Below are 57,671 nucleotides of genomic sequence, written 5' to 3' on the forward strand. Positions count from 1 at the left end.
CCTCGCGGCCGCCAAGCTGTACTTCGGCTCGCCCCTGCCGCTGCCGTTCTATGCCAAGTCGACGAACCTCTACGGATCAGGGATCCTCCGCGCTTACCGGGGCCGGCCGACCATCGATCTCGTCGACTGGCTCGAGTTCTTCTGGCCGCTCTTCACCGTCATCGCGCTCGACGTGCTCGTGGGCCTCGGCGCGCGGCAGGCGAGGCCCGGCGCGCCGGCAGGCGAGGGGAGGAGGAGCGGCCCCCGGGCCTTCTGGGCGGAGTCCTCGGCGTTCGACAAAGGGGTCCTCGCCGCGACGCTCCTGTGCCTCGCGTATTCGTGGCTGTTCGTCGTGCCGATCATGGGGTTCTCGCAGCGGTTCTATTACGCGCCGCTGCCAGGCCTCATCTACCTCGCTTGCCGGAGCGCCGCCCGGCTCGCGCGGACGCTCTCCGACGCGATCGGCCAGCCCGCGCCGGCCGCCCTGCCCCTGGCCGGCGTGGCCGCGCTGGCGATCCTCTGGCTCCAGCTGTCGGCTCCCCTCGCCGCGGCAGGCAGGGACCTCGCCGGCGCCGTCGCGGCGAAGCGGCTCGGGCATTTCAACATCGTCAAGCACGGCAGCACCTCGGGACCGCAGAAATACTGGTTCGCGATCGATCGCGTCTCGAAGCTCCCCGACGACCTCGTCATCGCCACGACCGAGGTCGGGATGCTCGGCGCGATGAACCTCAACAAGACGATCATCGACATGGCCGGCCTCAACGACCGGCGCTTCGCGCTCGAGCCGTTCTCCGCGGACAGGTTCTTCGAGGCCTACAAGCCCGATCTCATCTACATGCCACACCCTCATTACGTGCAGATGACCGAGGATCTGACGGCCCACCGCGAGATGTCCGGCTATGTCGTCTACTCGAAGTCGAAGCTCGGGACATCCCAGTTCGGGATCGCCGTCCGGCGTGACAGCCCGTATTTCGATCGATTGCAGCAGATCGTGAAGGAGAAGATGGGCTCGAAATGACGTCGCGCGCCGCGCGGTCGACGCAGCCTGCCCGCTGCCCGGCGACCGTGCATGCCGCCGACCGTCTCCAGCCAGGCGATCGACGCTCTTCCCGCGATCCGGGGCGTCTGATACCATCGCTCCCGACCGCGGCGGACGCCGCACTGGAGCATGACGTGAACTGTCCGAAATGCACGGCCTCGATGGATATCGTCACCTTCGGCGGGATCGATGTCGACCGGTGTACGGCGTGCGGCGGGATCTGGTTCGACAGCCGCGAGAAGGAGTCCCTCAAGGCCATGGACGGCTCCCAGCAGATCGACACCGGCGACCCCTCGGTAGGGCGGAAGAACAACCAGATCCGGCGGGTGCCGTGCCCGCGCTGCTCGACGCCGATGGTGCGCATGGTCGACCCGCAGCAGTCGCACATCTGGTACGAGAACTGCAGCGTCTGCGGCGGCGTCTACTTCGATGCCGGCGAGTTCCGCGATTACAAGGAGCACACGCTGAGCGACTTCTTCCGGGATCTGTTCGCGCGCCCGCGCGGCTAGAGCGGCGGTCACCCGCTTCGGATACGGGCCCATCTCGTCGTTTTCGGTGCTCAGCGCACAGGAGTGCGCTTCCGCACCGAAAACGCCGATCTGGACCCGTCTCCTGTGCGGGAGACCGCCGCTCTGCGTCGCGTGCACCAGAGGCGGGGGCGGGAACCGCTCTAGAGCGATTTGCAGTTGAGCTTGGTACAAGCTGAGCATGGTCGGGCGGGACGGTGGCATCGCTGATGCTGCTGCCTACCGCATGGGCCCGTACAGCATCCATCTGCGGCAGCGGATCATCGACGCCTACCAGAACCGTGAAGGAAGTATCCGGGAGCTGGCCGAGCGGTTCGAGGTCGCCCCGAACACGGTGCAGAACTATCTCACGCAGCTGCGCGCCACGGGCGACCTCGCGCCGAGTCCGCACGGCGGCGGCACGCCACGGAAGTTCGACGAGACGGACGAGCGGGCACTGATTAAGCTGCTGGAAGAGAAGAACGACCGGACATTGGCGGAACTGATCGAGCAGATGGAGCAGCGTCACCATGTGCACGTCAGCGTCTCGACGATGAGCCGTACGCTGCACCGGATGGGGATCACCCGAAAAAAAGGACGTTGGGTGCCAGCGAGCAAGACCGCCCGGACGTTCAACAGGCCCGCGCGAGTTTTCAAAATTGGGCGGGGACCACAGATGCGCGCCGCTTGATCTTCGTCGACGAGTTCGGCGCCAACCTGGGCATGACCCGGCTCTATGGCTACGCCCTGAGCGGGCAGCGGGCCTACGGCAAGGCGCCGGCGAACGCGGACCCGAACCTGACGCTGGTGCTCGGGCTGGGGCTGCAGGGGGTGGTGGCGCCGGTGGTCTTCGAAGGCGCCATGAATCGTCCTCGATTTGAGACGTACGCCCAGGAATATCTGGCTCCGGTGCTGCGGCCTGGCGACATCGTGCTCGTGGATCGACTCAAGCCACATCTATACCCCGAGGTCCGCGCGGCCATCGAGGCGACGGGTGCCGACTACCACCCGCTGCCGCCTTACTCGCCGGATTTCTCGCCGGTGGAAGAGTGTGGCAGCAAGATCAAGCAGACCCTCCGCACCGCTGGGCAGCGGACCGTGGTGGGCGTGCTCGACGCGATGGACAGGGCCCTCCACCAGGTGACGCCGAAGGACGCCGAAGGCTGGTTCCGCCATGCGGGTTACCTCGACCGACCTCCTCGTCCCAGACCGCAGCGCAGGGGCACGCCTCGGAGCCGTGCGCCGCGGGCTCGCACGCCTCGCAAAAGTCGCGCTCGGGATCCGCCAACGCCCAGCTCGAGGGGCACGGTCTGTACCAAACCCAATCGCGAATCGCTCTAAGGAGCCCGTCCGTCCGCTCCCGGGAGCGTGCTCGGCCCGGGGAGCTCGGGGCCGGAGTCCTCACGGGCCTCGGGGAACGTCGCCAGGAGCTCGCCGGCGCGGAAGACCCACAGCGTGCCGGGCGTCGCCTTGAGCCAGAGCTCGTCGCGCGTGAGCGGCTCAGTGGCCACGACCGCCATCCGCGCGTCGGGGCCGACGCCGTGGAGGTCGTTGAAATTCACCTTGAGATCCGCGTCCACGAGCGTGGCCTCGCCGAACGGGGCCTGGCGCAGGATGCAGGACAGGTGGTCGCCGCAGCGGGCGAAGAGGTGCTCGCCGTCCGCGAACAGGAAGTTGAAGACGCCATCGGCGCCGAGCTCGTTCCCGAGCTCGTACAAAAGGCGCCCCAGCTCCCGCGCGTCGCCCGGGTACCTCTCGCCGAACGCGCTCCGGATCGCCTCGAGGAGGATGCAGAAGGCGTGCTCGCTGTCGGTGTCGCCGACCGGCGTCTCGACGTGGAGCTTCCGATCCCTGACCGTGGGCAAGGTGCCGTTGTGCGCGAACACGATGTGCCGGCGGTGGAGGACCCGCATGAAAGGGTGCGTGTTCTTCAGGGCCGCTCCCCCGCGCGTCATCTTGCGCACGTGCGCGATGGCGAGGGCCGTGTGGATCGGGTTCTCGCGGATGAACCGCGCGAGCGGGCTCGAGAAGGCCGGGTGAGGCTCGAGGAACGTGCGCGCGAACAGCCCATCGTACAGCGAGACGCCCCAGCCGTCCGCGTGCGGCCCCGTCTGCCCGCCGCGGAGCGCGAGCCCCGTGAACGAGAACACGATGTCCGTCGGTACGTTCGACACCATGCCAAGCAGCTCACACATGACGGGCATCCTCCCGCGGCGCGCGCGCGCCGTCGACGATCACGAGCCCCGTGACCCCGCCTCCCGCGGAGACGTTGCTGACCTCCGAGGCCGAGAGCCGGACCATGGCGCCCTCCATGCGCGTGGTGAAGGTGGGGAGCGGGCCCTCCACGCCGCGGGCGAAGACGAAGGGGCAAAGGTCGAAATAGACCTGCTCTTCCTCCACGGCGCCGCCGCGGAACGTCGGCATGCGCGCTGTGCGCGGGCGGCGCCGCTCCTGCGCGATCCAGGGCTGATCCGCGGCGGCCCGGACTGCCTCTCTCCACGCCGCCGGCGTCGCCGTCCACCCGAGCAGCACGCCTTTGCCGCCGTACTCGTCGTTCGGCTTCAGCACGAAGCTCTCCTGCTCTCCGAGGAGGAGCTCGACGAGATCCACCTCGCGGCCCCGCCACGCGGCGCGGCCCGCGGTCACCCGGCGCGTCCAGGGGACGTGCTCCGCGATGGCCGCGCGCTGCTCGGGCGTGAACAGGCCCGAGAACATGGGGTTGCTCAGCACGGCGAACGCCGCCTTCTTGTTGAGGGGCCTGATCCTGAACGAGTTCGCCACGTACGCCGCGCGATCGCAGTAGGCGCGGATCAGGGGGTGATTGAGGCCGCGCCGCCCGATGAGCTCCTGCGTGATCACGCGCCGGTAGACGAGATCGATCCGCTCCCCGCCCGCTCCGAGGCGGCGGCCGTCGTACGTGAGCTCGTCCGGATCGACGATCGTGGTCCGGTGCCCCTCGGCCGAGAACAGGTCGGCGAGCACCCTGAGCTCGGCCGAGGTGTCGACCGTGGCCCAGTCGACGATGGCTATCGCGGGCCGCGCCTCGCGCCCGCCCCACGCGGCGTAGCCCTCGCGCAGGGCGCCGAGGAGCGCCCGGTGCGGCGCCGGCGTGCGCAGGCCGTGCCCGTCGCGGAGCGGCGCGAGGTGGGGGAGCGCCATCAGCGTCCGCTCGACGAGGATCTGGTCGGTGAGGCCGGCGGGGGAGTCGGCGTTGTACTCGATGAAGGAGAAGCCGCCGTCGGTGATCAGCATGTCGAGGCGCCCGACCGTGTGGAGCGGCCCCGGACCCGGCACGATCGCGGCGAGGGCGCGCTCGTCCGCCGAGAGCCCGACCTCCTCGGCCAGGAAGTCGTCCCGGATCGCGCGCTGCGCGACCCTCTCCAGCGCGGAGGCGATCTGCTCGGCCGCGCGGGCGATCGCGGCGAGGTCCTGCTCGGCGATGAGGTAGGGCCGCAGATAGCGGCACAGCGGGCGCGCGCCGTGGACCAGCCCGAGCCGCCGCTGGGCCTCGAGGAACGCCTCGAACCGCGCCGCGTCCATCGCCCCCGGCGCGGCGAGCCGGGCGTCGAGCTGCTCCGCGAGGGATCTCGTGGCGTCCTGGCTCATCGGCGACCTCATGTCGCGCCCGCGCGCGGGGTCCCCCAGGCGTGCACGGGCGCGCCGGAGTCGACCTCGGCCATGTACCGCTCCAGCATCTTCCTCAGCGCCTCCTCACGCGACGCGGAGCCCATCTCCAGCGCCGAGAGCGCGCGGAGCTGCCATGTGGCGCCGGTGATGCCTTTGGCGACCCGCGCCTCGAAGATCTGGAGATAATGGCGGGCCTCGTCCCCGTCGACCCCCGCGGTCACGAGGCCCTCCTCGACCCGCGGCAAGAGCGAGAGGAGGAGATCGCGCGCGCGGACGCACCTCGGCGCGGCCCCCGGTACGGCCGGCCAGACGAGCTCGGCGTCGAGGCCGTAGTGCGCCGCATGGTAGAAGTTCCTCACGGCGAGCTCGAACGGGAACGACGGCAGGAGCTCTGCGATGGAGGGCGCGAGGGCGAGGATGCCCCCGAGCAGGAAGCTTCCGTTCGCGAGCATGTCATCGAGCGTGGGCCCGGACGGCAAGGCGCGCAGCTCGATCCGCAAGTGGCCGTCGCCGGCCGGATCGTACACCGGTCGATTCCAGTTCCAGACGGTGCCGTGGTGCAGGCGGAGCTCGTGGAGCTGCGGTATCCCGCCGGCCCGCGCGCAGCCGACGACGTCCTCGTCGCCGCACACGGGGAGGATGGGCTCGTGCAGCGCGACGCTCTCCATGAAGAGCTCCGCCGCGCCGTCGCGCACCCAGCCGGTCCCGAAGCCGATGCGGGCCGGCATCTTCCAGTCCGCGCCGGGCGCCGGCGGGCGATCGTCGCCGGCCTGCTTGAACACCGCCACCCGCGTCTCGTGCCACAGCCGGTGGCCGAGGAAGGTGGGCGAGTTGCACGAGGCCGCGAGCGCGGGCGCGGTCATCATCATGGCGGCGTTGAACAGCCGCGCGAAGGCGTCGGGCGTGGCCCGGAGGTGGATCTGAAAGGCGGTGTTCGCCGCCTCCATCGCGGGGTCGTCCGACGTGAGCTCCAGCGGCTCGGCGCCGTCGATCTGGATGTGGAAGGGCGCCCTGCGCAGCCTGCAGAGCCCCGCGGCGAGCGCCCGGTACCGGGGCAGGTTCGTGATCGTCGCTGGGCTGAAGTCGCGCCGCTGGAAGGTCGGCAGGATGCTGACCGGGACCACGCGCGCGCCCCGCGCCGCCGCGCGCTCGCGGATCGCCTCGACGGTCGCGCGCATCTGCTCGCGCAGCGCCGAGAGAGGCCTGCCGGCGAGCGGCACCGGCTCGGTGCTGAGCTCGATGTCGAACGCGCCCATCTCCGGCGTGATCATCGGGCTCGCCGCGGCGCGCGCGATCTCCGCCCCGATCGGCACGGGGCGCGCCTCGCGATCGACGAGGAACATCTCGAGCTCGGCGCCGATCGTGGCTTCCCCGTGGCCGAACCCCGGCCGGGCGAGCACCATCTCCAGCGCCGCGAGGTTCTGCTGGAGCCGCGTCTTGAAGAGCCGATAATCGACGGTCTTGAAGTGGTCTTGCTGGATCTCGATGCCCAAGGGACCTCCCGCTGCGATGCCGGCGAGGGTCCGTCCTCCAGCACGGCGAGCGCCGTGGGCTCCAGGAGAGCTCGCCGCCGGGATCGCGATGTTCCCGCGCCCTACGCGCCGCGCAATGCAAGCGCAGGGCCACGGGCGGCGGTCTCGACATGAAGGAGGCCGGAGACCGCCGCCCGCTGGCGTCGAGCTCGATCGGTGTGGCGCGGATGCAGCCTGTGGCAAAACGCGCCGTGGGCGCTGGGTGAAGGTGTTTCCTGGGTTTCGTGCGGGTGTCGGGGAGGTTTCATCCCGGGCGCCGGCTCATCGGTCGATGTGCGGGACGCGCTCGACAACACACGCGCCCGCCTTGCAGCGAGCGACCGAGTCCTCCTTCGGCGCCATGCACTTGGCGACCGGGCAGCTCTCGGCGGCGCAGCTCGCGGCGCGCCACTTCTGGAGCTCCGCGAGCGCGTCGCGGTGGAACGCCTGGTCGCACGGCGGGCACAGCTGGTCGCAGCACTGCCCGGCCCGCGCGCAGGACGCCACGCAGTCGGCGTCGGCCTCGCACCGAAGCTCCGACGCCGCAGCGCGCGGCTCGCCGCCGGCAGCCGGCGGGGGCTGCGCCGCAGGCGAGGTCTCCGCCCCCGACGGGGCCGCCGGCGGAGCCTCGACTCCCGGGGTCTGCGGCGCGGGTTCCTTGGTGCAGCCGGCGAGACAGGCGAGGCCAGCGAGCACGAGCGAGCGAGAGGGCAACGAGATCTTCATGCCGGCCATGATGGCACGGGGCGAGCCCGCGGCGCGCGGGGAGATGGCCGATCCAATTGTTCTTTTGCGCCTTTGCGCCTTTGCGCCTTTGCGTTGAATCTCCCTCCGGATCCCCCGGCCGGACTCCTGCCAGGAATGCTAGCAGAACGAGAGCGGCTGCCCCGTGGCCTCCACGACGGCCATCCACAGGTCGTCCGTCGGGTCGACCTGCTTGCGCATGCGGACGGCCAGGGGCATTGGCACGTGCACGAAGCGGCCGTGCCACCGGCCGATCAGCATCTCGGTGTTGCCCGCCATCGCCGCGTGGACCGCGTTCCGGGCCATGTTCCAGCAATACACGCTGTCCGACGGGGACGCGGGGACGCTGCGGATATGATAGCTCGGGTCGAGGTACTTCAGCGTCGCCTCGACGCCACGCGCCCGGAAGTGCGCGTTGATGCGGTCGCGCAGGAAGAGGCCGATGTCCTTCAGCTTGAGGTTGCCGCTGAGATCCGTCGCCATGGGCTCCGCGCTGGAGGTGCAGTGTTCTTGCATGGCGCCCTCGGCGACGACGATCACGGCGTTGCCGTGGCCGGCGAGCCGGCGCTCGAGGTGCGCGAGCAGCCCGCTCGGGCCGTCGAGCTCCGCGTGGACCTCGGGGATGAGGACCACGTCCACGTCCGCCGACGCGAGCGCCGCCGCGCACGCGATGAAGCCCGAGTGGCGGCCCATCAGCTTGACGAGCCCGATGCCGTTCTTCGCCCCCGAGGCCTCCACGTGCGCGCTGCGGATGACGTCGACGGCGGCGGCGAAGGCGCTCTCGAAGCCGAAGCTGCGGTCGATGAACTTGATGTCGTTGTCGATGGTCTTGGGCACGCCGACGACCCCGATCGACAGGCAGCGCTCCTCGATGGCCCGGACGAGCGACATCGCGCCGCGGATGGTGCCGTCGCCGCCGACGACGAAGAGGACGTTGATGCCGAGGGCCTCGAGCGTGTCCACCATCTGGTGTGGGTCCTGGTTGCCGCGGGAGGTGCCGAGCACGGTGCCGCCCATGCGGTGGATCTCCTCGACGCTCCGGGGATCCAGGCGCATCGGGGCGTGCCCGAAGCGGGCGACGAGCCCCTCGTAGCCGTAGCGGAAGCCGAAGATCTCCGGCACGCCGTAGCTCTGCGCCATCGTGAGCACGAGGCCGCGGATGACGTTGTTGACGCCGGGGCAGAGCCCGCCGCACGTCACGATGCCGGCGCGCATCTCCTTCGGATCCCAGAAGACGCGGTTGCGCGGCCCGGCCAGCTCGAACGCCGGCGGCCGCGCGCCGGAGGCGTCCGCGAGGACGGCGGACAGGCGATCGTTGAACAGCACCTTGTCGGCCTCGCCGACGTACACCGTGGCCTTCTCGCCGAGCTTCTCGGCGACGGGCGAGGGGTGCCGGCAAGGGCCGAGATCCTTGATGGCGAGGTCGGCAGGGGTCACCACGCGCAATGCCTCCAGGTGGGGAGAACAGCGCCCCTCCGGCGAGCACCGCCGCGGGGACCCTGCCATGATCGGACGGCGCGTGTTTCGGCCGCTTTTCAGGAGCGATAAGCTATCGTAACGCCGCGCGGTTCCGTTCCGACGCGAGGCGCCACGAGCGACAGCGCGTCATGCGCAGCTCCCGTTTTTCGTGAACCAGGCCGCCAGCATGTCGAGAAAGACACGGGTCTTCGGGACGAGCGTGCCGCCGGGCGGGAAGACGGCGTGGACGTCGAACCCCTGAGGCGTCCACTCCTTCAGGACCTGGACGAGCCGCTTCTTCGACAGGAACGGGCGGACGAAGTAGAGGGGCGCTCGAACGATGCCGGCGCCGGCCGCGGCGGCCTGCGCGGCCAGCTCGAAGCTGCCGACGGAGAGGCGCGGGCGCACGGCGATGGACCGCGTCCTCGAGCCAGCGACGAAGGGCCATTCCTTGGGCCCCTCCTCGCGCGCGACGACGATCGTCTCGTGGCGGCCGAGATCCTCGGGGCGGGCCGGGACGCCGCGGCGGTCGAGGTAGCGGGGGCTCGCGTAATAGCCGCCCGTCGCCGTGCCGAGCCGCCGGGCGACCAGCGAGGAGTCGTCGAGCGGGCCGACGCGGATGGCGAGATCGAAGCCCTCGCGCGCCAGATCGACCCTGCGCGCCGAGGTGTCCAGCTCGACGAAGACATCGGGGTAACGGGCCAGGTACGGCGTGACGACGCTCTCCAGCAGCGCCCCCGCGAGCGCGGCCGACGTCGTGATCCGCAGCAGCGCGCTCGGCTTCGACCTCGCCAGCGCGACCACGGCCTCGGCGTCGCGCGCGGCGGCGAGCGACCTTCGCGCGTGCTCGAAGTACGCGCGCCCTTCATCGGTCAGGCGCAGGGAGCGCGTGGTCCGGACGAGGAGCGAGACGCCGAGCCGCTGCTCGAGCTCCTGCACCCGCGCGCTGAGCGTCGCCTTGCGCGCCCGCATCGCGCGGGCAGCCGCGGTGAACCCATTGGCCTCGACGACGGCGACGAACGCGGCGAGCTCCTCGAGCGAGCGGCCCGATTGGTACTCCACGCGTTCCAGTCTGGCCCCGATGTGGCCTATTGTCAAAAAGGGTGCCGGCGCGCATCGTCTGGCTCCACAGGCGCCGCGTGACGCTGCGGAGCGCGCCTCGATTGCACGACGATGCACGCGATCAGGAAGGAACCACCCATGATTCTCGTGACGGGAGCCGGAGGGACTGTCGGAGGCGCCCTCCTCGATGAGCTGAAGTCGATGGGCGTGAAGCCCCGCGTCGCCCACCGCTCCAGCGACAAGGCCGAGAGGGCCAAGGCGGCGGGGCACGACGCCGTGATCCTCGACTTCGCGAAGCCGGAGACGCTGCGGCCGGCGCTCGACGGCGTCGATGCCGTGTTCCTGCTGGGGTCCGGCGGCGCCGGGCAGATCGAAGCGGAGATCCGGGTCGTCGAGGCGGCCAGGGCCGCCGGGGTGAAGCGGCTCGTGAAGCTCTCGGTCTGGGGCGCCGGGGACGAGGCGTACTCGTTCGCGAAGATCCACCGGCCGATAGAGCGCGCGGTGGAGGCCTCGGGCCTCGCCTGGACGTTCCTCAGGCCGAACGGCTTCATGCAGAATTTCGTGACCTACATGGCCGATTCGATCAGGGCGCAGGGCGCCTTCTACCTGCCCGCGGCCGACGCGAAGATCAGCCATATCGACGTGCGCGACATCGCGCGGGTCGCGGCGCTGGCGCTGACGACCTCGGGCCATGAAGGCAAGGCATACGAGCTCTCCGGCCCATCGGCGTTCTCCTACGGCGAGGCGGCGGACATCCTCACGCGCGTGCTCGGCAAGGAGGTGCGTTATGTGGCGGTGTCCGACGAGGCGGCGAAGGCCGGTATGGTCGCCGGCGGGATCCCCGATCTCTATGCCGATGCGATGATCGACCTCAACCGGCTCTACCGGAGCGGCGCCGGCGCCGGCGTGACCTCGGCGGTGAAGGACGTCACCGGGCGTGAGCCGATCGGCTTCGAGCGGTTCGCGCAGGACCACGCGGCAGCGCTCCGCTGAGGTGCGCGCGTCGATCGTCCGGTGCTCTGGATCTAGAATTCAGCCATCAGCCCTACCGACGGGTAGACGATGAAGCTGTCGAGGTCGACCGCGACCGCCCTCTGGCCGAGCACCGTGAGCTCACCGCTCGAGAAGATCTCCGCCATCGTCAGCTCGAAGCCGAAGAATACGTGTTTATAGCCGAGCGCGACACCGGCCTGGCCGCCCACGTAGAAGCCGGTGCCGGAGAACGACGCGAGCTCCCGCTCGCCCGGATAGCCGGTGAAGGCGGGCAGGTCGAGGACGAGCGCGGTGTCGAAGGTCGTGAACATCAGGCGCGGGCCGCCCCAGACCCGGTACCACGTGCCGGCCTTCCCGATCTGGATCGGCAGGTCGACCTGCCATCGCGTGAAGTCCTCGAGCTCGACGATGCCAAGGATGCTCCCGACGGGGAACTCCATCACGTAGCGCCCGACGCCGGCGCCGGCCGTCAGATCGACGCCGTGCCTGTCGCTCTTCAGGAGCTGGTAGCGGGTGCCCAGGCGGAACGCGCTGCCGGTCGTTCGGAGGTTGATCTCCCAGCGATCGAGCGCGGTGTAGCCGATGCCGAGGTGCGGCGTGACCGAGGGCGGGTTCAACGCGAGCGCGCCGCCCGCCTCGAAGAGCGCCTGCCGCTCGGCCTCGGACAGCTCTCGTGACTCCGCGGCGTCGGCCAGCACGACGCCGGCGTCCACCATCGACGCCAGCGTGCCGGTCGGGATCGAGACGTCGAGCCCGAGCTCGGCCTGGACATGGCCTTTCTCGGCCACGTGGGCCGGCTGGAGCGTGGAGAGCGCCGGGGCGCAGCCGCAGGTCCACAGGGCGAGCAAGGCGAGGGGGCGCGGAAGCATCGGCAGGTCACGCTACCATGACCGTTCTCTCGAGGCGCGCGTCGACGAGCGCGCGCCGGTCCCGGACACCGGCCTCTATCCGTGCGATGACGGCGAGATCCGCGCGGTGGTGCGGACGGGGACGGTCATCCCGGGTCGGGGCATTCTGGCCGGTCGTCGCGCGGCAGGCCGGCTCTCGCAGGCGTCCAGGCGGGCGGGTCGCTGGCAGGGAAGGATTGCTGACAGGCCTCTTCCACGACATCACCCACAGGCACGGCCGGCGCGACCCGCGCCGCGGCTCGCACCGCGCGCAGCCCCTTGGCCGGGCGCGCCTCGTCGCCTGGCTCTCTCGATCCACTCCGGGTCGCCCGCGCCTGCGCGTGTCCCATGGTGCGTCCTCCGCCGGCGGACATTGCGCCTCGCCGCCGCCGTGGCAAGGTCCTGCGCTGCGCTGACGATCTCGGACGACCGAGCAGGTCGCAGCTGGCGGAGGGCCGCGCTCGACGCGACGTGACGGCGCGGCGATCGAGCGCAGGCGCTCGCGGGAGGAGCCCACGATGGACAAGGCGAACCAGCCGTTCCGGGTCGGGATTTCAGGGTCCTACGGCGGCATGAACCTCGGCGACGAGGCCATCCTCGATGGCATCGTCACGCAGCTCCGGGCGTCGATACCAGCGGAGATCACCGTGTTCTCGCTGTGCCCGGAGGACACGAAGATGCGCCACCAGGTGGAGCGCGTCGTCCCCGTTCGTGACCTCACACGAATGGAATCGACCGCCGAGATCGAGCGCCTGGATCTCTTCGTCCTCGGCGGGGGAGGCATCCTGTACGATCGGGACGCGCCGGTCTATCTGAGAGAGGCGCTCATCGCGGAGGAGCGCGGCGTGCCCGTCGTGATCTACGCCGTGAGCGCCGGGCCGCTGTCGGACCCGAGCGCGAAGCAAGCCGTGCGGGCGGCGCTGAACGCCGCGGACATCGTCACCGTACGAGACAAGCAGGGACGTCGCCTCCTCGAGGAGGTGGGGGTGAATCGCGAGATCCGCCTCACGGCCGATCCGGCCCTGCTGCTGCGCGAGGAGGCGCTGCCCATCGAGGCCATCCGGGCCGAAGGGGTCGAGTTCGAGCGGCACCTCGTCGGCTTCTCCGTCAGGGAGCCGGGCCCGGCGGCGCCCGACATCGACCCTGACGAGTACTATGGCCTGCTCGCCAACGCCGCCGACTTCGTCGTCGAGCGCCTCGACGCGGACGTCGTGTTCGTGTCCATGGAACGGACGGACGTGCAGCACAGCCACGCGGTCGTCGCCCACATGAAGAACGCCGAGCGGGCAGAGGTCTTGAGGCGCCGGTACACGCCGCAGCAGATCCTCAGCCTCGTCGGGCACCTCGAGTTCGTGGTGGGCATGCGCCTCCACTTCCTGATCTTCTCGGCGCTCCGCGAGACCCCGTTCGTCGCGCTGCCCTACGCGTCCAAGGTCGCGGGGTTCATCGAGGACCTCGAGATGGAGACCCCGCCCCTCGGGACCATCAGCTCCGGGCAGCTCATCGCGAGGCTCGATCGCTCGTGGGACACGCGTCACGAGATCCGCGCGAAGATCCGCCGGCTGCTCCCCGGCCTGAAGGCCAGGGCGAGGGAGACCAACCAGCTCGTCACCGAGCTCCTCGCGCGGCGAGCTCCGGCGGCGCAGCCGGCGCGGAAGAGCGCGTGAGCGCGGGGAGCTGGCGATGGAGGTGATCCGGACCGACGTCGCCGTCATCGGCGGAGAGCTCGGCGGCTGCGCGGCGGCGCTCGCGGCGGCCAGGACGGGCCGCCGCGTCGTCCTGACGGAGGAGACTCGCTGGCTCGGGGGCCAGCTGACGAACCAGGCGGTCCCTCCGGACGAGCACCCGTGGATCGAGGACATGGGGGCGACCCGGAGCTACCGCGCGCTGCGCCAGGGGATCCGGGAGTATTACCGCAGGCATCTCCCGCTCACCGCGTCGGCCAGGGCGCTCCGCGAGCTCAACCCCGGCAACGGCTGGGTCAGCCGCCTGTGCCACGATCCGCGGGTCGCGGTGGCGGTCCTGCACGAGATGATCGCGCCGTACCGGCTCAACGGGCGCCTCGTCGCGCTCCATGCTCACCGGCCCATCTCGGCGTCGACGCACGGCGATCGGGTGACCGGCGTCGTGGTCCGAGGGCTCGAATCGGGGCGCGATGTCCTCCTCGTGGCCGACCTCTTCATCGACGCCACGCCTCACGGCGAGCTCCTCTCGCTCGCTGGCGTGGAGCACGCGCTCGGGGCGGAGTCGCGCGCGGAGACCGGAGAGCCGCACGCCCCCGAGCGCGCGGATCCGGGGGCCCAGCAGGCGATCACCGTCTGCTTTGCGATCGAGCACCACCCTGGAGAGGACCATACCATCGACAGGCCCTCTCAGTACGAGCGCTGGCGCTCCCTCGAGCCGCCCGGCTGGCCGGGTCGGCTGCTGGACTGGACGGCGGTTCGACCCGATACACTCGAGCCTCTGACGCGAGGTCTGTTCGCCGCGGAAGACCGGCATCCCTGGTGGAGCTTCCGGCGGATCCTCGACAGGACGGTCTTCGAAGCGGGGTTCGCGCCGAGCGACGTCACCATCGTGAACTGGCCACAGAACGACTACTGGTTCGGGCCCGTCTGCGGCGTCGACGAGGCGGAGGCCGCGCGGAACCTGGATGCAGCGCGGAACCTCAGCCTGAGCCTTCTGTACTGGATGCAGACCGAGGCGCCTCGCCCGGACGGCGGGGTCGGATATCCAGGCTTGCGCCTCCGCGGGGACGTGGTCGGCGGCACGGTCGACGGCCTCGCGCCAGCGCCCTACATCCGCGAGTCCCGCCGGATCCGGGCCGAGCTCACGGTGCTGGAGCAGCACATCGCGTATCCGCTCCGGCCCGACGGCCCTGCGACGTTCGAGGAGAGCGTCGGGATCGGGTGTTATCGCATCGATCTGCACCCGCGCGTCGGGGGCGCCGGGTACCTCGATCTCGGCTGCTGGCCCTTCCAGATACCGCTGGGTGCGCTCATCCCGGTGCGGGTGGAGAACCTGTTGCCGGGCGGGAAGAACCTTGGCGTCACGCACATCACGAACGGCGCCTACCGGGTCCACCCCGTGGAGTGGAGCGTCGGCGAGGCGGCGGGGCTGCTCGCGACGTTCTGCCTGGAGCGCCGCGTGCTGCCGCGGCAGGTGCGTGCCCGGAGCTCGCTTTGCGAAGAGTTCCAGGCGCTCCTGGTCCGCGAGGGCATCGCGCTGGCCTGGCCGGCGCTGAGGCCGGTCTGAGCGCCGCGCCACGGCGTGTGTCGGCGAAGCGACCGCGCTACGACGAGCGGGGGAGCTTGACGCGGAACGTGGTGCCCTCCTCCAGCGTGCTCGTGACCTGGATGGAGCCTCCGTGCGCGTCGACGATCGATTTGACGATGAAGAGCCCGAGCCCGAGCCCTTTCGAGCGTTGTACGACCCGCTGGCTCTGCTCGCTCCGGCGAAACGGATCAAAGAGGACGGGCAGCAGCTCGGGCGGGATCGGGGTCCCGCGGTTCGTCACCTCGATCACGACGTCCTTCTTGTGCCCGCGCAGCTCCACCTGCACCGGCTCCTCCGGCGGGCTGTAGTCGACGGCGTTGCCGATCAGGTTCGACAGGAGCTGCCCCATCCGGCCTGGATCCCACGTGCCCCACCCGTCGTCGTGGGCCGTGAAGCGGATGGTGTGCTCCGGGTGGGCGAGCTCGAACTCCTCGACCACGCGCTGGCATATCGCGCGGAGGTCGACGGGCTCCGGTTCGACCGGAAGACCATGGTGGGAGCGGATGCGCGTCAGGTCGAGCAGCTCCTCGACCATCCGCACCGCCCTGTCCGTGCTCGCGGCGATGCGCTGGGCGAGCCTCGCGGCGGCGGTCGTGACGTCCTCGCGCTTGAGAAGGGCGGCGGTGGCGAACCGGATGGCCGAGAGCGGGTTGCGCAGGTCATGCCCGAGGACCGCGATGAACAGCTCGTGGAGCGCGACGTCACGGCGGAGATCGGCCGAGCTCGCGCGCTCGTATTCGACGGCCGCGGTGATCATCACCTCGTCGAGCGCCGAGTGCACGAGCTGGGCCTCCTCGCCGCCGAGCACCACCCCCTCCCGCGCGCACAGGTCCACGATCACGGCGCGAAGGAGGCCGAGCTCGCGCAGCTCCTCCGCGAGGGAGTAGCCCTCGGCGATGCGATGCGAGACGTGCACCTTGGCGGCCTCCGAGCTGCCGATCTCCGGGCCGCTGGCTCCGTCCGGCGCGCCCGGCTGCGAGCCCTGCGCGAGTGAGTCGATGAGGTCGTCGAGGAGCTTCAGCGTGTAATCTCTCAAGTCCTCATCGGTGAGCTCACGGGCCCGTGGGATCTTCGGTTCACTCCGCAGGCGCGCTATCCACCGGCGTATGATCTCCTCGCTTCGCTCACGGAGCAGGACCGTGATGCGCGACAACGTGTGGCTCACGTGCGTTCTCCCCCCATCGACGTCGATGCGCCTCGTCATCCGGCGCGGCGCGGCTGGCCATTGTCATGGATCCCGCAAGGCCCCCCAGGAGAAACACGAGCCGGACGGAGCCAGGTAGCCGAGGTGGGAGCCGATCGAACGTGCGCCGTGGGAGCGTCACCTGCTCTGCATGCTTCCTGCAGGCCGGGGAGCGGGCTCAGGCGCTGGTGCCAGCGGCTCCAGGATCTCCCGCTGCGCGCCGGTCAGGCAGGCTGGGGAGGGCTTCGGTCCTCTGGGCTCCATGCCCCGGAACCTTGAGCCGATTCTCGGCTAAGCAAGCTCCGAGAGCTCGACCTGGCGGACCGCAGGCGCCGCCGTCCTGGAGGGCTCCTCCCTGCGGCGCGGGCTCATCAGGGCGTCGAGCTGCTCGATGAAGCAGGTGTTCTCCGCCGGAAGGCCGACGGTCACGCGGAAGTAGTCGTCGTATCGCTCGTCGCCGAACGGCTCGAAGGCCTTCACCTTCACGCCTCGGGCGAGCAGCGCGTCGTGGATCTTCGCCCCGGACCAGGCCCCGCGCGCGCGGCACAGGATGAAATTGGTCTGCGACGGATAGGCCTCCAGCGCGCGATGCGCTCCGATGGCCGCCATGAGCCTGGCCCGCTCCCTCGCTGTCTGATGCCGGACGAATCCGAGGTGTCCGCCGTCCTGGAGCGACGCCATCGCGAGCTCCGCGGCCAGCTGCCCGACGCGGTGCGGCGTCATCTTGGCCTCCATCTGCGCCACCACCTTCGCGTCCCCCATGGCGTACCCCACGCGCACCGACGCGAGCCCGTAGGCGAAGGAGAAGCTACGGAGCACCATCAGGTTGGGATGGCGCAGCACCAGGTCCGCCATCCGGGTGTTCGGGCTCTCCTCGAGGTAGTGCACGTACGCTTCGTCGATGAAGAAGAGGGAGTCCGGGAACCGGGTGAGCAGCGGACCGAGCTCCTGCCGCGTGATGAGGACGTTGCCCGTGGGGTTGTTGGGGTTGCAGAGGTAAACCAGGCCGTCCTGCCGCGAGAGGCGCGACTCGAGCCTCCCCACGTCGAGCGCGAAGCCGTTCTCCGGATGGAGCGGGAGCAGCTCGCATCGCAGCCCCACGCGGACGCCGGAGGCAGGCACCTTGGAGTAGGTGAGCCGGGTGGTGATGATGGGATACGCCGTGCGCTTCAGCAAATAGCGCAGGGTCCGCATCGCCGAACGCCTGATCTCGCGCTCGATCAGGAACGGGATGCAGGTCTTGAGCAGCGGGCCGCTCCCGTTGGCGACCAGCACGTTCTCCGGCCTGACGCCCGCGTCGGCGGCGAGCGCGCGCCGGAGGTCTCCGTTGTCCCCGGCCGGATAGCTCCGCAGGGAGATGTTGCCGGCGTGGCGCCGCAGGACGTCGGCGCACCGCTCGGAGCAGTAGGTGCCGTGGTTCAGCGCCATGTCGATGGGCGGCGCGCCGGACCGGCGATCCGGGGCGTCGAGTCCTTCGCTCGCTGTCGTTCGAGGCTGCATGGGGCGCTCCTCTCGTGGTGTTCAACCAGCATCAACCAGGCGATTCGTCCCCGTGATTCAGGAGGCCACCTTCGCTGGCCAGTTGCAAGAAGGAAGAGCGAGAGGCGCGATCCCGGAACTTGTGTGCGAAGGCGCGCGAACAGGGGGAGGATGGGCCGCGGTGCGAGATCGACTCACGAAGCGGATGTTCTCCACCGCAGGCGCTCGTGGGCCGGCCTGGCGCGCGCCCTCACGCCGGCTGCCGCCACCGAGGCGTCACATTCGCTATCCGCCGTCGAGCTGATCGATGGCACGCTCGAAGTCGATGCTGACCTGCATCGCCGCTTTGGCGCGGGGTAGATCTCCCAGCTGCTCATAGGCGCGCCCCAGGTTTCTGCTTGCTACCGCCTCCTCTTCCCGATTTTCCAGCTGGCGAGCGATGGCGACCGCTTGCTCGTAGCACTGGATGGCCTTTGATAGGTCTCCCAGGCGGGCATAGATTAGCCCGAGATTGCCGAGCGTCTCGCCTTCCTCTTTCCGGCTTCCGCTCTCCCGCGCTATCGCAAGGATCTGCTCGTAGTATTCAATGGTTTTCCGCTCCTTGCCCGCGCGAAGATAGAGGTGCGTCAGGCTTCCGAGCGCTTCTCGCTCGCCCTGGCTATCGCCGAGCTGTCGAGCGATGGTGAGCCTTCGCTCAAAGAGCTCTATAGCTTTCTGCCAGTCGTCGAGCGCGGCGCAGGCGTTGCCTAGCTCCGCGAGGAGCCGGCCCTCTTCGGGGCGTCTACCCAACTTCCGTGCCGCGGCGAGTCCAGCCTCGTACCATGGGATCTGCTCGAGCACCGGCTTTTGGGTGCGGAGCGAATAGGGGATCAGCAGCAGAAGATCACAGCAGACGTTCGCCACGGCGTCATCGTGCTCCGCGTTCGCGGCAGCCCAGCTGAGCGTCATGCTGATGTTGCCCCACTCACGGTCCAGGAGAGCAAGCACATCGAGGGACGTTGTTTCGCCCCGCTGGTGAGAGTGATCCGCAGCCCGAACGACTTGAAGGAAGTACTCTGCGTGTCGCCCCTCGGCGGCGAACCGTTCCCCGGGGTCCAGGTGCGAACGCGCGTAGTCGCGAGCGAGGTCGTGGAACCGGTAGCGCTCGGACGCTCCGTCCCACTCCACCAGGCTCCGTTGGACGAGCTCGCCGAGGGCGTCGGCGGCCACGTCGTGCGTCGTACCAGCAACCGCAGCGGCGCCCTCCACGCCGAAGTCGCCCAGGAAGACGCCCACGTGGAACCAAAATGTGCGAACGCCGGCATTTAGCAGGTGGAGGCTCTCCGACAGCACCGCATCCACGAGCTCCCGCCGGTTTTGAATGGAACGGAGCCGCTCGATGTACCGAGCGGGTCTGAGATCTACTCGTTCGGCCAGCGCGCTCGCGGTGGTTCGGATGGCCAGTGGCAGATAGCCGCAGAGCCTCGCGAGCTCGGCAGCCGCAGCTTCGTCGAGGCGAGGAGCGATGCTGCGGACCAGCTCAACGGACTCACCTGGGTCCAGCGTGCCGAGACGCCGGGCGTAGAGTCCGGGCAGGGTGAAGTGCTGCCTGGACGTGACGAGCAGGAGGCTTCCGGGCGGTGGCATCACGGGCTCGACCTGGGCGCGGTCACGCGCGTTGTCCAGCAGGAGGAGCACGCGTTTGCCGTGGAGCACAGAGCGATACACTCGTCCCAGTGCCTCCGGGTCATCGGGCAGCTCCGCCGTGGGATCGAAAGCGTGGATCACTTCGGCCATCACCTGGGCGGGCGTGAGGGGGTCGGAACGAGCGCCGCGCAGGTCGATGTCGAGCTGAGCGTCGGGATAGCGAACCTGGAGATCGTGCGCGAGCTTCAGGACGAGCGCAGTCTTTCCCACGCCGCCCTGGCCTGTGACTCCTGCGACGATGGCGCCTCCCGGGCCGAGCTTCGCGCGCAGGTCGGCGAGCTCCTTCTCACGCCCGGTAAAATCTGCCGGTGGCGAACGAAGCTGGTGCAAGGCTGATCCCGGAGCGGGAAGGGCAGGGGCTTGCGCGGCCGGATGCGCGAGAGGCGCCCGAGGGCGGATCGCCGCGGTGGCCGTCACGTCGCCCACGAGCCTGCATGCGGCCCGGATTCCATCCACGATATGGGCCCAGGCTTCGTCGCGGTCAGGCCAGCTCGCCACCGGTCGCCCGCCCACGGGGAGCACCGCCAGCCGAGACCATGAGGCGCCCTGCCAGGAGCACGCCCGCGCGATGAGCGGGATGACGTGCGCCACTCCCGCCGCGTGCCGCGCGAGCGCCCGCTCGGCCTCGGTTCGGCATACGCCGCACGCGAGATAGTCTGCGCTCACGAAGAGCAGGATCAGCCGAGCCGCCGCGAGCTGGGACGCAGCCTCCCGTTCCAGCTCCTCGCCGCCCGTGACCCGCCCGCGGTGCCATGGCGAGACGTCGGGCCCAAGCGCCGAGAGGTGCGCCTCGAGCGCTTGGAGGAGCTCCTGATCGGCACGCGCGGGCGCACAGGAGATGAAGACGTCGAGGCGTGCGGGCGCGGTGGCCACGGGCGGAGGGTACCAGGACGGCGCCCTTCTGGAGCATCGGTCACCTCTGTGGCGTCAGTTTGCGCGTTTCTTCCGTGCATTCGTGGGCCTCTCGTTGCGATGAGGCATCCTACCCCTGGACACCTCGCGTTCCAGGGCGGCCTCCGCGCTCCCCGGGCGGCAGACCTACGTCAAGGTCGACGCCTTCCGCGGCTGCGCCTGGGCTCCTCACCTCGAGCGTCACGCATCCCCCATCTCAGCGGGTGCGTCTCTGGTCGCGCCGCGCCTGCCATCCCGACCGACGACGGAGTGCTGCCAGCGTGCACCTTGGGTGCTGCATCTGCCAAACCGCCGGGCCCCGACAGAGCGGACGGGGAATGCTCGTCTGACCTACTCGTCTGCTTGGTCTTGCCCTTCGTCTCCGAGGCGGCGCCTTGTCTCTTCCCATGCCTCGGTAATCGTCTCACAGGTGAGCAGTGTGTCGATCATACACCACACCCGCATGGCCCTCATGATCTTGGAGCCATTCCTGACCTCCCGCGATGGCAGAATCCCTGGGCCAAGCCAGAACAGGTAGTGCGGATCGATGATGTGGCTTTGAGCTTCTTTGAACATGTCGTGCGGGTTCGTGAACACCTGTGTCTTTTCCACATGGTGTATTGATTGGAGCCGGCCATCGTACCTAAACGCCAAATAGTTCGGCGGTGGTGGCCAGTGTCCCTTTGTCGGATAGAAGTACCGACGGTGCTTGAGTGCAACTTCCTTGAAGTTCAGCCCCCAGACGCCTCCGGCGCCGAGTGATAGGACATAGACCATGTTCGAGCGCGTGACCTCCATGCCAAGAATCCCCGTGAGGTACGTGTTGAACTCTTTGAGCAGTCGCTTGTTGTGATTTGTCTCGTCGGGCTGTGCGAGATTCACGATGTCCCGTACCTCGCGCCACGTTAGGTGGGTAACGACTACGCCGTCGATGCTCGCCGGAAGCGCGGTTCGCGCGAATTCGGATGGAGTGTTCGTTACCGCGACGAGGCGTGTGAAGTTCCGCGTCTTGTTCTTTAACCGGGGCATGTACCGTCGAAGTTGAGCAATAGACGGAAGTTCCGGGCCGCGTTTCGCCTCGAGGACGATATAGAGGTCATCACCGACCTCGAGCTCGACGTCGGTGCGACCGCTTTCGTCCGACGTTTGCAGCCGCACGGCGCCCTCGGCGGTCGGAAGGTCGCCGCCAATGGCACGGATCAGCTCAGTCATGAACCTCGGCGAGCGAGATATGACGTACCCGAGCGCGTAGGTCATGTCGTCCTCTTTCCGTCCAAGGAGGTCGAAGATCGTAGCAACAGGCTTGTCGTACCTGAGCAGCTTCATGGCATTGGTAGAGGGTATACTATACGCCAACGTCGCAGCGCGAGTTCTCCGATGTTTTACTGTCTCACCTCGTGTGCCAGCGCTTCCTCGCAGACCAAGGCAGCGTGCCCCATATCTATCCCATCGTTGGTGAACGTGATGCGGACCTTCACATAGGTCTTCCGAGTAGCCCAGGCGCGACCTCGCGCTTCCATACCTCGTGCCTGAGGCGCCAGTCCGTGGAGTGCATGCCCAGGCCGCGCACCTGCCGCGGATGCGCCATCGGGAGCACCTGGTAACGTCGGCCACGAACCATCACCGGATGGAGCCGGCCGTAGTCGTTACCGAAATCGGCGAGCTTCCGCCAGCGCCGGCCCTGATGCGAGAGAAATTGGCGGATCGGCTGGTCTCCGAGGAGCACGATCACTTCCGGCTGCGCCTCCTCGATCTCGTCGAGCACTTCGATCCGCCGCCTGTCATCGGCGAAGGCCTTGGGCACCCGCGGGAGGTCAACCTGCGGGAGCCCGCAGTCGTGGCGCCGGGGCTCGTACTCGCGGCTGATTGCAGCACACTGCTGGCGGTTCAGGCATGTATGTGGCACGAGATCGCAGAGCCACGCCTCCTTTCTTGCGAGGCCTAGCGGGCTGAGGAAGTCGTCATCGATGCTGCGTCCTGACGAGCCATTGAAAGCAAGGTCGGCAGGTTCAAGGCGACCGGCCGGCGCGGGTACGTCGATGCGCGCGATTATACTATCTGCCCCCGAACCATTCCAGAAGATGACCGGTTCGCTCGCCACCGCGAGGGCGCGGACGAGAACTCGCCCATGGGCACCGATCCACTTGGCGTGGACGGCGCTGGCATAGACACCGAGCACGAACAGTCGCTTCGGAGAGCGGTCCTCCTGGAAGAGTGGCTTCAGCTTCGAACCGAACGGGTATGTTCCTGTCGGGCGCGTAAGGGTCATCGTGCACGTGGTCGTACGCTCGATGGTGGGTCGGGCACATGGCGAGGCCGTTCCAGATCGTCGGTACGCACTCGGGGAGTCGGTCGGGGACGATGTGAGCGACGTCGAGCAGGGGCGCTCCCGCAGCTCACAGACGCAGCACCACTCCTGGTAGGCGGCGAGTGTCTGCCGGCGGAAGTGAGCCTGGTGGAGCCGGGCCTTCACGATCGTCTCGGTGTATGCCATGGAGAACGGAGCGGGAACCGGTGCCTGGATACCGGCGGCTTCAGCCCGAGCACCAACCAGGCTCAGCCGCACCTTGCGGGCCGCGTCGTCGAACCCGAGCATCGCGACCGGCGCTACGATCATGTACTCGGGGTGTGGCTTCGCCTTCACCTGCTTCAGGAGAATGACCTTCCACCCAGCTGCGGCGACGCGCTTGAGCCCGTCGTTCTCGTACTCGCGGCTTTGCGGCGCCTAGTCGTAGAGCACCTCGTCACCCTCCAGGTGCTCGTCCTCGTACGAAGGCGCGAGCGCGGAGAGCAGTGTCAGCGGGCCGTCGGTCAGCTCCTTCGGCTTGAACACCCCCTGGGGTCCGACGAGCTTGGTCCGGGCGCCCTTGTAAGGAAACCCGCGCGCAAGCTCCGCGGACGGCACCCCATCGCCCCACCGCAGGCTGAGCTGCCGGCAGTGCCGGATCGCCGGTTGGCGGGTCTCGAGGCTCTCCTCCATGGGTCGGGCGCAGTGAGGAGCCTCGCCGATCGCGATTCGACTAGCAATCACGTTCTTTCGCCTCCGGCTTCGGGTATGTTTGGTGCATGCAAAGCGAACGGAAACCTCGAGAGCCGTGGAACGAGGAGACCTTTTTCTCGGAGGCAGAAGCCCGGTCGGCGATCGGCGCCCTGGGCCTCCGCCGCTTGTTTGACGAGGCGATGTCGCTGGTTGACGATCTCGACATCGTATGGGGGACGGGCGACGTGGAGGCGCGGTTCATCATCCGACAGGCTGGGAGCTCTGCTGGCGACCTCGTGAGCGGGTGGGCGAGTGGGCAGGTTCAGGTGTACGTCGCAATTCTCCGCGACATGCTCCGCGAGGAGCAGCGACGCCTCGATGAAGTCGCCGCAGCGCTGGGACGTCCTGACTGGTCAGAGGCGAAGGAGCCTTTCTTCGACGCCGAGCTACTTGAGCAGCGCCAAGTGGCAGCAGCGATACACAACTTGCTCGCCAGCATGGCCGGCCTCGGAAAGGCAGCGGTGGCCATCTCTTGACCCGTTACGGGATCTCCACTGGCCTCGAAGATGGGTATGGTGGTGGGGGTAGCTGGAGAGGCGGCGCGACCTAGAAAGACATTTTCAGACGCCTCTGAGCGGGCGCAACCTGGGTTCACGCTTCCCAAGAATCCGGGCGAATGACGGTTCGCTGTGTTTGGGCACCACGAATTCGACCCGACGGTGAGAGCTGGTTTGCCTTGCTCTCAGAAGCGCCATCGATTCGGTCGCGGCCTCGCGCGACCGCTCAGCTCGCGCGGAGCGGCGGCGCCCGCAGAGGGGCGCTCTCTCGCTCTATCGCGAGCGCGGCGCGCAGCACCAGCGCTTCCTCGAAGTGGCGCCCCACGATCTGCAGCCCGAGCGGCAGGCCGGCGGTGGTGAGGCCCATCGGCACGCTGATCGCCGGCTGGCGCGTCAGGCTGAAGGGCGCGGCGAAGGAGGCCGGGAGCGCGCCGCCGTCGATCAGGGGCGCAGCCCCGGCCGACGTCGGCGTCACCAGCAGATCGAAGCGGCGATGGAACACGGCCATCGCCAGGGCCAGCTCCGCGCGCTGCCGCTCCGCCTCCAGATACGCCACGGCGCTCAGCGCCTCTCCCTGGGCTGCCGCGCTCTGGACCGCCGGATCGAGCAGCGCGCGCTGCGCCGGCCCGAGCTCCCGCACCGTGTGCGCGGCGCGCGCCGCGAACAGCGTCCGCAGCACGCCCCCCGGGTCCGCGAACGGCGGCGCCACCTCCTCGACCTCGGCGCCGAGCCGCTGGAGGACCGCGGCCGCCGCGTCGAAGCAATCCCGCGTCTCACCCGGCAGATCGACGTACCCCAGCGTGGCGCTCACGCCGACCCGCACGCGGCGGAGGAACCTTGCGTCGAGCGCGCCGGACTTGTCGTGCGTGTCGGACGCGTCGATCGCGACGAGCGCGCCGAGGTACAGCGCGTCCTCGCGCGGCGGCGGGGCCCGGAACGGATCGCGGTCGTCAGGACCGGAGAGGACCGAGAGGAGCACCGCCGCGTCGCCGACCGTGCGCGCGATCGGCCCGACGTGCGGGGGCACCCCCACCACGCTCGCCGGGTGCGCGGGCACCCGACCGAAGGTCGGCTTGCACCCCACCACCCCGGAGAAGGCGCTCGGCACGCGGATCGAGCCGCCGCCATCCGTACCGACGGCGAGCGGCCCGAAGCCGGCGGCTACCGCCGTGACGGCGCCGGCGCTGCTGCCGCCCGGCGTGCGCCGCGGGTCCCACGCGTTGCGCGTGATGCCCGTCAGCGGGCTGTCGCCGAGGCCCTTCAGGCCGAACTCGGACGTCGTCGTCTTCCCGAAGAGCACCGCCCCGTGCTCCCGCAGCCGAGCGACGGCGGGCGCGTCCTCCGTCCAGGGGCCGGCCGCGTCCACGGTGCGCGAGCCCCGCCGGGTCGGCCAGCCGCGCGTGAGCAGGAGGTCCTTCACCGAGACAGGCACCCCGTCCAGGCGCCCCACCGGCTCACCTCGAGCCCAGCGCGCCTCGGACGCCCGCGCGGCGTCCAGGGCCCGCTCCTCGTCGAGGAGCGCAAACGCGTTCAGCGCGGCTCCGTGGCGCTCCACATGGGCAAGGACGGCGCGGAGCGCCTCGACGGGGGAAGCGCTCCGGGATCGATAGAGCGCGAGGAGCTCGACGGCGGTGGCTTGCACGAGCGAGGCGGGTGGCATGCGTCCACTATAACGGATATCGTGTCCTTTGCAACGGATGCGACCGATGCGACGGACGTGCGCGTTCGCCTCGGTGTCCCCGCCATGGTCGTTGTCGTGTGGAGGGGTCATGCATCACAGCCGACTGCGACGCCGGCCACAGCTCGAGCTCAGCCGCGACTACGTGGTCGCATCCACGGGAGCACAAAGGCTTGCGCTCCGGGGGGGCCGGCGAGGCCCTGCCCGCCAAGGGGGCACACGGGAGCATGGGCGCGTTCGTGGGCTTTTTCCTTTCGGGCGCTGGCACGCTGTTCATGATCGCCTGCGCTTTTGAATCCATCGGCTCGGGGCAGGCCCCACGCGCGTAGGTGCCCCGAGCTCGCGCAAAATCCGTTTTGACCGACTTCCCCTGGACGCTCGCGCCCATCGAGTAACTCGCTTTGCGGCGCTGTCCCCCGACGAGCTCGCTTCTTTTAAGAACCCGGCCAGCCCGGATCGTCGCCAGGCGGACACAGCGTCAATCCAGGGACGAGCTTCGGGAATGACGCTGTACCAGGATGGGTCGACGCGGACGCGATGAGGTGGTAGACGTGCGAGCTTCAGGAGCAACATGGCGCCGACACGTACGCGAAAAGTGAGTCTCTGCGGCAAGGAGCTGCATGGCCTGCAGCACATCTGCGCGTTCTTCGATTCGCGCAAGGAGATGTACGACGTCCTCAATCCGTACTTCCAGGAAGGGATCGATACCGGCGACGAGGTGGTGACCATCCTCGAGTCGAGCGTGCATGACGACCATGTGAATCGGATGCAAAAGGGCGGCGTGCCCGTGCAGGATGCGATGGAGCGTGGCCAGCTCAAGGTCGTGCCTTCCGAGCAGACGTACCTCCAGGACAACGTGTTCGTCGCGGACCGCATGTTCTCGACCCTCGAGGGCGTGCTCAAGGGCGCAGCCGAAGGCGAGTTCAAGTCCGTTCGCACCTGCGGCGACATGGAATGGGCGCTGAAGAACCTGCCGGGCACCGAGGACCTGATGGTCTACGAAGCGAAGGTGAACACGCTGGCGCCCAAGCACGACTGCACGCTTCTTTGCTGCTACGACGTCAATCGCTTCAGCGGCCGGGTGATCGCCGATGTGCTCGCCACGCACTCGCACGTGATCATCGGCGGCCACGTGCACGAGAATCCGTACTACCTCGACCCGGTGACGTTCCTGAAGAAGCTCGCGTTGCGGCGGGCGCCGGTGTCTCTCGCGAGCGCGGGCTGACCCTCTTCGCCGCCCGCTCCGCGTGCTATACCGCCGGGTGTGGGACGCTTCGATCATCTCGCCACCACGCCCGCGCGCGGCCCGGCCGACGTCCTCAAGTGGAAGCTCGGCGCCCGCGAGAAGGCCGTCGCCGACGGCTTCGTCACGCCGCACCGCACGTACGACCGCTCGCTCGTCGAGAGCGGCCGCGCCTCGCTCACGTGGATCGGTCACGCGTCGTTCCTGCTCGTGCTGGGCGGCCTGCGCATCCTGATCGATCCCATCCTCGCGACAGGCCTCGGCACCACGAAGCGGCTCGCCCCGGCGGGCATCCCGCTCGAGGACCTCACCGAGATCGATCTGGTGCTGATCACGCACAACCACCGCGATCACCTCGACTCGCCCACGCTGTCGCGCATCCTCGCGGCGCACGCCGTGCACCCGGGCAAGCTCGGCAAGAAGAACGCGCCGCTCAGGCCCCGCTTCGTGGTGCCGCAGGGCAACGGCGCGCTCCTCGCGAAGCTGGGCGCGGGCGCGATCGACGAGCTCGCGTGGTGGCAGTCTGTTCACGTCGGCCAGGTCGAGATCACGCTCGTGCCCGCGCGGCACTGGTCGATGCGCATGCCCTGGGACAGGAACGAGGCGCTCTGGGGCGGCTTCGTGATCCGCGGCCCCGAGGGCGCCGCGTACCACTCGGGCGACACCGGCTTCTTCGACGGCTTCGCCGAGATCGGCGAGCGCAGCGGCGGATCCATCGACTGGGCCATGTTGCCCATCGGCGCCTACGCCCCGCGCTGGTTCATGGAGCCGCAGCACATGGGCCCGGAAGAGGCCGTGCAGGCCGCCGAGCTGCTCGGCGCGCGCACCTTCGTCGCGATGCACTGGGGCACGTACAAGCTCACGGACGAGCCGATCGGCGAGCCGCCGGTCCGCGCGCGTGAGGCCTTCCTGAAGAGCGGCGGCGACCTGGGGCGCCTCTGGATCCTCGACGTCGGCGAGACCCGCGGGCTCTGAGAACAGTCACTTCTTGACGGCGGGCAGGCCCGGCAGGCCGTCGATGCTCGTCGTGTTCTTCTCCCGCCGATAGCGCGAGAGGCCCTCCGGCCCCTTGCGCTTCGCCCATTTCGACAGCGTGTCCCGCTCGCCCTCGTAGGCCATGCGCGGCACGGCGTAGCCGCACGACGTGGCGACGCGCTCGAGCGCGACGCGGATCACCGAGCGAACGCCCTGGAACGGCAGGAAGAGGTCCGCCAGAGCGCCGAAGCGCGGGTCGCCGGGGAAGATGGGCTCGCCGCGGCCCTGGAGGCGCAGGATGCGGGGTGGGCCGTCGAACGCGCAGAACATCAGCGTGATGCGGCCGTTGTCGCGCAGGTGCGCGATGGTCTCGACGCCGCTGCCGGTCAGGTCGAGGTAGGCCACGGTCCGCGGGTCGAGCACGCGGAAGGTGTCGTGCCCCTTCGGCGACAGGTTGACGTGCCCGCCGCTGCCCGAGGGGGCGGAGGCCACGAAGAAGAGGCGCTGCTCGGCGAGGAAGCCGATGAGGTCGTCGTCCAGCTCGGAGAAGGTTCGTCCCATGGGTCCTCGTGGGCGGCGGGTACGCGCCGGGGCGCTTCAGGGCGCTGTGCTGCGCGAGACGGCGCAGCGCCACCGCGTGCTGCCGCGTCGCGCGGCGTTGTAGGGGCGGCGCGGCGATGAGGGGAGGGGGAGCGCGCCGAGGGGACCGTCCTTCCGGACCTCCGCCGAGGCCGACGCCATCGTCGGGGCCAAGCTGCGACCTGGCGACACGAGCTTCGGCGAGAACGATGTACCTTTCGTCGAGGAATGCATCGACCGGGCGTGCGCGCCTTCACTCCACAGCCTGCGGGGCTCGGTCAGGGGATTGGGAACCCGCGGAGCGGCGCGGCGCTGCCGTTGCCGCGCCGCGATCGGCCGCCAGCTAAGTGATGAGCGGACCTCGACACCAGTCAGCGCGGCCGACAGACGTCACGTTCATGCCGATCGCCCGGGCAATGCTGACATAAACGTCGTTGTGATTGCGCCCACGGGCGTCGAGCAGGCGCCCGGTCGTCCAAGCACCTCCACAGCTGCCGGCAACCACGAAAGGTGCGTGTTGGGGCGGGTGGTCGGTCTCGGCGAAGTTCTGGCCGGAGCCCAACTGGCTGCTGCCGTTCTGGGTGCAAAGAACCGCTGCGGTGTTGTCTAGCACCGAGAACTCGCCGTCGGAAAGGCCTTTCAGCTTTTCGATGAAATAGCGGAACTCTCCCGCAAAATAGGTCTGGAGCCGAGTGATTTGTTGTCCAGGAGCGCCGTCCGGATCGCCGTGTGAGACGGAGTGCCAGGCTGAGATATCGATGTCACCGAACTTGATGGCTTCGTTGTTTTCGCCGCCGCCCCACATCATGGACGCCACGCGAGTGATGTTGCAGGCGAAAGCCATCGCCATGATGTCGAGATACAGCCGGCTGTGCTCCGGCATGTCGTTCATCATGGTGTCCTTGCTGAGCAGCGTCGACTCGATCTGCTTGCACAAGTTCCCCGTGGGGATGCTGCCGCCGACATCGCGTTCGAGCGTGCGCAGCGACTCGAGGTAGAAGTCCATCTTGGCGGCTTCCTCCGGCCCGAGCCGCCCGCGGAAGGACCGGACATCGTCCTTGATGAAGTCGAGCACGCTCTGACGGCGGAGCAGTGCCTGCTCGGCGGCGTTCGGCGTGTCCATGGACATGCCGCCCCCGCTGATGCGGTTGGCGATGCGCTGATACGCAGCCAGCGGGTTTTTCACGCTGGGGATGAACCTGCCATCGACCTGAGACAGTCCGGGGATGACGCCGCCGTCGCCGGACGTCTGACCGACCGCGATCTCCAGCGATGCCAGGGGGGTCGTGTCCTTGAGGAACCTGGCGAACTCCTGGTCGATGCTGGTCGGCGCGCCGAGGCCGAACACCGAGAACGACGCCGAGCGGTGCGCGTTACCGGGGTCGCGTTTGAGCGTCAGGTTCTTGAACACCAGGATGTCGTCGCGCACCGCTTCGAGCGGCGCCATGTGCGGCTTGAGCACGAAATCTCTTTCGCCTCCGGTCGGCTCCGATTGATACTGAGAGCCATTTGCGTAGCCGAACATGGCGACGCGCGTGATTCGCGGAACGGTTTGGGCGTAGAGGTTGTCGGCCAGCCCAGAACAGAAGATCGTTCCGTAGCCGAGGCCACGAAGCATCGCACGCCGGGAAAATTTCACGTTGCGCATGGCGAACTCCTAGTTCCTCCGGTCGATGAAGCTGGGCGACGCGATCACGCCCAGCACCAATTGATCAATCGCGTGCTGTGAGCGCGCAAATTCGTCCACGAGGCGCTCCTTCTCACAGGCGTCGAGCTCCGGAAAGTCGTATCCTGAAGCGTAGGCGGCGAACTGCTGGGCGAAGCAGCCGTAGACATCCGGCTTTTGCGCCAACTCGTCCACAAGCTCCACGAAATTGGAAAACACGATTCCGGGAAGCGCATTCTCCTCGCTCGGCAGCGGCAGACTGCCGCTTGCATCGATCGGCTGCTCGTGATCCGTCGTTCTGTAGCGACCGATAGCATCGTAGTTCTCGAGCGCAAACCCGATTCCATCGAACAGATCGTGACAGACGGCGCAGCCCGGACTCGCATGAATGCCGAGTCTTTGCCGACCCGTGGCGTTCGGCTCGGCAAAACGGCCGGGATTCGGAACACCGCCGGGCGGCAGCGGCACGCGGTGGCATAGGACCTCTGCGCGGACGTAGGCGCCGCGCCCGACGAGGCCCGTGTCTTGGCTGTGCGCGTGGCCCCAGAGAAACGGCAGCGAGGTGAAGATGCCTCGGCGTTCCGTCGGATTGAGCTCGCGACGCACCATGGCGTCGCCGGTCACCCCGCTCAAACCGTAGAGCGGAGCGGTGCGCTCGTTCACGAACGCGTACGTGCCCGTGAACAGCGAGTCGAAGCGACGATCCGCTCCCTCGTCGAAGAGTACGCTGTTCGTGAACAGGCGCAACTCTTCTTTCAAATCGGCGGTCAGCTCGGGCGTTACCATCGGAAAGACGCTGGCCTCTTTCACCGAATTCGAGAGATTCTCGAGCTCCAGCCACTGCTCGAAGAAGTGGTTCATGGCCGGCGCCGCCTTGTCGCGCGCCTCGAAGAGGCGCTTGGCCTGGGCCAAGAGCACTGTACGGTCGCGCAGCTCCCCTTGATCTGCGAGCGCGGTGAGCTCAGCATCCGGCGCGCTATCCCAGAGCAGGTACGAGAGCGCCGAAGCGATCTCGTGGTCCGTCAGCGTCGTCACCGCTCCGGTATCCTTCACCGTGCCGAGCTCCGTGCGGTGCAGGCTGTTCGGCGACATGAACAGCGCCTCCACGACGCTCTTGACGCCTCCGGCAGGACCTTCGCCCTGCGCGGCGGTCTTGGCGAAGAGCGCGCTGAAGGAGGTGACTTCAGTCGTCAAGAGCGGGCGGCGCCAGAGCTTTTGCCCCGTTTCGGTGACGAAACCGTCCAGGCAAGGGCCAGGCGCCAAGCTGTCGACGTCGCAAGCGATCCCAAACTTGTCGGGGTTCTGCAGCGCGTGCGCCCCGAGCTCTTCACCGATGGCGAAATATACGTCCGCGAGGAGCGGCGCGATTCGCAGGTCTGAGGCCTGGTTGGCGAAGCCGTCGAGCCTGGCCTCGCTCGGCAAGTTCGCGAGCGCTGCCGGCTGGATGTCGAACTCGTCGCGCAAGGTGTTGGCAAGCTGGGTGTTGGTCAACCGCCAGATGCGCGGTTTGGCCAGCGCAGGTGTGGCGCCACACTCGGCCGCCGGCGGCGTCTCGGCCGCCGGCGCCGGCTCGCCCTCGACTCCCAAGACGCCCGTGCACCCGCTGGCCACGACCACCGCGAGCGGCGCCGCAAGGCCAAACGAGCGGCTCATGAGTGAACGTAGTACACCGATTCGTTTTGCGATTGGCATGAAACGCTCTTGCTAGGATGAAATGTTAGAGGAAGCTGGGTGAGGCTAGGAAACCAAACGCGATCCGAACATCGAGCTCCTTGTAGTTGCGTCTCCGTTGATTGTTACAATGGCGGCGTTCGTGATCAAAATCGATGTCGCTCCCGGGGTTCAACGCGAGTCGCCGCGCCACAGCCACGGTCGCGCACGGCGCGGCCGCGGCGTTCGGCGTGTGCAACAAGGAAGGCAAGCGAGGAAGGGTTATGGTCACCCCTGCAGGAGCGAGGAATCGTCGGCGTGAAAGGCGTCCACTGGCCATGCGGACCTCCCGTGGCGTACCGGTGTTCGGTGTCCCAGCCGACCGGAAGTTCGCACCCCGCTCTTGCCCGAGACGGGGTGCTCCACCTTCCCGGGGCCGGCTCTGGATCCGACGAGCCGCATCCCACGAGGCTCAATCCAGCGAGAGCGACGATTTGTCGCTGCATATGAAGGCACGGCAGCCTCGACGATGTTGGTTATGTACGGCTGAACGCTGAGTGAACCGGTGCGTGTGCGGAGCGCAGGTGAGGCCTCGCGCTCAGAGCGCGGCATGGCGCGAGCGATGCCCCCGCGAACGCGCCGCTGCGCGCGTGCTCGACGACCGAACGAACGTACCCGGTGCCGAGATCGATCCCGATCCCGGGGACGAAGGGCCGGCGCGCACGACGGCCTGCCCAGGGCAAAACAAAAGGACACCCCGAGAAGGTATTGTGAGCGTTCACATTGTCGGTGTCAACCAGAAGTGGAGCGGCGCGCGGGCCTCCTCGATCCCGAGGGTGGGCAGCGGCGCCCGGCCGCGGCGCCCGTGTGAGCTCTCCGATGCGCTCGGCTCGTACCACGGCCCGGCGAGGCGGCGAGATGGCGGGCCTGCCCGTGCGATACGTCGGCCTGCCTCGGGCTCAAGAAAGCGAGCAGAGAGAGGCGCCTCAGAAGGCGGCGTCGCGGAGCTTCGCCTTGTACTCCGCCTTGTACAGATCGTGGCAGGACTTGCAGCTCGCCTTGGCGCCGTCGATATCGCCCTTCTTGGCCTTTTCCGCGCCATCCTTCGAGATCGCGACCCACTTGGGCATCCCGGGCGGCGGCTTCGCCGCCACGTATTCCAGCGCCGACGCGATTTTCGCGCCGTCGCCGCTCGTGGTCGCCGACTGCATCACCGTCTTCATCCAGCCCTGCATCGGACAAGCCTTCTGTCCTTTTGCACCGCAGCCAAAATCCTTCCCCTCGGCAACAGAACCGGGGACGTCCGCGGTCCCGTTCGCGGCCCATGCTGCGCCCGCAAAACCAATGCCGACGCTCATCAACACCGCACTCATCAGCTTCATGCTCATCGACATCCGACGTCTCCTGTCATGTAAGAAGCAACCTCAGCCAAGTCATCGCAGCTCGGAGGATCGAATTGTGAACGTTCACATGTCTGGCGTCAACCAGGTTCGGCCGACGCGCGGCTATCCTCGATCCCGATGGGCGCGCAGCGGCGGCCGGCCGCGGCGCCCGAGCTCGGAGAGGTCCGGCGAGCGCAGGAGCAGCGGGCGAGCTCGCGCTGGACCGCGCGTTCGAGTCACCGCGCACAAGGTCGCCGCGCACAAGAGGCGGCGCCCAGGCACCGGCGGGCTCGCAGCGTCGAGCGCCAACCGGCGATGCGCTGCTCGGCTTCGAGCGCGTCGGGCGGGCCGGCGATCAACGCGGTCCGGCCTCCGCCCATGTTGACGCGGCGCGCTGGAGGAACCCCGCCAGCCTTGCCCTCCCTCGGGCTCGGGGATCTCCCCGAGGGCCCATCAATTGGCGTTGACACCGGCCATGTGATCGTTCACATTCCCCTCGACAGGTATCCTTTTGCTTCGCCTCGGGTGGGTTGTCATGCGCACCGAGACCTTCGTCATCTGATCGGTTTTGGCACCGAGCCAGTTCGGTCGGTCATCACGGAAGCGATCGCCGATCGATGGTGCTTGGCGTTTTGTCAATTTCAATGCACTGGAGACCACGGCAAGCCTCGGATCGGCTGTCGTGAGATCTATTGTCCACCGGAATTCTCCGAGATCCGGCAAGGCGGCGGGACGGCAACTTTGGGTGCGGCGTGACCTATGTTGCGGCGGGCTCTGGTCAGCCCCTCCTCGGGTGCACGGTGTCATCACATCGGCCCGTCCGGGATCAGGTGCTTCAGGTTCCGTCACACTGCGGGACCTGCTCTGGGTTGACAGACGAATTTTCTATACGACCCCCCTGGAAAAGCGACGCTGTGCCAGCAACTTGTCCATGCATCGAAGGGGCCGCCTTCACTCCACAGCCTGCGGGAGCTCGTCCAGGTCCCCTGTAGGCTGACGCGCGTGCAAGCCCCGGTTGACGTCTCTGCCGCTAGCGAGAGGCCCGTGCGCAAACCCATCAGAACTACAACGCTGTTCCTTTCCATGAGCCTCTGCGGGCGGATCCTGCTCGGGCTCTCCGCCGCGACCGCCGCGACGTTCGCGCTCGCGCCCGCCACGCTCGCCGCCCCCAAGGCGTCGAAGTCGATCGCGGTGCGCATCGAAGGCCCCAACGCGGATGACATCCGCGAGGACATCCTCGCCCTCGTGCCGGAGACGCTGGGGGTCGTGGACCCTGACGCGTTCTCGAAGTCGCTGAAAGGCGCCGGCCAGACCAAGCCCGTCGGGGACGCGCTCGTGTCGAAGGCTCAGCGGAAGAAGGCCATCGACCGCATCCGCAAGGCAGGCAAGGCTGCGAAGGCAGAAGGGGTGATCTACGGCGTCTCGCGGACCAACAAGAAGAAGAAAGAGGTTCACCTCGTCTACGTCGACGAGAACGCCGGCGACCTCGCCGTGGACAGCGCGGTGCCGCTGAGCGGCTCGCGGGACGACCGCAAGAGGGCGCTGGAAGATCTGCTCGGCACGACGCTGGCGCAGATCGCGCCGCCGCCCGCGCCGCCGCCCGCCGAGGAGGACGAGGCGAAGGGCGACCGGGAAGGCGAAGGCGAGGATGGGAACGGTGGGGACGAGAAGAAGGACGAAGGCGGCGAGGGCGGGAAGGCCGGCGAGCGCGAGCCGCACGAGGCCGGCTCGGCGCTCTTCTCGATCGAGCTCGGCGTCGAGTTCGTCGGCCGCTGGTTCGACTACTCCGATCCGCGCACGCGGAACCTCCCGCCCTACAGCGTCTTCGGACAGCCCGCGCTGTCGGTCTCGGGCGAGCTGTACCCGCTCGCGTCGACGGACATCGCGGTGCTCAAGGGCCTCGGGGTCACCGCGGGCTATGCGCGGGCGCTCGGCCTCGACTCGGCGGTGGGCAGCGGCGACCCGATCAGCACCACCTACGAGCGCATCAACCTGGGGCTCCGGGAGCGGCTGTCGCTCGGCGAGGCGTCCGTGCTCGGGATCTCCGCCGGGCTCCGGTTCCTGACCTTCGAGATCGACGCGCCGCCGGACCTCGCCAGGACGGTGCCGAACGTCTCGTACACCCTGTTCCGGGGGGGCCTCGACGGGCGCTTCCCGGTCGGCCCGATCGCGCTGGTGCTGGGCGCCGAGTACATCCTGCCGCTCTCGTCAGGCCCGGTCTACGAGCGGTTCACCGGGGCGAGCGTGCAGGGCGTCGGCGCGCTGGCCGGGGTGATGATCCCGGTCGCGACCGGCATCGAGGCGCGCCTGCTCGTCGAGTACGCCCGGTTCTTCTCGTCGTTCCAGCCCGAGCAGGGCGACGCGTACATCGCAGGCGGGGCCATCGACCAATATTTGGGACTGCGGCTCGCCGGAGCCTACGTCTATTGAGAGAGGTAGCACGTGACGTTCATGACTTCCTTTTACGGGCGCGCCGCGCTCACCGCGGCCGCCCTGCTGACCGGCGGCGCGCTCCTCCCGAACTGCGCTGGGACCTTGGACGAGGGCGAGTTCCCCCTGGACGACCAGGGGGCCGGCGGCGGCTCCGCCGCGGTGACCGGCAGCGGCGGCGCCACGACGGGCGGGGGGTCGACCGGATGCTCCGAAGCGCCGGCGCTGGTCGCGATGAAGTGCGCCACCGCCGGCTGCCATGACGAGAACTCCAAGCTGGCGGGCCTCTCGCTGGCCGCCGGGTGGGAGAACACGCTCCGGGGCCAGGCGTCCGTGTGTGGCGACGGCAGCTCGGTGCTCGTCCCGGGCGACCCGGACGCCAGCGCGATCTACACGAAGGTCACGCCGGACCCGCCGTGCAACGAGCGGATGCCGTTCGGCGGCGCGGCGCTCAGCGACACAGAGATCGCGTGCATCCGCGACTTCATCACCGCGCTCCCGCCCTGAGGAAGTGAACGAGCGTCTGGCCGCCACGGCGGCGCGGGCGGTGCGGTCGTCTCCTCGATGAGCCCACCTCGCTGGCGCGACGTAGGGCACTCTCGGCGCTCTAGCCCCTGGTTGCTCCTTGATTCACCGTCTTGCCGGAGCCGTCACGGGGCAACGGCGAGCCTCTGCAGACGCCGCCCTGGGCTGTCGCCCAGCTCAGGGGCAGCTGCCGGCGAAGCGCAGGAAGCTCTGTACGCAGGCGTCCGCCTCTTCTTGGCTGGTGAGCGGCATGGTGGTGAGGGTGTTGGCTACCGACACGTATCCGCACTGGTCGGGCTCCGGGCCCAACTGGCCGTTGACAGCGAACTGGACGAAGGGGCCCTCGTGGCCATTGTCTTCACTCTTCAGATAGTAGTAGATGCTGCCGGGGCCCATGGAACCCGAGTAGTTGATGCACTTGACGGGGGGGGTAGGGGGACCCCACCCGGGCATGCCATCACACGGGCACGTCGGCCCCGTGGGCTGGCAGGTGCCGCTCTCGCAGGTGAAGCCCGACCCGCACGATCCGCAGTCGAGCATTTCGCCGCAGCCATCGGCGATCGAGCCGCAGGTGGCTCCCTGAGCGGTGCAGGTGGTGGCGACGCAGACGGGCGTCTCGCAGTTCGCCCCCGTCCATTCGGGCGGGCACGTGCAGGTGTAACCACTCTCGGTCGCGGCGCAGGCGCCGCCGTTCTGGCAGGGGCTCGGCGCGCATTCGTCGATATTGGTCTCGCAGTTCGCCCCCGTCCATTCGGGCGGGCACGTGCAGGTGTAACCACTCTCGGTCGCGGCGCAGGCGCCGCCGTTCCGGCAGGGGCTCGGCGCGCATTCGTCGATGTTGGTCTCGCAGTTCGTCCCCGTCCAGCCGGGCGCGCACGTGCAGGTGTAACCGCTCTCGGTCGCGGCGCAGGCGCCGTCGTTCTGGCAGGGGGTCGAGGCGCAGGGGTCGGTGGCTTCCCCGCTTTCGTCGCCGTCGGCCGCGGAGGGGCCAGCGCTGGTACAGCCCGCGAGCAGCAGGGTGGAGAGAGCCGGGATCGTCAGAGCGTGGAGAAGTGAGCCTGCAAGAGACCGCATGGGTGGTCATCCTTTCAATGTTGTGCTTGCGCTGGCTGGAGAAGGGTCGGGCCGGCCTGTTCAAGTTCGATGCCAGTGCCGAATCGGCGCTTTCGGAGGTGATGTTGACGCAGGCCTCTGCAGGGCATTCGGTGTGTGCGCGCCGCCAGCTCCCGTCGCCCGGGTCCCGTCGCGCGCCGCCGCCTGCTGCTGCTGTCTGAATGCCTCACCTGCGGAGATCACGACGCACCGCCGTGACCGACCGCGGCGACCCTGCCGAGTTCGATGAGGGAGCGATCTTCCACCATAGGTTCAGGCGAGGATGCAACAGCGACGAGCTCGTCCGTGCGTTTGTCTTGCCGTTCGTGGACAGTTCGCTGCCGTTTCTGGACAGGCGACATCTTTCACACGCGCGATCGATGGCGATCTGCGCGATACGTCGAGGTCGAGCCCGACGACCGGTACGCCCTGGCGAACTGCGGGCGACTGGACCGGGGTGGCGTTGTCGCCGGAGTTGTTGCTCGTGGGTGCCAGCGCTCGTGACGTTCAGGTCCGGCGCCGCGGCCGGAGGCGCGGCAGGCCCGCGGCCGCGCGCCCCGCGGTCAGCGTCTCGGAGGGGCTCTCGCCGAACCGGCGCTTGAATTCGACGCTGAACCTCCCCGGGTTGCCGAGCCCGAGCGCGGCCACGACGCCCGCGACCGACGTGCCGGCCGAGGGCTCGGCCAGCTGGCGGCGCGCGAGCTCGAACCGGCGCCGCCGCAGGAAATCCATCGGTGGTATTCCCCGGCTCGCCACGAAGGCTGCTCGCAGGGACCGCTCCGGCACGCCCGCCGCGGCGACGATGTCGGCCAGCGTGATGGGCTCGGCAGCGTGCGCGGCCATGTACTCTTCAGCCTTGCGGACGCACGCCGGAGCCACGCGCGGCTGTGGTGCATCGAGGATCTCCGATAGGCTGTGCCGGGCGTGTACCAGGAGGCTCGTGAAGAGAGCACCACGCAGCGCAGCGAGCAGCATCGGCGAGGCCCAAGGCTGCTCAATCTGACGGCGGAGGAGCTGCGCGACCTCGTGGACCGTGCGGCCCGGTCCGTCCTCGATGTCGAGCGCCGTACCGAACAGGAGCGGGCCGCGCAGCGCGGCGCCCGTGAGCGTGGTGAAGTGGGCGTCGAGCGCTCCGCGGTCGATCACGAGGGTCCGCCCGTGAAACTCCCCGCTGACATCGAGCGAGCAGGATCGCCCGGGTGAAAACAGCGCGGCGCGCCGGCCCGGCACGACGCGGAAGGGCTCGCCCGCGTGGTCGCCGGCGCTCTCGCCGCCGGCCGAGAGAGACAGGATGTATTGCTCCCCGACCGCCGGCACGAAGGCCCGCCCTCCGCCGGGCCAGGCGCCCGCCACGACACGGAGTGTGCCGAAGGAGGCGACCTCCATCGCACAGCCGAACGATGTGCCGCGCTTGGGCTCGAGGGTCGCGCCCGTGTAAACGCGGCGGAAGGCCTCTCGAGCCTCGCCGACATCGCCGGTGCACACGAGCTGAGCCCGCGCAATCCCCACCCCCGGCGCCTGCGCGGCGCGCGAGGCCCCTTCACCCTGATGGCTTGTCTGGACAAAGCGAGGCGCACGACGCGACATTGGATGAGAAGGAGCACACCCGTTGGAGAATGTAAATTGTCGTGAGCCGGCCAGGTAGATCCGGCGGCTTCCGTGCCCCTCGCGGGGTGCGCAGAAGCGTGCAGGTGGGGAGTCCGCCCGCGCGCAGCGTATGCGGTTGTCGGAGCCGTGGCGCGACGCGATGCCGGGAATGACGAGGGCCGTCTCGATGCCTGGTTGTCGTCTGCCGGATCGTCGAATGTCCGGTTTCCAAACGGAGGTCGAGGGCGCGCGGCATGAACACCACATGACCCACCTCCACGCGACGATGAGCCGCTCGACTCCGCTGGGCAAGACCGGTCGGAGCGTCTTTCCCGTCGGCCTCGGCTGCATGGCGATGTCCGGCGCCTGGGGCCCGGCCGAAGACGCCGAGAGGGTGGCAGCCCTGGATCTCGCGCGCGAGCCGGCGCAGGAACTGGGTAGAATGGCGAGTTTCAGCTCAGCCGACCCGTGACCCCCCCGCCCGGCGCCGCGTCCGAGGCGCCTTCCTGGCGCGGCGCGGATCCGGTAGTCCTCGCCCCGCCTCCGGTCCGCGCATGCCCCCGTCGCTCACGCCTCCCTCCGTCGCCCAGCGCCTCGCGCGCGCCCTCGAGGTGCTCGTGCCGGCGCTCGACATCGTCGAGGCCCGCGTCGACGAGGGGCCGCCGCCGGCGTGGTGCGAGGCGCGGGGCTGGACGGGCTTCCTCCTGGCGCTCTCCGACGCCGAGCTCGCCCGCTGCGAGGCCGAGGGGCTCGCCGCGTGCATCGACGGCCTCGATCGCCCGCCCCCGAGCCTCGTGGCCCTGGCGCGGGCCGCGGACGAGGCCGCAAAGCTGCCGCGGCGGCCGGTCGAGCCGCTCCCGCCGGCGTCGCTGGACGAGCTCCGGGCGGTGCCCGCGCGCAAGCGGCTCCAGCTGGAGGCCCTGCTCGGCGCCGTGGCCCCCATGGCCGCGCGTGCCCGCCGCCTGGTCGACGTGGGGGCGGGGCACGGCCACTTCACTCGCCTCGCCGCCGCGCGCTTCGACCGCGATGCGATCGGCCTGGAGCGCGAGCCCGACCGCGTGGCCACCGCCTCCGCGCTGGCCGCCGGGGGGCGGGCGCGCTTCGTGGCGTTCGACGCCTTCGAGCAGGCGCTGGCGTTCGCTCCGGACGACCTGGCGGTCGGCCTGCACGCCTGCGGCGAGCTCGGGGACCGCACGGTGACGGCGGCGGCCGAGGCGCCCTGCGATCTGGCGCTCGTCTCGTGCTGCCTTCAGAAGATCGGCGCGCCGGCCCGCGCCCCGCTCTCGGCCGCGGCCAGGGCGGCGGGGCTCGTCCTGAAGCGCGAGGCGCTGGGGCTCACCAACCTGACGGCGCGCCCGGCGGGGGTCGAGGCCAGCCTGGACGAGGAGCTTCTGGCCCGCGAGCGGCGGCACGCGTTGCTGTCGCTGCTCCGCGGCCGCGGGCTCGACGTCGCCCTGGGCGAGGAGATGCGCGGCATCAACCGGCGGCGCGCGCACGGCGGGCTGCGCGATCTCGCGGCGAGGGCGCTCGCGCTGCGGGGCCTCGGCCCGGCGACCGAGGCCGAGCTCCGCGAGCGCGAGGTCGCGGCGCGCGCGGCGTTCGGCCAGATGCGCCGGCTCACGCTGCCGCGCGCGCTCCTGGCCCGGCTCACGGAGGTCGCGGTCGCGCTGGATCGCGCGAGTGCCCTCGGCGAGCGAGGGCACGAGGTCGAGGCGGCCATCGTGTTCGAGCCCGAGGTGACGCCGAGGAACGTCGCGATCTTCGCGAGCGCCCGCCCGGGAGGGCTCGGCGGCTGACGCGGCCCCGCGGTGGGCCGGTCGCCAGCACCCCTGCGGATCGGGTGCTTCCCTGGCAACAGCGCCTCGCGGCAGCCCCTGGATTCCAAGGGTTTCATGGAATGGCACGCACGGTGCACATCACGGCGCCATGCAAAGACGTCAGTTCTTGGGAGGCGCCGCTGCAGCGGTGTCGGCAGCGCTTCTGGCAGGCAGGGCCCGGGCCGCCGGGCCCAGCGTGATCCGCGTCGGGGTGCCCGGCGTCGGCGTGGGCAATCGCCCCGTCACCGGAGGAAGCTTCTTCTCCCTCTTGCACCTCCAGGGGATCCTGGCCGAGGAGTTCAAGAAGGACGGCATCGAGGTGAAGTGGAACTTCTTCCGCGGCGCCGGCCCCGCCGTGAACGAGGCGGTCGCGAACAACCTGCTCGACATCTGGACCCACGGTCACCTGCCTTCCGTCGTCGGTCGGGCGAGCGGCCTCAAGACGCGGCTCCTGGCCAGCGCCAGCCGGCGCGGACACGCCTACCTCGTGGTGCCCGCCGACTCGCCGATCAGCGGCGTCAAGGATCTGCGCGGCAAGAAGGTGGCCTTCCAGAAGGGCACGGCCTCGCAGCTGTCCGCGAACCGGATCCTCGAGGGCCACGGGCTGAGCGAGAAGGACATCCGGTCCATCAGCATGGATGCCTCCACCGCGAAGGCGGCGATCGCCACGAAGGACATCGACGCGGTGTTCGGCGGCACGGATTATCTCTCGCTGCGCGACCAGGGGATCGCGAAGATCGTCTACACGACGAAGGGGGATTCCCCGACCTACCCGAGCAATTCAGGCATCATCGCGCGGGAGGACTTCATCAACGAATACCCCGACGTCGTGCAGAAGATCATCACGCTCGCGGTGAAATCAGCGGCGTGGGTCGCGGACGAGAAGAACCGCACGCAGGCATTCCAGCTGTGGTCGAAGTCGGGCACGCCCTTCGCGAACTACAAGGAAGCGCAGCAGGGCGAGGACATGAAGCAGAACGCCAGCCCGCTGCTCGACGAGTACGCCATCGCCCGGTACAAGTCGGCGGTCGCCGACTCGAAGAAGTACGGCCTGATCAGGAGCACGTTCGAGGTCGAGCCCTGGACCGATCGGCGCTTCCTTAACCGGGCGCTGAAGGACACCGGACTCGAGCGCTTCTGGGCCGAGTGGGACGCGAACGGCAAGCCGAAGGGCTGACGGCCCGGGGGCGCGGGTCGCGTGGTGCGGCCCGCCCCGCCGGCGCCGGCGACCCGCTGGATCCCACCACGCTGCAAGGAATGACCTGATGGAGAAGAGGCGGATTGGATCGCTCGAGGTGTCCGTCGTGGGCCTCGGCTGCAACAACTTCGGCGGTCGAATCGACGAGCAGAGGACGGCGGCGGTCGTCGGCGCGGCGCTGGACGCCGGCATCAACTTCTTCGACACGGCGGACGTCTACGGCGGCACGCGGAGCGAGGAGCTGCTCGGCAAGGCCCTCGGGAGCCGGCGGAGCTCGGTGATCATCGCGACCAAGTTCGGCGTCCTGCTCGACGACGAGCGCAGGGGCGGCGCGCGGCCGGCGTACATCCAGCGCGCCGTGGAGGACAGCTTGCGCCGGCTGGGCACCGACTGGATCGATCTCTACCAGCTGCACCGCCCCGATCCCGAGACGCCGATCGAGGACACGCTGGAGGCGCTCGACGCGCTGGTCCGCGCCGGCAAGGTGCGCGAGATCGGCAGCTCCAACTTCTCGGCCGCGCAGATCCGCGTCGCGGAGGAGGCCACCCGCCCGGGGAAAGCGCGCTTCGTGAGCGTCCAGAACGAGTACAGCCTGCTCCAGCGCGAGCCCGAGCGGGAGGTGCTCTCGGACAGCAAGCGCCTCGGGATCGCCTTTCTGCCCTATTTCCCGCTGGCGAGCGGGCTGCTCTCCGGCAAGTACCGGCCCGACGGCCCGGCGCCCGTCGGCGCGCGGCTCTCGTCGCAGGACACGGCGCTCTCCGCGCGCTTCCTGACCGAGCGGAACCGGCAGACCGCCGCGGCGCTCGACGCCTACGCGGCGTCCCGGGGCCACACGCTGCTGGAGCTGGCCTTCTCGTGGCTCGCCAGCCGGCCCGCGGTGGCCTCCGTGATCGCCGGCGCGACGTCGCCGGAGCAGGTGCGCGCGAACGCCGCCGCCGTGGGCTTCCGGCTGACCGGGGCCGATCTGGAAGAGATCGATCGACTGGCGCCGCTCCCGGCCCGCTGAGCGAAGAGGGATCCATGGCTGTTTCGACATCCACGTTGCGTGTTCAGGCTGCCGTCGAGCAGCTCCGGTCCGGTGGCATGGTGATCCTCGTCGACGACGAGGCGCGCGAGGACGAGGGAGATCTCGTCGTCCTGGCGGAGCACGCGACGCCGGCCGCCATCAATTTCATGGCGACCCACGGCCGGGGGCTGATCTGCCTGGCCCTCACCGAGGACCAGGTGGACCGCCTCGGGCTGCCGCTCATGGCGACCCGGCCCGGCGAGCGCCGGTCGACGGCGTTCACGGTGAGCATCGAGGCGCGCGAGGGCGTCACGACCGGCATCAGCGCCCGCGACCGCGCGCGCACCGTCGCGGCCGCGATCGCGCGGGATGCGTCGCCGCGGGACGTGGTGTCGCCAGGGCACGTGTTCCCGCTGCGGGCGCGCCGAGATGGCGTGTTCGAGCGCGAGGGGCACACCGAGGGCGCGGTCGACCTGGCGCGCCTCGCCGGTGCGCTGCCGGCGGCCGTCATCTGCGAGATCCTGAATGACGACGGGACGATGGCGCGCCGCCGGGACCTCGCGCGCTTCGGGGCGAGACAGGGGCTGCCGCTCGTCTCCATCGACGACCTCGTCCGCCACCGGGTGCGGAGCGAGGACGTCGCCGCGCGCGTCCGGAGCGCCCCGTTCCGGCCCGCAGGCCTGAGCGGCGAGTGGCGGGCGCACACGTACACGCTACGTCGCGAGAGGCAGCTGCTCCTCCTGACGCACGGCGCGCCGGCGCACGCCGGCGACCCCGCCATCGTGTACACCCACCGCGCCGCGCTCGTCTCGGACCTCCTCGGCGACGCCCATCTGTTCGATGCCCTGCGAGACATCGAGGCCGCCGGCGCCGGCGCGGTCGTCTATGTGCCTCCGCCGGCCGAGCCGACATCCGCGGGAGCCGACGTCACCCTGGGGCTCGAGCTCGCCGTGGCCGCGCGCGAGCTCGTGGCGCTCGGGGTTCGCCGGGCGACGCTCCTCGACTCGAGGGCGCCCTGGCCCGACGGGCCGAAGAAGGAGATCGACCTCGAGACGGGCGAGCCTGTGACGCAGCTGGGGGGCCCCGGCGCGCCGCCGCCGCGGCGCGGGCGGACAGCGATTTCGGGGCATGGCGGCACCTCGTCGGTGATCCAACCCAGCGTGGATGTCTCCGTTGTGAGCTAGAGCGACAAACGCGTTGAAACCACGAGAAAAAGCAGGAATTTCACAGGGAGACGGGGAGGCGGGGAGCGAGAGACGGCAAGAGGGAGAAATTCATTTTTTTTTCTTCCTCCCCGCCTCCCCGCCTCCCTGTGAAAATTCTCCGGGTTTCAACGTGCTCGGTGTTCTAGTACTACAGCCGCACCTCGACATCGATCTAGTTGGACCCAGGATCCGCCCATGGATCCGGGGGCAAGCGGGCTGCCAGCAGCGGCCGCGTGGGACGCGCTGGCAGCAGATTTTGAGGCATTTCACGCGCGATTCGCGGGGCTGTTCGCGCGCAGCGAGCCGCGCGAACAGGCGATCAAGTACGTGCGCTCGCTGATGGGGCCGGTGGCGCGCCGGAACGGTTGGCAGCTGGCCGAGGCCATCGGGGATCCGACGCCCGATCGCGTGCAGCGGCTGATGTACAGTGCGGACTGGAGCGCGGACGCGGCGCGCGATCTGCTGATGGACTTCACGATCGAGCAGTTCGGCGATCCGCAGGGCATCGGCGTACTGGACGAAACGGGCTTCCTTAAGAAAGGCACCAAGTCCGTCGGCGTTGCGCGGCAATACAGTGGGACGGCAGGCAAGATCGAGAACTGCCAGATCGGTGTGTTCCTCAGCTACAACGGCCCACGTGGACATGTGATCCTTGACCGTCGTCTTTACTTGCCAGGATCGTGGTGCAGCGATCCGGAGCGGAGGCAGGACGCTCACGTTCCGGAGGATGTCGCGTTCCGGACCAAGCCGCAGCTGGCGATGCAGATGCTGCATGGCGCCTGGCAGCGAGGTGTACCGATGGCGTGGGTCGCCGGCGATGAAGTCTACGGGGACGACCCCGTGCTTCGCGATGGCATCGCCGCGCAGGGCCATCGGTATGTTCTCGCGGTCGTCTCGAGCACGCCGGTGTGGCCCGAGCGACCGGAGGTTGCGGAGCCCCCTACCGAACGCGAACACCCTCGTGGTCCGCTCCGCACGCGCACTCGTCTTGCACCGGGCGCGCCGCACGCCTCCACTGTGGCGAAGGTGGTCGCGCAGTGGTCGCCGAAGCAATGGCATCGCCTTGCCGTCCATCAAGGCGAGAAGGGACCCATCGAGTACGACTGGGCCCGCGCGCGCGTCGTCGACAGTCGTCGGCGCTTACCGACCGACGAGATCTGGCTCCTGGCTCGCCGCTCGGTCTCGAATCCGTCTGAAGTGGCCTACTACCTGTCCAACGCTGGAGCCGCCACGCCGCTGGCAACGCTCGCGCACGTGGCCTCCACGCGTTACACGATCGAGCAGTGCTTCGAGGAGGCGAAGGATGACGTCGGCCTCGACCACTACGAGGTCCGCACGTGGCCGAGCTGGCATCGGTACATCACGCTCGGGATGATGGCCCTGGCGTGGTTGGCTTTCGTGCGCGCGAAGCTTCCCGCGGAGGGCGCGTTCCCGTACGCCCCGGCGATGAGCCCCGAGTTCGTGCCCAAAGCGGCGCGCCCGGGGCCGGGAAAGAACGCCGAGCGCATGCAGAAGGCGGCGCTTGACACGTCGGGGAAAAAAAGCGCGCCACGCCCGAAGAAAGCGACGCTCCGCCGACGCTGGCGCCCTGGAGCATTCCCGAAGTCCGTCGCCTAATGGAGCTGGTGCTTCCGTTGCCCGCCCATTCGCCCGAGTTCCGATGGGCATGGTCATGGTGGCGACGCCGAAAGCGCGCTCAGGCTCGCGCCTGCTGCTACCGGCGCCGCCGCAACCGGCCGAGCGCCCGCGCCCGGGCTCCCTAACCGCGGCTGTAGTACTAGGCTCTGCCCGATGAACCGCGGCTCCGCTCGATCCATCGGTCGATCTCGAGGGGAAGGACCATGAGCGGGCAGAAGCTCATACCGGAGCTCGACGTGGCGGATCTCGGCGCCTCGCTCGGCTTTTACGTCGGTGTCATCGGCTGCACGCTGCGGTACGAGAGGCCCGAGGAGCGATTTGCCTTCATCGACCTCGAGGGCGCGCAGCTCATGCTGCAGGAGGCGGCGGGGCCGGGCCGCAGGTTCCGCACCGCGCCGCTGGAGCATCCTTACGGACGCGGCGTCAATTTTCAGATCGAGGTCTCCGACGTCACGCCGCTGTACGAGCGCGTGCGCGCAGGCGGCTTCCAGATCGTGATCCCCTTCGAGGAGAGGTGGTACCGCGAGGGCGACACGGAGCTCGGCAACCGCCAGTTCGTCGTCGCCGACCCCGACGGCTATCTCCTGCGGTTCTTTACCGACCTGGGCCAGCGCCCTCTGCGCTCTTGATCGCTCTCTCCGCGTGTCAGAAATCCGGCCATGGATCTGTCGCGCGAGCGAAGAGAGATTGCGCTGCGGGGGTCGACGTGGACCAGGAGGAGGCGGACGACATGGCCACGCGCCATGGGGTCGTGGCCCCGAACCTGAGCAAGGGCGGCCCTCCGCCCCCGCGCGCTCGAGAGGCCCCCTCCGTCGCCGCCTCCGCCGACCCCCGCCACGCCGGCGTCCCGGCATCGGACGCCTGACGGGCGACCTCGACAGGATTGGCACTGTATAGTAGACAACGTGCCATGGCAGATCCTGACTCAATCGGTGTGCCGCCGGATGGGGAGGAGTTCGAGCTCCCCGATCCCATCCCGGCGGAGGGTGTCGATGCTCGATGTCGCGCGATCGAGATCGAAGGTCCGCAGCTCGGAGTCCTGGCGGTCATCACCGAGGCGTCCGCGGGAGCGACGCGCATGTGGACCAACGTCGGCCCGGGCTGGGAGCACGCCTGTCAGCTCGCGCGGAGCACCACATGAGCCTCGCGTATCCGGCCGGGCTGCACGTGGATCGGAACTCGCTCGGCCCCGGGCGACTCGAGTCGATGGCCTGGCACGTGGAGCGGCCGCACCTGGCCCCGCGGTGCCTGCCCCTGGCGGGGGTCGACGCCGACGGGCAACGCAGCCTGATCTGGGTGAATCACGACCAGGCTGCGCCGGACGGCGCGATGAAGGAGCGCTGGTTCGCGGTCCCGTCCGAGGTCCCCGCGGTGCGCCTCGAGCTCGACAGGGTGTCGCTCCCGTCAGGGGTCGGGAGCTCCGGCGCGTTCCAGCTCCAGATCCTGGACGCGGTGGGCTCCTCCGTCCTGATGTCGGCGTCGTTCACGCCCACGAGCTCCCCGACGGACTGCATCACGCCATCGCTCGCGGTCACCGCGGGGCTGTCGTACCGCGCGCGGGTCGTCGTTCGCAGCGGCGCGACGCAGGCCACGTTCCTGTGCGGCAGGCTCCGCATTCGCCCGGTGGACGCCACGGGGGTCCTCTACCCCGACTTCTACCGTCTGGACGTGCACCCGGCGCTGCTCCACGGCTCCAGCGAGGCGGGGTACGAAAAGCTCACTGCCTGGCGCAACCCTCGACATCTCCAGATGTCCAACCTGGCGTATTACGCGTTGTCCACCGACGCCGACGTCTTTGACGTCGAGTATTACGACACGGTGAACCGACGAAACGGAAACCGGTCGTATCCGTCCGTCTGGGCCGACGGCGAGCCCATCGATCCGGTGCTCCCCGTGGCGTGGAACTCGACCACGTTCAGCAGGGTGAGCGTTCCGGCCGCACGCAGCGCCGTGCCGCGCAAGATCAGAGTCTATTCTGGTCCTCAGATGGCATCACCGTACACGGCGTCGCTGGTCGCCATCCGTGGCGAGAACATCGGCGTTTTCCCTGGTGGGATCTACGTGCCAGGCGCATCGATGTTCGATGTCACACCTCCCCGGGCTCGCGTGATCATCGCCATCGTCGATTCGAAGGGCGCGGGCGCGTACACCGCGTTCTCTGGCATGACGTCGTGGCAGCTCCAGATGCAACGCAAGGGCCTCGAGTTCATGACCCATGGCAGCGGTGGGGATGGCCTCGTGCATCTTACCGGGACGGCGACGCCTTCCGTTGCTGCGTGCCGCGCGCTCGCCAGAAAGATTCTGGCGAACCGTCCCGACGAGGTGATTGTCCAGATCGGAAGGAACGACTTCGCCAACCAGAAGACGACGGCCGCGAACTTGGTTCAGTTCAAGGTCGACCTCGCGAACGCGATCAAAGAGGCCGATCCGCGCGTGGTGGTGCGCGCCATGACCTACACGCGCGAGGTGACCGAGAACGACGTCGCCGGCACGTCCTGGGACTCGCAGCGCGATGCGGAGGCTGCGGCGGTCGCCGCGCTCGCTCCGTGGGGCGAGGTGATCTATGCCGATTCCGCGTGGACGGCGGAGGCGGCGGCTGCGCACAACGCGGCGGACACCGTTCATCCCAACGAAAAAGGGCAGGAGAAGATGACGGCGATATGCGCCGGGGACGCCTTCCCGTTCAGCCCGAACCATCTTCCGGGGCTCTTTACCTGGGTCAAAGCCGGGTTTGACCTCCCCGGTGGAGCCGTGACCGGGACGCCCACCGGGTTCGGCTCCGCACCGCCTGCCCTGACCGCTGCCGGCACGTCGACGGTCACTGGCTTGCTGCATGTCGAGATGGTCCTGGGGGGGCCGCGCGGTACCGCGAGGTTCGACTGGAGCGTCCACGGCGGTGGCGTGTGGGCAGAGAACAATGTCCTGGTGCCGTCGAGCGGCGTTGTTGCGCTTGGTACGACCGGGATCACGCTCACGTTCCCTTCTGCCACGTACAGCAACCTGCATTATTGGAGGTTGCCGCTCGGGATTGGCCAGGCCGTTGACCGGAGCGGGAACTCGAGACACTGGACGATCCAGTTCCCAGGGAGCCCCGCAGCGTTCGAGATCGACGGCCTCAACCACGCACCGGCAATCTCGTTTTCTAACATCCTGCAGCAGTATCGACTGAACGGGATTTCTCTCGCCGCGCCTTATGCCCTGTTCGCCGTGTTCAAGAAGAATTCCACGGCCCTCGGTGCCATTATCGGAAGGACGAGCGCTAGCTCAGGGGCGCTGCTCTACAACAACACGGCCACCTCTTTGGCCTTCAGCGACGGCGCGGTGACCAGGCAGGTCGCCGGGTATAACCCACTCGTGGCGCACGCCGTGGGCGTGATCGTGAATGGGGCCAGCTCAGCGATCCTCATCGACGGCGCTTCGACCACGGTGTCGCTGAACAACGTGACGGTGACCGGGCTTACGCTCGGCGGAGACAGCCAGAGCAGCTTCCCGCATGACGGCACCATCCTGGAGGCGCTCGCGGTCTCCGGCGTCCCCTCGGCGAGCGCGGTCAGGAACCTGTTCCGCCGCTTCCGGCACGAGTACAGCACCCCGTGACGGCGGCGTCTGGCAGACCGTTTGCTCTTTTCCGCGTGGCTCGAGCGTGTCCGCGTGGTCAGCGTCTCCCGGCCGCTGCAGACCCGCGCGCAGCAGCACATTTAACGCGCGGAGCTATGGATAGCTGACGGTGATCTCGGCGAGGAAGGTCCTGCCGTTCTGCCGGCTCGTGGCCGAGAGGTAGCTCTCCGCGGCCGGGTAGTCGTACCGCGTGTCCATCGCGTTGTAGATGCCGATCACATAGCGGCTGTGGAAGCGCTGGAGCTCCCCGGACACCGTGAGGTCCGCGACGATCGCGCCCGCGGTCTCGTCGGCCGAGCTGCGGGCGATGCGCCGGGGCGCCTCCAGGTTGATCCGGAGCTCCGCGGAGGCGAGCCGCTCCACCACCGGGACGACGCCGCGAAGCGACGCGAGGCGCTCCGGCGCGTTGATCAGCCGCTCTCCGCCCGCGAGCTGGCCGCGCTGGTAGCTGTACGTGGCCGCGAGCATCCAGCCTTGCCGTCACTCATGGCGTCGCGCGCGGCGACATCATCGCTGCTGCGGCGCGCTCGCCGCATGCTCCTTGTTCATCCCCCGGATGCAGTGCTGGAGCGCCGCCCGGAGGTTCCCGAAGGTGGCAATGTCGGCCAGATCGAGCCCGAGCGCAACGATGGTCTGTGCGACGTTCGACCGGATGCCCGTGACGATGCCCTCCGCGCCCAGGAGCCGGATGGCACGGACGAGCTCGATCAGGTAGCTCGCGGTCTTCGTGTCCACCACCTCGACGCCGGTGAGGTCGAGGATGGCGTAACGCGCGCGGGTACGCGTGATCGCGTCGAGCAGGACGTCCATCACATCCGCGGTCCTCGCGCTGTCCACCATCCCGACCATGGGCAGGGTGAGCACGCCGTCCCAGACCTGGATGATAGGAGTTGACAGGTCGCGGATGACCTGCTGCTGCCGCTCGATGAGCTCCAGCTGATTCCGTAACTCCAGCTCCTTGGTCTTTACGTCGGTGACGTCCAGCGAGAAGCCGACGACCCCGTGCACCTCGCCATGCTCGCCTCGGATCGGTAGCTGCCAGTTCTCCCAGAACAGCCCGTGCGCCTGAGTGAGCGAGTGGTTCGGCTCGCCGGCGAGCGCCCGCCGCAGCACTTCATTCCCCTCGACGCTTTCCGCGTAGAGCTCGAACGCGCTCTTGCCGATGTGCTGGCCCTGCGCAAGCCCAGCCCGATCGAGCGCTTTGCCCTCGTGGAGCGTGAAGATCCCGGCGCGATTGACGGCCCAGAGGACGCTCGGCAGAGCCTGTGTGATCGTGTGTAGGATCCGCTCCTTCTCCTCGTAAAGGCGGCGCTTTTCGATCTGCTCCGTCACACGTTGCCCGAAGACCCCAACGCTGCTCACCTCGCCGCGCTCGTCGAGGAGGTGCTCGTAGCTCCACTCGAAGAGTGCCTCGTCGCCGCCCTTGCGGGCGTGGGCCCACACCCGGGGCACGGCGTCGTTCTCGCCGAGGAGCCGCCGCCAGGCGTCCGGGTCGCCAGGTACGGGTAGCAGCTGATCCATGCGCTGGCCGAGTGCCTCTTCCCGCGCATAGCCGAGCAGCCGTCCAGCCGCCTCGTTCCAGTCCTCGATCGTGAGATCGCGGCCATACTCGACGATCGCAAGCGGCGCCCGCTCAACGAGGCGCACTCGCTTGCTCGCAAGCTTCACGGCTTCGATGCCCTGCTGCAATCCGGTAGAAACTTGCATACCAACGGAATTGAACCTGAACGTTCTTCATCCGTCGAGCGAATTCGTGGCATGGCGGCTCCCACTCTGGCATGCCATGTCACACCATGTCCCCTTGGTGGAGCGTCGCCCACGGGCTGGGCAGTGGCGTGGGCGCGGAGGCGAAGGAGCACGGCTGCGGTGTCTAGCTAGGCCGGCGCGATGCCGCGCTCGTCGGCCTCCGGCGGGCTCAACGGGAGCGCCACCACGAATGTCGCGCCAGCGCCCGGCTTGCTCTCCACCCGAATGGAGCCGCCGTGCGACGCCACGATCGAACGTGCGATGTAGAGCCCGAGGCCGAGGCCGCCGAAGTTGCGTACCGACACCGCGCGCTCGAAGCGCTCGAAGATCCTGCCCTGATCGGCCTCCGCGAGCCCGATCCCCTCATCCCGGACCACGAGCAGCGCGCGATCGGCCTGCCGCCGCACGCCGATATGGATAGGCCTACCTGCGCCGTACTTCATCGCGTTCGACAGGAGGTTGACGACGACCTGCTCCAGGCGATCCGCATCCCAGTGCCCGACCACGGGCGCTCCCAGATCCAGCTGCGTCGGGCAGCGGGCGTCCGCGAGCTGGGGGCGCATCCGCTCGACGACCTCACCCACCAGCGCCGCCAGATCGACCGGCGCCCGCCTGAGCGTCAGCCGCCCGGCGTTCATCCTCGTGACGTCGAGCAGCTCGTCGATCAGGCGCCCGAGCCGCGACGTCTGGCGGCCGAGGATACGGAACATCGCTTCGATCCGCTCCGGGGGGACGTCCGCGAGCGAGCGGCGGCGCAGCAGTCGCTCGAAGCTCTGCGCCTGCATCTGCAGCGAGGTCAGCGGGGTCTTGAGCTCGTGAGAGGCGACGACGAGGAACTCGTCCCGCCGCTCGATCGCCTCCTGGGCCTCGGTGTACAGGCGGGCGTTGTCGAGCACGAGCGCCGCGCGGCGCCCGAGCTCCTCGGCCAGCCGCAGGTCGGCGGGGCCACAGCGGCGCTCGGGCGCGGTCGCCAGCAAGGTCATGACGCCGAAGTACCGGTCGCGCGCGAGCAGCGGAACCCGCAGGAACGCGTGGACGCCGAGCCGCTCCCAGGGTGGCCTGACCCGCGGGTCGAGCGAATGCACCTGCTGCACCAGCGGCGTTGCGCGGCCATCTCCCGCCTCGGATCCGGCCGGCGACGCTGCGGCCAGAGCGCGCAGCGCGTCCTTCAGCGCTTCCAGCTGCTCGCCGGGCACCCCCGCGACGGCCGTCGGGCCCGGCGTCCTGTCCTCCGAGAGCACCTCGACGACGCACTGATCCGAGAGCTCGGGCACCGGGAGCTGCGCCACGCTCTCGAAGGTCGCGCTGTACCCCAGCGTCATCAGCTTGCGGCTCGCCTCGGCCAGGAACCGCTCGGCCTGCTCGGCCCGCTTGCGCTCGGTGATGTCGGTGGAGATGCCGCAGAGCACGCCGGGCATGACCCCCTCGCCGAGAGGGAATTTGATCGACAGGAACGTGTGCAGCCCATCCTCCAGCGGCACCGTCTCCTCCCACTCCATCGGCGCACCCGCCTCGAGCACCTTCCGCTCGTGCTCGCGGACCATCTCGGCAATGGGAGCAGGAAAGAGGTCGGCGTCCGTCTTTCCGAGGAGCTCATGGCTCGGCAGGCGTAGGAGGTTGGCCGCGTGCCGGTTGGCGAGCAGAATTCGGCCCTCGCGATCCTTGAGGTAAACGGCCGCCGCCGAGTTGTCGACGATCGCCTGGAGGGTTGCCTGGTTGGCCTTCAGCGCCTGCTCTGCTCGCCGCCGCTCGGCGTTCTCCTGCTCCACGTCGGCATAGAGCATCGCGTTCTCCAGCGAGATCGCCGACTGCGAGGCGAGCAGCTCGACGACGCTGAGCCGCCCGGGGGTGAACGCCCCGGTGGCGAGGTTGTTCTCCAGATAGAGCAGGCCGATGAGCCTGGCCTCGCGCACGATCGGGAGGCACAGCACCGATCTCGGGCGCTTGCGCCTGAAATACTCGTCGTCCATGAAGAGATGCCGGGCGGCGGCGTCGTCGAGCAGCACGCGCTCGTGGCTCCGGCGAATATAGTTGAGGACGGCCTCTGGCAGCGCGGCCGACTGCGCCTCGCCCGCACCGAGCACCCGTACCGCGCCCCCGGGCGCCTCGAGCGTCGCCGCGGTCGACAGGCGATCCTCCCGGAGCAGGAGCACATGCCCCTTCTCGGCGCCTGCGTGCTCGACCATGGTACGCAGCAGCGTCTCGAGCAGCCGCGGGAGCTTGAGCTCGCCGGAGATGCTCTGCGCGGCCTTCACCACCGACAGGACGTCGAACTGCTCGGCCCGGACGGCGAAGGTGACGGTGGGGGCGATCGGCTTGCGCTCGGCGAGGTGGGGATAGCGCTGATCGAGCTGCTCCACCTTGGCGTGGGCGCCCCACGTCAAATAGCCGGCGCGGGCCTTTCGCAGGTAGCTGTCGGCGGGCGTCGAGAGGCCGCGCGCGCGGTAGAACCCCGCGGCGAGCTCGCAGGCGATGGCCTCGTGCTGGACGAAACCGCCCTCCCGCGCCGCCGCGATGGCCTGCTCGTAGCGCCGGATGGCCTCCGGCTCGTGCCCCCGGAGCCGGGCGATCTCGGCGCGGACCAGGGCGTGTTTGTGAAGGAAGTTGTCGGGGCCGCTCCTGGCCCACTCGCCGAGCTGTCGCTCGCACTCGAGGAGCTCTTCGGGGAGCGCCTGCAGCGGGGAGGGCCCCGCCTCGTGCGCGCCGTGCGGCGCGTTGAAGAGGGCCGCGAGCGCGAGCGCGCGAAAATAGAAGCTCTCGGCGAGGAGCGCGTGCGCCCGGGTCCTCCAGGGCTGCTCGGTGATCGCGCGGGTCGCCGCCGCGGACGCCTCCCTGGGAGAGCCGAGCACGAAGAGCGCCTGCGCCTTCAAGCTGTAATAGTGGCGGCGAGCGAGCCGCAGATCCCCCTCGTCCAGCTTCGCCTCGAAGGCCCGCGGATCCAGCTCGGACCCGTCCAGCATCGAGAAGCGGACCGGCCTCCCGCGCAGCGTCTGGATGATGGCGTAGCCGCCGACGAGGGCGCTGTACGGGAACGCGTAACCGGCCCTCCGCACGAAGCCGAGGCGCTCTTCGACCCCGTGAAGCACGTCCTCCAGCGGCTCGCCAGAGAGCAGCGGCAACAGCGCGGCCCAGATGCAGTTCAAGCACGCGTTGTTCAGATCGCCGGACTCGACCGCGGCGCTGAAGCCGGCGCGCGTGTACGGATACGTCTCTCGGTAGTGGCGTGTCCAGAAGACGACCTGCTGCCCGAAGAGGGTGAACACCAACGATTTCGTGGTGAGGCGGCCGCTCCTGTCCGCCAGGTCGTGACCGAGCTTGCCGAATCGATAGGCCTCCTGGTATCGCCCGAACTTCGGGCCGATCATCCTCGCGAAGGCGGCGAACGCGTGCGCGGAGCTCTCGGCGTTGCCGTGGCGCAGGCTGAGCTTGATCATGCGCAGGACGATGAGATAGTGCAGGTCCGGGTCCACGAAGGCCGCAGAGACGGCCACGCCCTCCAGCACGCCCATCGTGCTCTCGATCTCCGGGTCCGTCATGGGGGGCAGGTCGATCAGGTCCTCGATGGTCCGATCGCCCAGGGCCTGCCAGACGCTCTTCGTCTCCTCGTCAATCTGTGCCGTGGTGGGGTGGAGCGGAAGATCGATGTCGCACGCGCGGAGCCACGCGAGCCCAATCTCGACCGCGCGGCTGCATTGGCCGCGGGTGGCGTTCAGCGTGACGACGAGCTCGACGACGGCGTCCGTCTCGCGCCGGGTCCTCGCGCGATCCTTGAGCTCTCCCAGCAGCCGCTCGGCCTCGTCGAAGGCGCCGGTGATGTACGCGACGTGCGCGCGCTCGAAGGTCAGGCCGTAGGTGAGCTCGTGACGTGTCTCCCACGAGGCCGGCGCGAGCAGGGAAAGGCCAGCCGCGAAGAGCGTGGCGGCGGATTGGAAGGCCGCGGCCGCCTTGGCCTTCCTGCCGGCGCGGAGGTTCAGCGCCGCGACCTCGTTCCGCTCCGCCCGGGAACGCAGGAGCGCGGCGCCGCGGTTGAGATGGCCGACGACGTCGAAGAGCGCCTCGTCGCGCTCCTCCGCGCGCTGCGCCCTGAGGAGCAGCCGGCCGATCCCCAGGTGCATCTCGGCGAGCCGTCCCGCCGGGATGAGCGAATAAGCGGCTTGCTGCACCCGGTCATGGAGGAATCGATAGGCCCTTCCCCGGCCGAGCAGCAGCCCCTCCCGCACGGCCTCCTCGAGCGCGTCGCGGAGCTCCTCCGCCGGACGGCCCGCGACCACCGCGAGCGTGTCGAACTCCAGGCTGCTGCCGAGGCACGCGGCGAGCGTGAGCGCGTCCCGCGTCGGACCCGAGAGCCGCTTCAGCTTGCCCGCCATCAGCTCGACGACGTTGTCGGTGAACCCCTTGTCGCGGATCGCGACGATGTCCCACCGCCACCTGCCCTCGTCCGCGTCAAAGGCGATGAGCCCCTCCTGGTGCAGCGCGATCAGGAACTGGAGCACGAAGAACGGGTTGCCGCCGGTCTTCTCGTACACCAGCTGCGAGAGCGGCTCGACCTCTGCTTCAGGCGCGTGGACCGCCTCGGCGACGAGCGCCCCGACGTGGGCGGCCGAGAGCGCATCGAGGACGAGCTCGGAGACGGCGGCGCCGCGCTTCCGCGCCTCGGCCAGCGTGAGCCGGAGGGGGTGCGCAGAGCCGACCTCGTTGTCGCGGTAGGCGCCGATCAAGAGGAGGTGCTCGGACCCGGCGTAGGTGGCGAGCTGCTCGAGCAGCTGGAGGCTTCCCGCGTCGGCCCACTGCAGATCGTCGAGGAAGAGCGCGACGGGGTGCTCCTTCTGGGCGCACACGGAGACGAAGCGCTGGAGCGTCGCGAGCAGCCGGCTCTGGGCCTCGGTGGGCGGCAGCTCGGGCACGGGCGGCTGCGGGCCGAGGAGCAGCTCGAGCTCGGGAAGCACCTCGGCGAGCAGCCTCCCGTTCTGGCCGAGGGCCTCCCGCAGACGCTGTCTCCAGCGCTCGACCTGCTCCTCGCTCGCGCAGAGGATCTCCTGCAAAAGCGCCCGGAACGCCTGGTGGAAAGCGCGGTAAGGGACGTCTTTCGCGGCTTGCTCGAACTTGCCGGACAGGAAGAAGCCGCGCTCCCTCACCACCGGCCGGTGCAGCTCGGCGACGAGCGACGACTTGCCGATGCCCGAGTAGCCCGACACGAGCACGAGCTCTGGCAGGCCCTGCGCCACCACCCGCTCGAACGCGGCGAGCAGCGTCTCGATCTCGCGCTCGCGGCCGTACAGCCGCTGCGGCACCTGGAACCGGTCCGAGAGGTCGCGCTCCCCGAGCGCGAAGGGCGGAATGGCGCCGGTCGCCCGCCATCTTGCGAAGCACTCGTCCAGGTCGTGCCGCAGGCCGGCCGCGCTCTGGTAACGCTCCTCGGCGGCCTTGGAGAGCAGCTTGAGCACGACCGCGGACAGGAGCGGGGGAATCGAAGGGACGAGCGCGCTCGGCGGGGAAGGCTTCTGCGCGATGTGGCAATAGACCCACGCGACGGGATCGCCGGCCTGGAACGGTAGGGTGCCCGTCAGCATCTCGTGGAAGACGACGCCCAGGGAGTACAGATCGGTCCGCTGGTCGATCCAGCGGTTCATTCGGCCTGTCTGTTCCGGGGCCATGTAGGCCAGGGTCCCCTCGATGAGCCCGATGTGCTCGAGGTGCTGGAGCTCGCGGGGTATCCGGGACGCAAGCCCCAGGTCGGTGATCTTCACCTCGCCCGTGGCCGGGTTGAGGAGCACGTTCTGAGGCTTGATGTCCTTGTGGACGACGTCGTGCCGATGCAGCGCGGCGAGCGCCTCGACCACGCGGATGGCGAGGGGGAAGAAGCGCTCGAGCGGCATCGGGCCTTTCTGGAGCCGATCGAGCGACACGCCGCCGAAATCCTCCAGGACCAGCGCCGGCCGATCGCCGAGCATCTCGAGCGCATAGGGCATGACGATCGCCGTGGTGCCGAGCGCCCGAGCGACCTCGTATTCGTGGCGCAGCCGCTCGGGAGCGCGAGGGCTCGCGTGGTCGCGCCGGATGACCTTGAGCACCACGGGACGGTCGTCGTCTTTGCGTACAGCCCGGTAGAGAACGGTGTCTGAACCCTCGTAGAGGACCTCGATGATGGCGTAATGGGACGAAGACCCATGACTGGAGGAAACGGGATTGGTGCCCACTGGAGTCCTGAGATGCGAGTAATGCACGATGCATGCTTCCATGACGAGCGCGCGTCGCCATCGCCTTGAGCGGGCGCACGCTGGCTCGCGAACGCCGTCACCGCGCCCGTACCTCCAAAGTAGGTTTGCGCTTCTGGGCGGGGGACGCGCCGCGGCGGTCTGGCGAGTGGCGCGGCCCTCGACGCGCCCGCTCGCCTCCTTCTCACGATGGCTGCGCGAGGCTGATCTCGCCGTCCGGCTCGATAGGCAGCTCGATGGTGAACGTTGTTTCTGAACCTGGCCGGCTGTGAAGATGCACGCGCCCGCCATGCGCTCGTACGATCTCCCGAACAAGGTACAGGCCGAGTCCGAGGCTCTGCGCTTGATGAATCCCCGTCGCGCGCTCAAACGCCTCGAACACGCGCCGCTGGTCGGGCTCAGATATCCCGATCCCCTGATCGAAGACCGAGAGGCGAGCGACGGCCCCATCCGCGTCGGCGACGATCCGAACCGGCTTTCCAGCTCCGTACTTCAGGGCGTTCGTCAGCAGGTTCGTCGCGACCTGCTCGAGCCGCAGCCGATCCCACTGGCCCCAGACAGCGCAT

The 57,671-nt window shown here is 69.1% G+C and carries 47 protein-coding genes (2 of these 47 running past the window's edge); 21 read left to right on the plus strand and 26 right to left on the minus strand.

Going from position 1 to position 57,671, the window contains the following annotated elements; translation table 11 throughout:
* The 4 genes from WME97_RS12090 to WME97_RS12105 form a co-directional block, all read left to right on the plus strand.
* A protein-coding gene (locus WME97_RS12090) for a hypothetical protein (protein WP_437552053.1) crosses the window boundary here: on the plus strand, positions 1-997 show its 3' portion. The gene continues 803 nt to the left of window position 1, outside the view; the window shows 997 of its 1,800 coding nt (coding positions 804-1,800); its start codon lies beyond the left edge, outside the window; its stop codon occupies positions 995-997.
* A 155-nt stretch (positions 998-1,152) separates the two neighbouring features.
* Positions 1,153-1,527 (plus strand): zf-TFIIB domain-containing protein, encoded by a 375-nt coding sequence (locus WME97_RS12095; RefSeq protein ID WP_437552054.1) that lies wholly within the window; start codon positions 1,153-1,155, stop codon positions 1,525-1,527.
* A 199-nt stretch (positions 1,528-1,726) separates the two neighbouring features.
* Positions 1,727-2,215, plus strand: coding sequence for a helix-turn-helix domain-containing protein (locus WME97_RS12100; RefSeq protein WP_437541932.1), 489 nt, complete (start codon positions 1,727-1,729; stop codon positions 2,213-2,215).
* Positions 2,212-2,865 (plus strand): transposase, encoded by a 654-nt coding sequence (locus tag WME97_RS12105; RefSeq protein ID WP_437542332.1) that lies wholly within the window; start codon positions 2,212-2,214, stop codon positions 2,863-2,865. Before WME97_RS12100 ends, WME97_RS12105 begins: the two co-directional genes overlap by 4 nt.
* Here the strand turns inward: WME97_RS12105 and WME97_RS12110 are convergent.
* From WME97_RS12110 to WME97_RS12135, 6 genes are all read right to left on the minus strand, one after another.
* A complete protein-coding gene (locus WME97_RS12110; RefSeq protein WP_437552055.1) occupies positions 2,862-3,719 on the minus strand; it encodes a class II glutamine amidotransferase in 858 nt (285 codons plus the stop codon). The genes WME97_RS12105 and WME97_RS12110 overlap by 4 nt on opposite strands.
* Positions 3,712-5,130, minus strand: a complete 1,419-nt coding sequence (locus WME97_RS12115) for a hypothetical protein (protein ID WP_437552056.1) — start codon at positions 5,128-5,130, stop codon at positions 3,712-3,714. Before WME97_RS12115 ends, WME97_RS12110 begins: the two co-directional genes overlap by 8 nt.
* 8 nt (positions 5,131-5,138) lie before the next feature.
* Positions 5,139-6,644 (minus strand): hypothetical protein, encoded by a 1,506-nt coding sequence (locus WME97_RS12120; protein ID WP_437552057.1) that lies wholly within the window; start codon positions 6,642-6,644, stop codon positions 5,139-5,141.
* A 300-nt stretch (positions 6,645-6,944) separates the two neighbouring features.
* Positions 6,945-7,388: a hypothetical protein gene (locus tag WME97_RS12125; protein WP_437552058.1), complete on the minus strand. Its 444-nt coding sequence runs from the start codon at positions 7,386-7,388 to the stop codon at positions 6,945-6,947.
* Positions 7,389-7,526: 138 nt separating this feature from the next.
* Positions 7,527-8,846 (minus strand): ATP-dependent 6-phosphofructokinase, encoded by a 1,320-nt coding sequence (locus WME97_RS12130; RefSeq protein WP_437552059.1) that lies wholly within the window; start codon positions 8,844-8,846, stop codon positions 7,527-7,529.
* Positions 8,847-9,011: 165 nt separating this feature from the next.
* Positions 9,012-9,926: a LysR substrate-binding domain-containing protein gene (locus WME97_RS12135; protein WP_437552060.1), complete on the minus strand. Its 915-nt coding sequence runs from the start codon at positions 9,924-9,926 to the stop codon at positions 9,012-9,014.
* Positions 9,927-10,064: 138 nt separating this feature from the next.
* Between WME97_RS12135 and WME97_RS12140 the strand changes: the two genes are divergently transcribed.
* Positions 10,065-10,919 carry an SDR family oxidoreductase gene (locus WME97_RS12140; protein WP_437552061.1) on the plus strand — a complete coding sequence of 285 codons (855 nt, stop codon included), beginning with the start codon at positions 10,065-10,067 and terminating at the stop codon, positions 10,917-10,919.
* A 32-nt stretch (positions 10,920-10,951) separates the two neighbouring features.
* On the opposite strand, the gene WME97_RS12145 is transcribed toward WME97_RS12140, so the two are convergent.
* On the minus strand, positions 10,952-11,788 hold the full coding sequence (locus WME97_RS12145) for a hypothetical protein (protein WP_437552062.1): 837 nt from the start codon (positions 11,786-11,788) through the stop codon (positions 10,952-10,954).
* Between the two features lie 536 nt (positions 11,789-12,324).
* Here WME97_RS12145 and WME97_RS12150 point away from each other — a divergent pair.
* On the plus strand, positions 12,325-13,473 hold the full coding sequence (locus WME97_RS12150) for a polysaccharide pyruvyl transferase family protein (RefSeq protein ID WP_437552063.1): 1,149 nt from the start codon (positions 12,325-12,327) through the stop codon (positions 13,471-13,473).
* Positions 13,474-13,489: 16 nt separating this feature from the next.
* Positions 13,490-15,058: an FAD-dependent oxidoreductase gene (locus tag WME97_RS12155; protein WP_437552064.1), complete on the plus strand. Its 1,569-nt coding sequence runs from the start codon at positions 13,490-13,492 to the stop codon at positions 15,056-15,058.
* Between the two features lie 37 nt (positions 15,059-15,095).
* On the opposite strand, the gene WME97_RS12160 is transcribed toward WME97_RS12155, so the two are convergent.
* The 6 genes from WME97_RS12160 to WME97_RS12185 all read right to left on the minus strand — a co-directional run bounded on the left by WME97_RS12160 (position 15,096) and on the right by WME97_RS12185 (position 23,349).
* A complete protein-coding gene (locus WME97_RS12160; RefSeq protein WP_437552065.1) occupies positions 15,096-16,283 on the minus strand; it encodes an ATP-binding protein in 1,188 nt (395 codons plus the stop codon).
* 270 nt (positions 16,284-16,553) lie between these two features.
* Entirely contained in the window at positions 16,554-17,762 is a 1,209-nt protein-coding gene (locus WME97_RS12165; protein WP_437552066.1) for a pyridoxal phosphate-dependent aminotransferase, read from the minus strand.
* A gap of 264 nt (positions 17,763-18,026) precedes the next feature.
* The gene (locus WME97_RS12170; protein WP_437552067.1) at positions 18,027-20,300 is read right to left on the minus strand and encodes a tetratricopeptide repeat protein; all 2,274 of its coding nucleotides are present in this window, start codon (positions 20,298-20,300) and stop codon (positions 18,027-18,029) included.
* 369 nt (positions 20,301-20,669) lie between these two features.
* Positions 20,670-21,644, minus strand: coding sequence for a hypothetical protein (locus tag WME97_RS12175; protein ID WP_437552068.1), 975 nt, complete (start codon positions 21,642-21,644; stop codon positions 20,670-20,672).
* Positions 21,645-21,792: 148 nt separating this feature from the next.
* Positions 21,793-22,962 (minus strand): uracil-DNA glycosylase family protein, encoded by a 1,170-nt coding sequence (locus WME97_RS12180; RefSeq protein ID WP_437552069.1) that lies wholly within the window; start codon positions 22,960-22,962, stop codon positions 21,793-21,795.
* A gap of 81 nt (positions 22,963-23,043) precedes the next feature.
* Complete coding sequence (locus tag WME97_RS12185; protein WP_437552070.1) at positions 23,044-23,349, minus strand: hypothetical protein; 306 nt, start codon at positions 23,347-23,349, stop codon at positions 23,044-23,046.
* 35 nt (positions 23,350-23,384) lie between these two features.
* On the opposite strand from WME97_RS12185, the gene WME97_RS12190 reads away from it, so the two are divergent.
* Complete coding sequence (locus tag WME97_RS12190; protein ID WP_437552071.1) at positions 23,385-23,834, plus strand: hypothetical protein; 450 nt, start codon at positions 23,385-23,387, stop codon at positions 23,832-23,834.
* A 247-nt stretch (positions 23,835-24,081) separates the two neighbouring features.
* On the opposite strand, the gene WME97_RS12195 is transcribed toward WME97_RS12190, so the two are convergent.
* Positions 24,082-25,515 (minus strand): amidase, encoded by a 1,434-nt coding sequence (locus tag WME97_RS12195; protein ID WP_437552072.1) that lies wholly within the window; start codon positions 25,513-25,515, stop codon positions 24,082-24,084.
* Between the two features lie 589 nt (positions 25,516-26,104).
* Here WME97_RS12195 and WME97_RS12200 point away from each other — a divergent pair.
* The gene (locus WME97_RS12200; RefSeq protein WP_437552073.1) at positions 26,105-26,758 is read left to right on the plus strand and encodes an MEDS domain-containing protein; all 654 of its coding nucleotides are present in this window, start codon (positions 26,105-26,107) and stop codon (positions 26,756-26,758) included.
* A 39-nt stretch (positions 26,759-26,797) separates the two neighbouring features.
* The gene (locus tag WME97_RS12205; RefSeq protein WP_437552074.1) at positions 26,798-27,751 is read left to right on the plus strand and encodes an MBL fold metallo-hydrolase; all 954 of its coding nucleotides are present in this window, start codon (positions 26,798-26,800) and stop codon (positions 27,749-27,751) included.
* A gap of 6 nt (positions 27,752-27,757) precedes the next feature.
* On the opposite strand, the gene WME97_RS12210 is transcribed toward WME97_RS12205, so the two are convergent.
* From WME97_RS12210 to WME97_RS12230, 5 genes are all read right to left on the minus strand, one after another.
* Positions 27,758-28,312, minus strand: a complete 555-nt coding sequence (locus WME97_RS12210) for a pyridoxamine 5'-phosphate oxidase family protein (RefSeq protein WP_437552075.1) — start codon at positions 28,310-28,312, stop codon at positions 27,758-27,760.
* Between the two features lie 361 nt (positions 28,313-28,673).
* On the minus strand, positions 28,674-29,978 hold the full coding sequence (locus tag WME97_RS12215) for a DUF1552 domain-containing protein (RefSeq protein WP_437552076.1): 1,305 nt from the start codon (positions 29,976-29,978) through the stop codon (positions 28,674-28,676).
* Positions 29,979-29,987: 9 nt separating this feature from the next.
* Positions 29,988-31,649: a DUF1592 domain-containing protein gene (locus tag WME97_RS12220; protein WP_437552077.1), complete on the minus strand. Its 1,662-nt coding sequence runs from the start codon at positions 31,647-31,649 to the stop codon at positions 29,988-29,990.
* 983 nt (positions 31,650-32,632) lie between these two features.
* Positions 32,633-33,034 carry a hypothetical protein gene (locus tag WME97_RS12225; RefSeq protein ID WP_437552078.1) on the minus strand — a complete coding sequence of 134 codons (402 nt, stop codon included), beginning with the start codon at positions 33,032-33,034 and terminating at the stop codon, positions 32,633-32,635.
* Between the two features lie 447 nt (positions 33,035-33,481).
* Positions 33,482-33,688: a hypothetical protein gene (locus WME97_RS12230; protein WP_437552079.1), complete on the minus strand. Its 207-nt coding sequence runs from the start codon at positions 33,686-33,688 to the stop codon at positions 33,482-33,484.
* A 384-nt stretch (positions 33,689-34,072) separates the two neighbouring features.
* Here WME97_RS12230 and WME97_RS12235 point away from each other — a divergent pair, with 384 nt between their 5' ends.
* Both WME97_RS12235 and WME97_RS12240 read left to right on the plus strand, forming a co-directional pair.
* Positions 34,073-35,458, plus strand: a complete 1,386-nt coding sequence (locus tag WME97_RS12235; protein WP_437552080.1) for a hypothetical protein — start codon at positions 34,073-34,075, stop codon at positions 35,456-35,458.
* 12 nt (positions 35,459-35,470) lie between these two features.
* On the plus strand, positions 35,471-35,965 hold the full coding sequence (locus WME97_RS12240) for a hypothetical protein (protein ID WP_437552081.1): 495 nt from the start codon (positions 35,471-35,473) through the stop codon (positions 35,963-35,965).
* 195 nt (positions 35,966-36,160) lie between these two features.
* Here WME97_RS12240 and WME97_RS12245 read toward each other — a convergent pair whose 3' ends face one another.
* Both WME97_RS12245 and WME97_RS12250 read right to left on the minus strand, forming a co-directional pair.
* Positions 36,161-37,057 carry a calcium-binding EGF-like domain-containing protein gene (locus tag WME97_RS12245; protein WP_437552082.1) on the minus strand — a complete coding sequence of 299 codons (897 nt, stop codon included), beginning with the start codon at positions 37,055-37,057 and terminating at the stop codon, positions 36,161-36,163.
* A gap of 525 nt (positions 37,058-37,582) precedes the next feature.
* The gene (locus WME97_RS12250; protein WP_437552083.1) at positions 37,583-38,584 is read right to left on the minus strand and encodes an AraC family transcriptional regulator; all 1,002 of its coding nucleotides are present in this window, start codon (positions 38,582-38,584) and stop codon (positions 37,583-37,585) included.
* A 295-nt stretch (positions 38,585-38,879) separates the two neighbouring features.
* Between WME97_RS12250 and WME97_RS12255 the strand changes: the two genes are divergently transcribed.
* The 8 genes from WME97_RS12255 (at position 38,880) to WME97_RS12290 (ending at position 46,667) form a co-directional block, all read left to right on the plus strand.
* On the plus strand, positions 38,880-39,134 hold the full coding sequence (locus WME97_RS12255) for a hypothetical protein (protein WP_437552084.1): 255 nt from the start codon (positions 38,880-38,882) through the stop codon (positions 39,132-39,134).
* A gap of 82 nt (positions 39,135-39,216) precedes the next feature.
* Complete coding sequence (locus WME97_RS12260; protein WP_437552085.1) at positions 39,217-40,458, plus strand: methyltransferase; 1,242 nt, start codon at positions 39,217-39,219, stop codon at positions 40,456-40,458.
* 130 nt (positions 40,459-40,588) lie between these two features.
* Positions 40,589-41,656: an ABC transporter substrate-binding protein gene (locus tag WME97_RS12265; protein ID WP_437552086.1), complete on the plus strand. Its 1,068-nt coding sequence runs from the start codon at positions 40,589-40,591 to the stop codon at positions 41,654-41,656.
* A gap of 88 nt (positions 41,657-41,744) precedes the next feature.
* On the plus strand, positions 41,745-42,683 hold the full coding sequence (locus tag WME97_RS12270; RefSeq protein ID WP_437552087.1) for an aldo/keto reductase: 939 nt from the start codon (positions 41,745-41,747) through the stop codon (positions 42,681-42,683).
* A gap of 14 nt (positions 42,684-42,697) precedes the next feature.
* Positions 42,698-43,867, plus strand: a complete 1,170-nt coding sequence (gene ribB / locus WME97_RS12275; RefSeq protein WP_437552088.1) for a 3,4-dihydroxy-2-butanone-4-phosphate synthase — start codon at positions 42,698-42,700, stop codon at positions 43,865-43,867.
* 216 nt (positions 43,868-44,083) lie between these two features.
* Positions 44,084-45,505 (plus strand): IS701 family transposase, encoded by a 1,422-nt coding sequence (locus WME97_RS12280; RefSeq protein ID WP_437544868.1) that lies wholly within the window; start codon positions 44,084-44,086, stop codon positions 45,503-45,505.
* A 224-nt stretch (positions 45,506-45,729) separates the two neighbouring features.
* Positions 45,730-46,155: a bleomycin resistance protein gene (locus WME97_RS12285; protein ID WP_437552089.1), complete on the plus strand. Its 426-nt coding sequence runs from the start codon at positions 45,730-45,732 to the stop codon at positions 46,153-46,155.
* A gap of 281 nt (positions 46,156-46,436) precedes the next feature.
* Positions 46,437-46,667: a hypothetical protein gene (locus WME97_RS12290; protein WP_437552090.1), complete on the plus strand. Its 231-nt coding sequence runs from the start codon at positions 46,437-46,439 to the stop codon at positions 46,665-46,667.
* 160 nt (positions 46,668-46,827) lie between these two features.
* On the opposite strand, the gene WME97_RS12295 is transcribed toward WME97_RS12290, so the two are convergent.
* The gene (locus WME97_RS12295; protein WP_437552091.1) at positions 46,828-47,160 is read right to left on the minus strand and encodes a hypothetical protein; all 333 of its coding nucleotides are present in this window, start codon (positions 47,158-47,160) and stop codon (positions 46,828-46,830) included.
* Between WME97_RS12295 and WME97_RS12300 the strand changes: the two genes are divergently transcribed.
* Positions 47,150-49,123 carry an SGNH/GDSL hydrolase family protein gene (locus WME97_RS12300; protein WP_437552092.1) on the plus strand — a complete coding sequence of 658 codons (1,974 nt, stop codon included), beginning with the start codon at positions 47,150-47,152 and terminating at the stop codon, positions 49,121-49,123. The two genes, WME97_RS12295 and WME97_RS12300, sit on opposite strands and share 11 nt — an antisense overlap.
* Before the next feature lie 114 nt (positions 49,124-49,237).
* Here the strand turns inward: WME97_RS12300 and WME97_RS12305 are convergent, their stop codons facing one another.
* The 4 genes from WME97_RS12305 to WME97_RS12320 form a co-directional block, all read right to left on the minus strand.
* Positions 49,238-49,612, minus strand: coding sequence for a hypothetical protein (locus WME97_RS12305; RefSeq protein WP_437552093.1), 375 nt, complete (start codon positions 49,610-49,612; stop codon positions 49,238-49,240).
* A gap of 39 nt (positions 49,613-49,651) precedes the next feature.
* The gene (locus tag WME97_RS12310) at positions 49,652-50,791 is read right to left on the minus strand and encodes a PAS domain-containing protein (RefSeq protein WP_437552094.1); all 1,140 of its coding nucleotides are present in this window, start codon (positions 50,789-50,791) and stop codon (positions 49,652-49,654) included.
* A 227-nt stretch (positions 50,792-51,018) separates the two neighbouring features.
* Entirely contained in the window at positions 51,019-57,087 is a 6,069-nt protein-coding gene (locus WME97_RS12315) for an AAA family ATPase (protein ID WP_437552095.1), read from the minus strand.
* Between the two features lie 202 nt (positions 57,088-57,289).
* Positions 57,290-57,671: the 3' portion of an AAA family ATPase gene (locus WME97_RS12320; RefSeq protein WP_437552096.1), read on the minus strand. The gene runs 4,769 nt beyond the window's last position; the window shows 382 of its 5,151 coding nt (coding positions 4,770-5,151); its start codon lies beyond the right edge, outside the window — the gene reads right to left on this strand; it ends in the stop codon at positions 57,290-57,292.

Origin of the sequence: Sorangium sp. So ce367, from assembly GCF_051520455.1 — a bacterium.
Taxonomy (GTDB): Bacteria; Myxococcota_A; Polyangia; order Polyangiales; family Polyangiaceae; genus Sorangium; species Sorangium cellulosum_B.

Excerpts from the sequence above, each read along its gene's own strand:
- WME97_RS12260 (WP_437552085.1), top strand. The coding sequence starts at position 39,217 with ATGCCCCCGTCGCTCACGCCTCCCTCCGTCGCCCAGCGCCTCGCGCGC.
- WME97_RS12175 (WP_437552068.1), bottom strand. The coding sequence starts at position 21,644 with ATGAAGCTGCTCAGGTACGACAAGCCTGTTGCTACGATCTTCGACCTC.
- WME97_RS12210 (WP_437552075.1), bottom strand. The coding sequence starts at position 28,312 with ATGGGACGAACCTTCTCCGAGCTGGACGACGACCTCATCGGCTTCCTC.
- WME97_RS12160 (WP_437552065.1), bottom strand. The coding sequence starts at position 16,283 with ATGACGAGGCGCATCGACGTCGATGGGGGGAGAACGCACGTGAGCCAC.
- WME97_RS12115 (WP_437552056.1), bottom strand. The coding sequence starts at position 5,130 with ATGAGCCAGGACGCCACGAGATCCCTCGCGGAGCAGCTCGACGCCCGG.
- WME97_RS12140 (WP_437552061.1), top strand. The coding sequence starts at position 10,065 with ATGATTCTCGTGACGGGAGCCGGAGGGACTGTCGGAGGCGCCCTCCTC.
- WME97_RS12305 (WP_437552093.1), bottom strand. The coding sequence starts at position 49,612 with ATGCTCGCGGCCACGTACAGCTACCAGCGCGGCCAGCTCGCGGGCGGA.
- WME97_RS12155 (WP_437552064.1), top strand. The coding sequence starts at position 13,490 with ATGGAGGTGATCCGGACCGACGTCGCCGTCATCGGCGGAGAGCTCGGC.
- WME97_RS12290 (WP_437552090.1), top strand. The coding sequence starts at position 46,437 with ATGGCAGATCCTGACTCAATCGGTGTGCCGCCGGATGGGGAGGAGTTC.
- WME97_RS12100 (WP_437541932.1), top strand. The coding sequence starts at position 1,727 with ATGGTCGGGCGGGACGGTGGCATCGCTGATGCTGCTGCCTACCGCATG.
- WME97_RS12165 (WP_437552066.1), bottom strand. The coding sequence starts at position 17,762 with ATGCAGCCTCGAACGACAGCGAGCGAAGGACTCGACGCCCCGGATCGC.
- WME97_RS12145 (WP_437552062.1), bottom strand. The coding sequence starts at position 11,788 with ATGCTTCCGCGCCCCCTCGCCTTGCTCGCCCTGTGGACCTGCGGCTGC.
- ribB (WP_437552088.1), top strand. The coding sequence starts at position 42,698 with ATGGCTGTTTCGACATCCACGTTGCGTGTTCAGGCTGCCGTCGAGCAG.
- WME97_RS12255 (WP_437552084.1), top strand. The coding sequence starts at position 38,880 with ATGTCCGGTTTCCAAACGGAGGTCGAGGGCGCGCGGCATGAACACCAC.
- WME97_RS12270 (WP_437552087.1), top strand. The coding sequence starts at position 41,745 with ATGGAGAAGAGGCGGATTGGATCGCTCGAGGTGTCCGTCGTGGGCCTC.
- WME97_RS12200 (WP_437552073.1), top strand. The coding sequence starts at position 26,105 with ATGGCGCCGACACGTACGCGAAAAGTGAGTCTCTGCGGCAAGGAGCTG.
- WME97_RS12190 (WP_437552071.1), top strand. The coding sequence starts at position 23,385 with ATGCAAAGCGAACGGAAACCTCGAGAGCCGTGGAACGAGGAGACCTTT.
- WME97_RS12215 (WP_437552076.1), bottom strand. The coding sequence starts at position 29,978 with ATGCGCAACGTGAAATTTTCCCGGCGTGCGATGCTTCGTGGCCTCGGC.
- WME97_RS12125 (WP_437552058.1), bottom strand. The coding sequence starts at position 7,388 with ATGAAGATCTCGTTGCCCTCTCGCTCGCTCGTGCTCGCTGGCCTCGCC.
- WME97_RS12150 (WP_437552063.1), top strand. The coding sequence starts at position 12,325 with ATGGACAAGGCGAACCAGCCGTTCCGGGTCGGGATTTCAGGGTCCTAC.
- WME97_RS12220 (WP_437552077.1), bottom strand. The coding sequence starts at position 31,649 with ATGAGCCGCTCGTTTGGCCTTGCGGCGCCGCTCGCGGTGGTCGTGGCC.
- WME97_RS12265 (WP_437552086.1), top strand. The coding sequence starts at position 40,589 with ATGCAAAGACGTCAGTTCTTGGGAGGCGCCGCTGCAGCGGTGTCGGCA.
- WME97_RS12280 (WP_437544868.1), top strand. The coding sequence starts at position 44,084 with ATGGATCCGGGGGCAAGCGGGCTGCCAGCAGCGGCCGCGTGGGACGCG.
- WME97_RS12110 (WP_437552055.1), bottom strand. The coding sequence starts at position 3,719 with ATGTGTGAGCTGCTTGGCATGGTGTCGAACGTACCGACGGACATCGTG.
- WME97_RS12285 (WP_437552089.1), top strand. The coding sequence starts at position 45,730 with ATGAGCGGGCAGAAGCTCATACCGGAGCTCGACGTGGCGGATCTCGGC.
- WME97_RS12225 (WP_437552078.1), bottom strand. The coding sequence starts at position 33,034 with ATGAGCATGAAGCTGATGAGTGCGGTGTTGATGAGCGTCGGCATTGGT.
- WME97_RS12195 (WP_437552072.1), bottom strand. The coding sequence starts at position 25,515 with ATGCCACCCGCCTCGCTCGTGCAAGCCACCGCCGTCGAGCTCCTCGCG.
- WME97_RS12245 (WP_437552082.1), bottom strand. The coding sequence starts at position 37,057 with ATGCGGTCTCTTGCAGGCTCACTTCTCCACGCTCTGACGATCCCGGCT.